Origin of the sequence: Agrobacterium sp. El2ro-1b, from assembly GCF_048298475.1 — a bacterium.
Classification (GTDB): Bacteria; Pseudomonadota; Alphaproteobacteria; order Rhizobiales; family Rhizobiaceae; genus Agrobacterium; species Agrobacterium fabrum.
Window position 1 is genome coordinate 230,686 of record NZ_CP103459.1, and the last position, 57,671, is coordinate 288,356.

The 57,671-nt window shown below is 57.8% G+C and carries 51 protein-coding genes (2 of these 51 only partly in view); 24 read left to right on the forward strand and 27 right to left on the reverse strand.

Going from position 1 to position 57,671, the window contains the following annotated elements; translation table 11 throughout:
• The 3 genes from NYR50_RS15360 to NYR50_RS15370 all read right to left on the reverse strand — a co-directional run.
• Positions 1-15, reverse strand: the start of a protein-coding gene (locus tag NYR50_RS15360; RefSeq protein ID WP_418137479.1) for a branched-chain amino acid ABC transporter permease. Its footprint begins 894 nt before the window's first position; 15 of the gene's 909 nt are visible here — the first part of the coding sequence; the start codon lies at positions 13-15; its stop codon lies beyond the left edge, outside the window.
• Complete coding sequence (locus tag NYR50_RS15365; RefSeq protein ID WP_418137480.1) at positions 12-884, reverse strand: branched-chain amino acid ABC transporter permease; 873 nt, start codon at positions 882-884, stop codon at positions 12-14. Before NYR50_RS15365 ends, NYR50_RS15360 begins: the two co-directional genes overlap by 4 nt.
• Before the next feature lie 70 nt (positions 885-954).
• Positions 955-2,169, reverse strand: a complete 1,215-nt coding sequence (locus tag NYR50_RS15370) for an amino acid ABC transporter substrate-binding protein (RefSeq protein WP_418137481.1) — start codon at positions 2,167-2,169, stop codon at positions 955-957.
• A gap of 134 nt (positions 2,170-2,303) precedes the next feature.
• On the opposite strand from NYR50_RS15370, the gene NYR50_RS15375 reads away from it, so the two are divergent.
• Positions 2,304-3,176 (forward strand): helix-turn-helix transcriptional regulator, encoded by an 873-nt coding sequence (locus tag NYR50_RS15375; protein ID WP_418137482.1) that lies wholly within the window; start codon positions 2,304-2,306, stop codon positions 3,174-3,176.
• A gap of 19 nt (positions 3,177-3,195) precedes the next feature.
• Here the strand turns inward: NYR50_RS15375 and NYR50_RS15380 are convergent, their stop codons facing one another.
• From NYR50_RS15380 to NYR50_RS15405, 6 genes are all read right to left on the reverse strand, one after another.
• Positions 3,196-3,495 (reverse strand): HigA family addiction module antitoxin, encoded by a 300-nt coding sequence (locus NYR50_RS15380; protein WP_035264270.1) that lies wholly within the window; start codon positions 3,493-3,495, stop codon positions 3,196-3,198.
• 56 nt (positions 3,496-3,551) lie between these two features.
• Positions 3,552-3,833, reverse strand: a complete 282-nt coding sequence (locus tag NYR50_RS15385) for a type II toxin-antitoxin system RelE/ParE family toxin (RefSeq protein ID WP_418137483.1) — start codon at positions 3,831-3,833, stop codon at positions 3,552-3,554.
• 78 nt (positions 3,834-3,911) lie between these two features.
• Positions 3,912-4,718, reverse strand: a complete 807-nt coding sequence (locus NYR50_RS15390) for an ABC transporter ATP-binding protein (protein ID WP_418137484.1) — start codon at positions 4,716-4,718, stop codon at positions 3,912-3,914.
• A complete protein-coding gene (locus NYR50_RS15395; protein WP_418137485.1) occupies positions 4,715-5,755 on the reverse strand; it encodes a FecCD family ABC transporter permease in 1,041 nt (346 codons plus the stop codon). The genes NYR50_RS15390 and NYR50_RS15395 overlap by 4 nt, the downstream gene beginning before the upstream one ends.
• Positions 5,752-6,795: a FecCD family ABC transporter permease gene (locus NYR50_RS15400; protein WP_418137486.1), complete on the reverse strand. Its 1,044-nt coding sequence runs from the start codon at positions 6,793-6,795 to the stop codon at positions 5,752-5,754. The genes NYR50_RS15395 and NYR50_RS15400 overlap by 4 nt, the downstream gene beginning before the upstream one ends.
• Positions 6,792-7,802, reverse strand: a complete 1,011-nt coding sequence (locus NYR50_RS15405) for an iron-siderophore ABC transporter substrate-binding protein (RefSeq protein ID WP_418137487.1) — start codon at positions 7,800-7,802, stop codon at positions 6,792-6,794. The genes NYR50_RS15400 and NYR50_RS15405 overlap by 4 nt, the downstream gene beginning before the upstream one ends.
• A gap of 221 nt (positions 7,803-8,023) precedes the next feature.
• On the opposite strand from NYR50_RS15405, the gene NYR50_RS15410 reads away from it, so the two are divergent.
• Entirely contained in the window at positions 8,024-10,144 is a 2,121-nt protein-coding gene (locus tag NYR50_RS15410; RefSeq protein WP_418137488.1) for a TonB-dependent siderophore receptor, read from the forward strand.
• Positions 10,145-10,261: 117 nt separating this feature from the next.
• Here the strand turns inward: NYR50_RS15410 and NYR50_RS15415 are convergent, their stop codons facing one another.
• Positions 10,262-11,155 (reverse strand): helix-turn-helix domain-containing protein, encoded by an 894-nt coding sequence (locus NYR50_RS15415; RefSeq protein ID WP_418137489.1) that lies wholly within the window; start codon positions 11,153-11,155, stop codon positions 10,262-10,264.
• Between the two features lie 216 nt (positions 11,156-11,371).
• On the opposite strand from NYR50_RS15415, the gene NYR50_RS15420 reads away from it, so the two are divergent.
• Entirely contained in the window at positions 11,372-11,548 is a 177-nt protein-coding gene (locus NYR50_RS15420) for a hypothetical protein (RefSeq protein WP_418137490.1), read from the forward strand.
• 156 nt (positions 11,549-11,704) lie between these two features.
• Here NYR50_RS15420 and katG read toward each other — a convergent pair whose 3' ends face one another.
• Positions 11,705-13,876 (reverse strand): catalase/peroxidase HPI, encoded by a 2,172-nt coding sequence (katG, locus tag NYR50_RS15425; protein ID WP_418137491.1) that lies wholly within the window; start codon positions 13,874-13,876, stop codon positions 11,705-11,707.
• A gap of 208 nt (positions 13,877-14,084) precedes the next feature.
• Here katG and NYR50_RS15430 point away from each other — a divergent pair, with 208 nt between their 5' ends.
• Positions 14,085-14,993 (forward strand): hydrogen peroxide-inducible genes activator, encoded by a 909-nt coding sequence (locus tag NYR50_RS15430; RefSeq protein ID WP_092773756.1) that lies wholly within the window; start codon positions 14,085-14,087, stop codon positions 14,991-14,993.
• A 27-nt stretch (positions 14,994-15,020) separates the two neighbouring features.
• Here NYR50_RS15430 and NYR50_RS15435 read toward each other — a convergent pair whose 3' ends face one another.
• On the reverse strand, positions 15,021-15,560 hold the full coding sequence (locus tag NYR50_RS15435; protein WP_418138253.1) for an NUDIX hydrolase: 540 nt from the start codon (positions 15,558-15,560) through the stop codon (positions 15,021-15,023).
• Between the two features lie 113 nt (positions 15,561-15,673).
• Between NYR50_RS15435 and NYR50_RS15440 the strand changes: the two genes are divergently transcribed.
• The 3 genes from NYR50_RS15440 to NYR50_RS15450 all read left to right on the forward strand — a co-directional run bounded on the left by NYR50_RS15440 (position 15,674) and on the right by NYR50_RS15450 (position 18,200).
• Positions 15,674-16,318, forward strand: a complete 645-nt coding sequence (locus NYR50_RS15440; RefSeq protein WP_418137492.1) for a DUF47 family protein — start codon at positions 15,674-15,676, stop codon at positions 16,316-16,318.
• Entirely contained in the window at positions 16,318-17,322 is a 1,005-nt protein-coding gene (locus tag NYR50_RS15445; protein ID WP_418137493.1) for an inorganic phosphate transporter, read from the forward strand. Before NYR50_RS15440 ends, NYR50_RS15445 begins: the two co-directional genes overlap by 1 nt.
• 86 nt (positions 17,323-17,408) lie before the next feature.
• Entirely contained in the window at positions 17,409-18,200 is a 792-nt protein-coding gene (locus NYR50_RS15450; RefSeq protein ID WP_418137494.1) for a Ku protein, read from the forward strand.
• Positions 18,201-18,203: 3 nt separating this feature from the next.
• On the opposite strand, the gene ligD is transcribed toward NYR50_RS15450, so the two are convergent.
• The 9 genes from ligD to NYR50_RS15495 form a co-directional block, all read right to left on the reverse strand.
• Positions 18,204-20,696: a DNA ligase D gene (gene ligD, locus NYR50_RS15455; RefSeq protein WP_418137495.1), complete on the reverse strand. Its 2,493-nt coding sequence runs from the start codon at positions 20,694-20,696 to the stop codon at positions 18,204-18,206.
• Between the two features lie 3 nt (positions 20,697-20,699).
• Complete coding sequence (locus tag NYR50_RS15460) at positions 20,700-21,533, reverse strand: Ku protein (protein WP_174021777.1); 834 nt, start codon at positions 21,531-21,533, stop codon at positions 20,700-20,702.
• The gene (locus tag NYR50_RS15465; protein ID WP_092773770.1) at positions 21,530-21,817 is read right to left on the reverse strand and encodes a hypothetical protein; all 288 of its coding nucleotides are present in this window, start codon (positions 21,815-21,817) and stop codon (positions 21,530-21,532) included. Before NYR50_RS15465 ends, NYR50_RS15460 begins: the two co-directional genes overlap by 4 nt.
• A gap of 42 nt (positions 21,818-21,859) precedes the next feature.
• Positions 21,860-22,753 (reverse strand): SDR family oxidoreductase, encoded by an 894-nt coding sequence (locus NYR50_RS15470; protein ID WP_418137496.1) that lies wholly within the window; start codon positions 22,751-22,753, stop codon positions 21,860-21,862.
• Between the two features lie 202 nt (positions 22,754-22,955).
• Positions 22,956-25,301, reverse strand: coding sequence for an EAL domain-containing protein (locus NYR50_RS15475; RefSeq protein WP_418137497.1), 2,346 nt, complete (start codon positions 25,299-25,301; stop codon positions 22,956-22,958).
• Positions 25,302-25,487: 186 nt separating this feature from the next.
• Positions 25,488-26,591, reverse strand: coding sequence for a hypothetical protein (locus NYR50_RS15480; protein ID WP_418137498.1), 1,104 nt, complete (start codon positions 26,589-26,591; stop codon positions 25,488-25,490).
• 293 nt (positions 26,592-26,884) lie between these two features.
• The gene (locus NYR50_RS15485) at positions 26,885-28,423 is read right to left on the reverse strand and encodes an ABC transporter substrate-binding protein (protein WP_418138254.1); all 1,539 of its coding nucleotides are present in this window, start codon (positions 28,421-28,423) and stop codon (positions 26,885-26,887) included.
• Between the two features lie 125 nt (positions 28,424-28,548).
• The gene (locus NYR50_RS15490) at positions 28,549-29,529 is read right to left on the reverse strand and encodes a mannonate dehydratase (RefSeq protein ID WP_418137499.1); all 981 of its coding nucleotides are present in this window, start codon (positions 29,527-29,529) and stop codon (positions 28,549-28,551) included.
• Between the two features lie 66 nt (positions 29,530-29,595).
• Positions 29,596-30,309: a FadR/GntR family transcriptional regulator gene (locus NYR50_RS15495; protein ID WP_092733321.1), complete on the reverse strand. Its 714-nt coding sequence runs from the start codon at positions 30,307-30,309 to the stop codon at positions 29,596-29,598.
• Positions 30,310-30,515: 206 nt separating this feature from the next.
• Here NYR50_RS15495 and NYR50_RS15500 point away from each other — a divergent pair, with 206 nt between their 5' ends.
• The 4 genes from NYR50_RS15500 to NYR50_RS15515 are packed head-to-tail and all read left to right on the forward strand — an operon-like array spanning position 30,516 to position 34,006.
• Positions 30,516-31,544: an ABC transporter permease gene (locus NYR50_RS15500; RefSeq protein ID WP_006312458.1), complete on the forward strand. Its 1,029-nt coding sequence runs from the start codon at positions 30,516-30,518 to the stop codon at positions 31,542-31,544.
• Positions 31,541-32,440: an ABC transporter permease gene (locus NYR50_RS15505; protein ID WP_006312459.1), complete on the forward strand. Its 900-nt coding sequence runs from the start codon at positions 31,541-31,543 to the stop codon at positions 32,438-32,440. The genes NYR50_RS15500 and NYR50_RS15505 overlap by 4 nt, the downstream gene beginning before the upstream one ends.
• Positions 32,427-33,272, forward strand: coding sequence for an ABC transporter ATP-binding protein (locus NYR50_RS15510; protein ID WP_318764620.1), 846 nt, complete (start codon positions 32,427-32,429; stop codon positions 33,270-33,272). The genes NYR50_RS15505 and NYR50_RS15510 overlap by 14 nt, the downstream gene beginning before the upstream one ends.
• The gene (locus NYR50_RS15515; RefSeq protein WP_418137500.1) at positions 33,269-34,006 is read left to right on the forward strand and encodes an ABC transporter ATP-binding protein; all 738 of its coding nucleotides are present in this window, start codon (positions 33,269-33,271) and stop codon (positions 34,004-34,006) included. Before NYR50_RS15510 ends, NYR50_RS15515 begins: the two co-directional genes overlap by 4 nt.
• A gap of 100 nt (positions 34,007-34,106) precedes the next feature.
• On the opposite strand, the gene NYR50_RS15520 is transcribed toward NYR50_RS15515, so the two are convergent.
• Genes NYR50_RS15520 through NYR50_RS15545 form a run of 6 tightly spaced genes read right to left on the reverse strand, consistent with a single transcriptional unit; the run spans position 34,107 to position 40,950 of the window.
• Positions 34,107-35,159 (reverse strand): ABC transporter ATP-binding protein, encoded by a 1,053-nt coding sequence (locus NYR50_RS15520; protein WP_418137501.1) that lies wholly within the window; start codon positions 35,157-35,159, stop codon positions 34,107-34,109.
• 17 nt (positions 35,160-35,176) lie between these two features.
• Positions 35,177-36,019: a carbohydrate ABC transporter permease gene (locus NYR50_RS15525; RefSeq protein ID WP_418137502.1), complete on the reverse strand. Its 843-nt coding sequence runs from the start codon at positions 36,017-36,019 to the stop codon at positions 35,177-35,179.
• Positions 36,009-36,941, reverse strand: coding sequence for a carbohydrate ABC transporter permease (locus NYR50_RS15530; protein ID WP_092773726.1), 933 nt, complete (start codon positions 36,939-36,941; stop codon positions 36,009-36,011). Before NYR50_RS15530 ends, NYR50_RS15525 begins: the two co-directional genes overlap by 11 nt.
• Before the next feature lie 10 nt (positions 36,942-36,951).
• On the reverse strand, positions 36,952-38,223 hold the full coding sequence (locus NYR50_RS15535) for an ABC transporter substrate-binding protein (protein WP_418137503.1): 1,272 nt from the start codon (positions 38,221-38,223) through the stop codon (positions 36,952-36,954).
• Between the two features lie 49 nt (positions 38,224-38,272).
• Positions 38,273-39,874, reverse strand: a complete 1,602-nt coding sequence (locus tag NYR50_RS15540) for an FAD-dependent oxidoreductase (RefSeq protein ID WP_418138255.1) — start codon at positions 39,872-39,874, stop codon at positions 38,273-38,275.
• Positions 39,875-39,879: 5 nt separating this feature from the next.
• Positions 39,880-40,950 (reverse strand): LacI family DNA-binding transcriptional regulator, encoded by a 1,071-nt coding sequence (locus NYR50_RS15545; RefSeq protein WP_418137504.1) that lies wholly within the window; start codon positions 40,948-40,950, stop codon positions 39,880-39,882.
• 276 nt (positions 40,951-41,226) lie between these two features.
• On the opposite strand from NYR50_RS15545, the gene NYR50_RS15550 reads away from it, so the two are divergent.
• The 13 genes from NYR50_RS15550 to NYR50_RS15610 form a co-directional block, all read left to right on the forward strand.
• Positions 41,227-43,293 carry an ATP-dependent helicase gene (locus NYR50_RS15550; RefSeq protein WP_418137505.1) on the forward strand — a complete coding sequence of 689 codons (2,067 nt, stop codon included), beginning with the start codon at positions 41,227-41,229 and terminating at the stop codon, positions 43,291-43,293.
• 295 nt (positions 43,294-43,588) lie between these two features.
• Positions 43,589-44,158 carry a dTDP-4-dehydrorhamnose 3,5-epimerase gene (gene rfbC / locus NYR50_RS15555; RefSeq protein WP_418137507.1) on the forward strand — a complete coding sequence of 190 codons (570 nt, stop codon included), beginning with the start codon at positions 43,589-43,591 and terminating at the stop codon, positions 44,156-44,158.
• Positions 44,159-44,160: 2 nt separating this feature from the next.
• The gene (rfbB, locus tag NYR50_RS15560; RefSeq protein ID WP_418137508.1) at positions 44,161-45,216 is read left to right on the forward strand and encodes a dTDP-glucose 4,6-dehydratase; all 1,056 of its coding nucleotides are present in this window, start codon (positions 44,161-44,163) and stop codon (positions 45,214-45,216) included.
• 4 nt (positions 45,217-45,220) lie between these two features.
• A complete protein-coding gene (gene rfbD / locus NYR50_RS15565) occupies positions 45,221-46,114 on the forward strand; it encodes a dTDP-4-dehydrorhamnose reductase (RefSeq protein WP_418137509.1) in 894 nt (297 codons plus the stop codon).
• The gene (gene rfbA, locus NYR50_RS15570; RefSeq protein ID WP_418137510.1) at positions 46,111-46,977 is read left to right on the forward strand and encodes a glucose-1-phosphate thymidylyltransferase RfbA; all 867 of its coding nucleotides are present in this window, start codon (positions 46,111-46,113) and stop codon (positions 46,975-46,977) included. Before rfbD ends, rfbA begins: the two co-directional genes overlap by 4 nt.
• A 321-nt stretch (positions 46,978-47,298) precedes the next feature.
• Positions 47,299-48,168: a glycosyltransferase gene (locus NYR50_RS15575; RefSeq protein ID WP_418137511.1), complete on the forward strand. Its 870-nt coding sequence runs from the start codon at positions 47,299-47,301 to the stop codon at positions 48,166-48,168.
• 57 nt (positions 48,169-48,225) lie between these two features.
• The gene (locus NYR50_RS15580; RefSeq protein WP_418137512.1) at positions 48,226-49,377 is read left to right on the forward strand and encodes a rhamnan synthesis F family protein; all 1,152 of its coding nucleotides are present in this window, start codon (positions 48,226-48,228) and stop codon (positions 49,375-49,377) included.
• A 288-nt stretch (positions 49,378-49,665) separates the two neighbouring features.
• Positions 49,666-52,635 carry a glycosyltransferase gene (locus NYR50_RS15585; protein ID WP_418137513.1) on the forward strand — a complete coding sequence of 990 codons (2,970 nt, stop codon included), beginning with the start codon at positions 49,666-49,668 and terminating at the stop codon, positions 52,633-52,635.
• A 144-nt stretch (positions 52,636-52,779) separates the two neighbouring features.
• The gene (locus tag NYR50_RS15590) at positions 52,780-53,763 is read left to right on the forward strand and encodes a class I SAM-dependent methyltransferase (RefSeq protein WP_418137514.1); all 984 of its coding nucleotides are present in this window, start codon (positions 52,780-52,782) and stop codon (positions 53,761-53,763) included.
• A gap of 267 nt (positions 53,764-54,030) precedes the next feature.
• Complete coding sequence (locus NYR50_RS15595; protein ID WP_418137515.1) at positions 54,031-55,452, forward strand: UbiA family prenyltransferase; 1,422 nt, start codon at positions 54,031-54,033, stop codon at positions 55,450-55,452.
• A complete protein-coding gene (locus NYR50_RS15600) occupies positions 55,449-56,786 on the forward strand; it encodes an FAD-binding oxidoreductase (protein ID WP_418137516.1) in 1,338 nt (445 codons plus the stop codon). Before NYR50_RS15595 ends, NYR50_RS15600 begins: the two co-directional genes overlap by 4 nt.
• Positions 56,787-56,797: 11 nt before the next feature.
• On the forward strand, positions 56,798-57,535 hold the full coding sequence (locus NYR50_RS15605; protein WP_418137517.1) for an SDR family NAD(P)-dependent oxidoreductase: 738 nt from the start codon (positions 56,798-56,800) through the stop codon (positions 57,533-57,535).
• Positions 57,535-57,671: the 5' end (the start) of an NAD-dependent epimerase/dehydratase family protein gene (locus tag NYR50_RS15610; protein ID WP_418137518.1), read on the forward strand. Its footprint extends 796 nt past the window's final position; only the first 137 of its 933 coding nucleotides appear in the window; it begins with the start codon at positions 57,535-57,537; its stop codon lies beyond the right edge, outside the window. The genes NYR50_RS15605 and NYR50_RS15610 overlap by 1 nt, the downstream gene beginning before the upstream one ends.

Sequence of the window (57,671 nt, forward strand, 5' to 3'; positions counted from 1 at the left end):
GAGAAGCGGGATCATTTGCCCCTCCTTGCGAAAATGCCTTCCGGACGCCAGAGCAGCACCACAAGGAAAAGCAGATAGGTGGCGGCAAGCGTGAGGCCGGGATCGACGTAAACGAGCACGAAGGTCTCCACGAGGCCAAGCATCAAGCCGGCAACCAGCGCGCCGAGCAGATTGCCAACACCGCCCATGATGACGACGACAAGTGCCTTCATGGTGAAGACCACGCCATAGGAGGCGGAGAAAGTCTGATACATAGAGATCATCACCCCGCCTGCCACGGCGAGTGCGCCGCCAAGCGCAAAACCGATCGAGGCCACGCGGTTCACATCGATGCCGACCAGCGGAGCCGACCTCGGCGCCAGCGCAACCGCCCGCAGGTTGAGGCCCCAGCGGCTGTGGGTGAGCGCCAGATAAAGCCCGCCACCGATTGCGACCGACAGGCCGAAGGACAAGAGCCGGTTCAACGCCACTGTCGTGCCGAAGACGTCGACGCCATCGGAGAGATAGGAATAGGAATGGTAGTTGCCGCCGAACGCCACCAGCATGATGCCCTGGATAACGAAGAGCAGCCCGAAGGTCGCCAGAATGGAATCGACTTCCAGACGGCCAGAGCCGCCCAAACGGCGCACCAGCGGCCGCATCATGACCCGATAGATGACGAAAGACAGGGCGTAACCGAGCGGAACGATGATGAAAAGCGACCAGAGCGGCGACAGGCCATAGGCGGAAAACAGCACGAAGGTGATGAAGGCAGCCGCAATCAGCACTTCGCCATAGGCAAGGTTCATGATGCGGGCGATGCCATATTGCAGCGAAAGTCCAAGCGCGATCAGCGCATAGGTCCCTCCCAGCATCAAACCGAAGATGAGGGTGGATAAAAACAAGGGAATGTCTCCAGTATGGAACATGGCCGAAGCCTGCCGGCCGGGGTTTACGGCCCCGGCCGGCAAAGGCTCACCATTGCGGCTTCGGAATGACCGGCTTCGCCGCCCCCGCGCGGTCTGCCGGCGCAATCGCCACGAAACGGTCACCCTGCCATTGCCCCGCCCACCAGAGTTGGCGGAGCTGGTTGTCTTCAAGCTTGACCGGGCCGATGACGGTCTCGAAGCTTCCCGTCGAAAGCTCATTCGCCACCGCCGCCTTATCAAGGCCGACGCGCTGGATGGACTGGGCAAGCATTTCGAGGCTCGCATAGGTGATGGCGCTTGCCCAGCTGTCCGGCTTGGCGCCGAGGAAGGCTTCGTGGCGCTTGAAATAATCCTCGATCTTGTCGCTGCTGCCATCGACCCCGCCGATGCTGATCACGCCTTCCTGCTTGCCATCGGAGACCTTCGGGAAAATCGGGAACGCACCGCCGACACCGACATAAAGGACCTTCGGGTTGAATCGCGCGGTCTGCGCCTGTTTCGTCACCGCGAAACTGTCGGGCGGATAGGAAAAGGCGATGAAGCTGTCGGCGCCGCTCGCCGCCGCCTCATTCACAAGTGCTGCGAAATCCGAGGTGCCGACCGGATAGGTCTTGTCATAGGCAAGCGTGAAACCTGCGTCCTTCAGCGCCGGCCGCGCAGCCTTGATGAGATCGATGCCGAAACCGTCAGCCACCGAAATCACCGCGACCTTGTCGTTGATCTGGCCGGCATCGCGTGCGGCTTTCAAAACATCGGCCAGTGCATTGGCATAGTCATGGCCGCCGCCCAGCATCCAGAAGCTCTTTTTCCAGCGTGCCGCGAAATCGGGCGCCTTGTCGGTGACACCAGTCACCGCAAGCTGCGGATAACCGAAACGGTCGTAGAGCGGAGCGACGGCCAGATTGAAGCCCGTTCCCCAGGGCGGCAGAATGAAATCGACCTTGTCCTGGCTCGCCAGACGCTCAGTGAACCGCACCGCATCCTCGGCCGAGGAACGGTCGTCATATTCCACCACTTCCACCGGCAGGCGCTTGCCATCCGGCAGGGTGAGGCCGCCGGCATCGTTGACCTCCTTCACCCATAATTTGTAGTTGGGAATGGTGGTAATTCCGGCGCCCGTGGCGTTGGCGCCGCTTTTTGAGACGGCATAACCGATCTTCACCGAGATGCGGTCCTGCGCATTGGCGTCACCGAAAAATACCGCCGACAGGGCAGCACTGGAGAGCAGGCAGAACAGCGTTCTGCGCTTCAGACTATTCATGATGTTCCTCCCAAAGCGCGTTGTCGGGGTTGCCGTTCTCCTCATGGCTTTCCCCTGCGCTGATCGAAGTTTAGCAATGACAGCCGCATAAAAAATGCACTAATGTGGCGCATTATTGTACTTTTGGAGGTCGAATGCCGCTGCACAGCCAGATTGCCGGCAATCGCGTGGAGATCACGGCGCGCACCCTCGCCTCGACGCTGCGCATATCCGAGTTCCGGCTGGAATCGGATAGCGCCCATCTCCTTCTCCTGTCCGCCGGGGAAGCGGAAATCATACAGGGTGAAAAGACGCTGCCTGTCCCGGCACCGGGGCTGATCTGGCTGCCCATCGGTCCTAACGGCCGCCTACGGCTGAATGCCGGAAGCCGTGGATCGCTGCTTAAGACGACGGAAATCGGGCTTGCCCATGCGATGCCCACCGGCACGAGCGCAAGCGCTGTTCGCAATATATTGCAACGTGTTCTGACGCAGACGCCGGCGGAGAAGGACCGGCAGGAACTGGCGGGTTATCTTGAGACCATCGCCAGCGAAAATGTCCGCGCGACAACCGGCTCAGACACGATCATCACCAGCCTCCTCTCCGTCACCCTCATTCGCATATGCCAGCACGCCATCGCCGATATTGCCGCAGCCGTCTCCACGCCTAGCAGCCTCACCGAGCGTTTTGTGCTGCTGGTCAGCCAGCACAAACGTGATCAATGGGGCGTGGAAGACTATGCAAGGCAACTCGGCGTCAATCGCGAACGGCTGGGATTTGCGGTGCGCAAGGCGACGGGGCTTTCGCCGCAGGCCTATATTCACCGGGAACTGCTGTCCGAAGCGCGCGACCTTCTTGTGAACTCATCGCTGCAAGTCGCTGAAATCGCATTCCGATTGGGCTTTCAGGACCCTGGCTACTTCAACCGCTTTTTCACTCGCAACGAGGGCACGTCTCCCGGCCGTTTCAGGAGAACGGCAACGCGAATGCAGAAGGTTCCGCCGCCATCTTATGCGGCCTGGCCGTGACCTGACAGGCGGCTGAGAATTAAGCCGCTTCCAGTTCTTTGATATTGGCAAGGTCTGCTTCCAGCCTCGCAGCCGCCGCCTTAATGTCAAAGGCGTTCTGCAAGTTCAGCCAATATTCCGGTGTGGTCTTGAAAAATTTTGCCAGGCGCAAGGCGGTGTCGGCGGTGATACCGAGTTTCTCTCCCGCAATGCGTTCTATGCGGGTGCGCGGAATATTGAGGTGCCTTGCAAGAGCGTAAGCAGACATCCCCAGCGGCTCAAGATAGAGTTCACGCAGGATTTCGCCCGGATGGATCGGAGGCGATTTACTGATTGTCATGCTCGCTGGCCCTCCTTGGCAGATTTGTCATGAGCCTCTCCACAAAAAATGCCAGACTAGTGATAGTCGGTTATTTCCACGTTTTCCGGCCCTGCTTCCGTCCAGACGAAGCAGATGGGCCACTGCTTGTTGATCCGGATCGAATATTGGCCTTCACGGTCGCCGGACCGCTTTTCCAAACGGTTACCGGGCGGTGACCGAAGGTCTTCTACCGTGGTCGCCGCGTCCAGGATCGTGAGCAGCTGCTGGGCGCGGCGTACCAGATCGGCGGGAAAGCCCTTCTTCATAGATCCGTCGTCAATCGACGCAGTCAGCTTGTTTTTGAAAGAGCGGATCATTGCTGGCCTCGCGATGTTGGTATCATAAACCGATACGCACGGAAGTCAACAGAACCGTATCTCAAAGAGATACAGCTATTACCACCCCGCCACCGTTCGACGCCTCCCGATTGGCAGCATCATCGGCTTGCCCGAGGTCGGATCTTCGATGACCCGGCTTTCGATGCCGAAGACGTGACGGACATTCTCTTCCGTCAGCACCTCTTCCGGCGTGCCGAACACATGCAGCTTCCCGTCCCTCATGGCAACGAGATGATCGGCATAACGGGCTGCGAGATTGAGGTCGTGCAGCACCATGACGATGGTGGTCTCGCGGGCGTGGTTGAGGTCGGTCAGAAGATCCAGCACCTCGACCTGGTGGCTGATATCGAGGAAGGTGGTCGGTTCATCCAGCAGCAATATGTCTGTCTGCTGAGCGAGCGCCATGGCGATCCAGACGCGTTGCCGTTGGCCGCCGGAAAGCTCGTCCACCGGCCGCTCGGCCAGTTCCACCGTATCGGTGGCGACAAGGGCTGCGGCGACGGCCTCGTCGTCCTGCCGCGACCAGCGGGCGAACAGGCCGTGATGCGGGTGCCGGCCACGGCTGACGAGATCGGCAACCACGATCCCCTCCGGCGCTATCGGCGATTGCGGCAAAAGGCCCATTCGCTGTGCGAGATCGCGGGAGGCAAGACGATGGATCGATTTTCCATCGAGCAGAACCTGACCGGCGCGTGGCGTAATGAGGCGCGACATGCTGCGCAGCAAGGTGGACTTGCCGCAGGCATTGGCGCCGACGATGACGGTGATCTTGCCGCGTGGAACGGTGAGATCCAACCCTTCGATGATGAGGTTTTCACCGTAACCGGCCGACAGGCCGTTCACGGAAAGGGAGTGGCCGGTCATAACGAGCCTCCGCTGCGGTTGACCCGCACGATAAGGTAAATCAGATAGGGCGCACCGAGCGCGCCGGTAACGACGCCGACCGGGTAACGGCCCGGCAACAGGAACTGGCCACAATAATCGCCCACCAGCACCAGCGCCGCCCCAACCAGCGCCGCAGGAAGGAGCAGCGAGCCGTTGCTGCCGACGATGCGCGCCGCAATCGGCCCGGAGAGGAAAGCGACAAACGCGATGGGACCCGAGACCGCCGTTGCAAAAGCGATCATGCCGACTGCGGCGATGATGACGATGATGCGGGTTCGACCCACCCGCACGCCGAGCGCTCCGGCGGCGTCGTCACCCAGTCTCAACGCTTCCAGATCACGCGCCCGGCTGAGAAGCACGCCGCCGAACAGGATGAGCGCGATGAGGAGCGGCAGCAACTGCGCGATTTTCGCGCCGTTGACGCTGCCGGTCAGCCAGCGCATCGCCTCCAGCAATGTCCATGCCGGCGCAACGGAGAGTATATAGGCGATGAAGCTTTCCAGCATGGCTGAAACGCCAATGCCGACGAGGATCAGCCGCGTGCCGGCCACGCCGTTGCGGAAGGACAGGAGATAGACGAGAAGCGCGACGCCAAGACCGGCGGTGACGGCGAAGACCGAGATTAGCGGCCCGCTCATCTGCAAAACGACGATGGCGAAAACGGCTGCCGCACTTGCACCGGAACTGATGCCGATAATATCGGGGCTGGCGAGCGGATTGCGCAGCATGATCTGGAAGGCGACGCCGCCAAGCCCGAAGCTCAGGCCAGCAATAACCGAAAGCAGCGCGCGCGGCAGGCGCAGCTGCCCGACGGTGAAAGTGACGCCGGCAATATCGTCCCCCAGCAGAACGCGGATGACATCGCCGGGCGGCGTGAAGGATTGCCCGAGCATCAGCGTTGTTGCGAAAGCGGCAATCAGGATCACCGACAGGGCGGCGATGACAAGGCGACGTCGGCGCTGACGTGTATGGCGATTGAAGACGAGATTTTCGATGACGGGAGCGGATATGGTCACAATTCACGCACCCTCTGGCGTCTGACAATCCAGATGAAGAAAGGCGCACCGACAAGGGCGGTGACGATGCCGACATCCAGTTCCGACGGCCGCGCCACGATGCGCCCTAAAATATCGGCGGCAAGCAGCAGGCACGCCCCGCCAAGTGCCGAGAACGGCAAAAGCCAGCGATTGTCCACCCCGACGAGCAGGCGGCAAAGATGCGGCACCACCAGCCCGACAAAACCGATCGGCCCGCAAATGGCGGTAGCCGCACCGCAAAGCAGAATGGCACCGAAGGAGGCTACGGCTCGGGCCACCGCAACATTCTCGCCAAGCCCGGCGGCGAGTTCGTCTCCAAGCGCCAGAGAATTCAGCTTGCGCGCCGAAAGCAGGCTGATAATGAAGCCGGCGGCCAGAAAGGGCAGCACGGTCTCGATGCGCTCGAAAGTCGCCCCGCCGACGCCGCCGATCTGCCAGGAACGGATGCCGCCAGCAATATCGCTGCGTGGCAGCACGACGGCGATGACGAGCGAGGAAAAGGCGACGGAGGTGGCAGCACCCGCAAGTGCGAGTTTCAGCGGTGTCGCCCCGCCTCGCCCGAGCGAACCGACAACATAAACGAAAACCGCAGATCCCCCCGCCCCGGCAATCGCAACCATGATGAAGGCCTGCGCCGTGGCGATGCCGAACCAGACAATGCCAATGACGACGGCGAGCGACGCCCCCATGTTCACACCGAGAATGCCGGGATCGGCAAGCGGATTGCGGGTAACGCCCTGCATGATGGCCCCGGCCAGCGCGAGTGCGGCCCCGGAAAGGAGCGCGAGCAGGGTGCGCGGTAGGCGCACCGCAACCGCCGCCTCGGCAACCGTCTCGACACGGCCGCTGAGCCCACCAACAATATCCGCGAAAGAGACGTCACGCGTGCCGATGGCGACGGAGAGAGCACAAAGCAGTGCGAGAAGCGCCAGCACCGCGCCGAGCCAGGCCGTTCGGACGCGGTTGGAGCGGCCGGCGAGCAGCACGGCCGTCGCATTGCCGGGCCCGGAAATTGTCATTGCGATTTCCCGGAAGATTTGTCGGCAGCCTTTGCCAGAAGATCGGCATAGTCCTTCAACACCCACGAAATCGACAGCGGCGTGGGATTGGAGGCGGTGCCAAGCGGATCGCGGCCCAGCATGACGATCGCATCGTTGGCAACGGCTGGCATGCGCGCGAGCAGCGGATCGGCCCGCATGGCATTCAGCAGCGGCTCGCTGCCATAGGTCACGACGATATCGACATCGTCAAAGGCATCCACACGCTCGGCGCTGACGCCGGCGGCGAATTGTCCCGGCTTCGTCGCCTCCAAGACGCTTTTCGGCGAGGCAAGCCCAAGATCGGCGAAAAACTTCACCCTGGTATCGTTGGCCGTATAGAAATTGACGACGCTGAGATTGGTGGCGTCGAGATGGGTGACGAACATCGCCGACCTGCCCTTCAGCTGCGGGTGGACGGCAACGACCTCAGCAATCTCGCCCTCGATGCGTTTGATGAGCGCCTCACCTTCCGCAACCATGCCAAGCCCGGCGCTGTTCAGCCGGATCATCTCGCGCCAGTCCGTTGCCCAGGGAGAAACGGGATAGGCGACGACAGGGGCGATCTGGCTCAGCGTATCGTAGTCGGACCGGCTCAGGCCTGAATAGGCCGCAAGGATAACATCCGGCTGCGTCGCCGCCACGGCCTCGAAATCTATACCGTCACCCTCGTCGAACAGAACAGGCTTTGCCGCGTCGAGTTCGGTGAGCCGCTTTGCCACCCATGGCAGCAGGCCATCGCCGTCATCATCGCCGAAATTGGCCGCCGCAAAACCGACAGGCACGATGCCGAGCGCCAGCGGCACCTCATGGTTGGCCCAGGCGACAGTCGCTACCCGCTGCGGTTTCTTCGCAATCGTGGTCGTGCCGAACGCATGTTTGATGACGATGGGATAGCGGGTTGTCTGCTCCGCCGAGGCCATATTCGGCGCGATCATCGACAGGAAAAGCACAAATACCGGCACGAGGCAGCGGAACGGGCAAAGCATTGGCGAGCTCTCAAAAGTTCAAAAGTGGACTTGAACTCTCAGCTTCAATTGCCCCCGTCAAGCCCAGGCAGGAAATGGCGTCGCAACAGCGGTGAAATTTCCGGGGTTTTGTACAAAACCGCAAAAAGTTACAATACCGGACAAACTTTCTCAAGTTATTGGGCGCTTCGAGAGTGGGCCGTGCAAGCGGCGATCGGGGCATCAAGGTCTGGAACATACCAATGAATATCGAAACCGAAGGCAGACACCGCAAAACCGCGCGACGTCATTATCAGGATGCGGCGCTGCTTGCCTGCACGGCGCTTGTCGCTACCCTGCCCGGCTCCCTGCTGGCGCAGGAAGCTGCCAATACGGGCGGCAGCACGGTTCTGGAGCGCATCACCATCGAAAGCGGCGACAATGACCAGAAGTCCATTGTCGCCACCCGCACGACGAGCGGCAGCAAGATGGCGACCGATATTCTCGACACACCGGCCTCCGTTTCCGTCATCACCGCCAGGGAAATGCAGCAGCGCGGCGTCCAGAGCGTGGAAGAGGCGCTGCAATATACCGCTGGCGTGACCACAGATTTTTACGGCTCCGACGACCGGTTCGACTATTTCAAGATTCGCGGTTTCGACGCCTATACCTATCGCGACGGGTTGACGCTTGGCCGTCCCTTCGGCGCGCTGCGCGAAGAAACCTATGCCTATGAGCGCGTGGAAGTGCTGAAGGGCGGCAATTCCACCACCTTTGGCGTCTCGGATCCCGGCGGCTCGGTGAATTATTCCACCAAGGTGCCGAAACGCACCCGTTTCGGTGAAGCCTATGTCACCGGCGGCTCCTATGGCCGCGCCGAAACCGGCTTTGACTTTGGCGACAATATCACCAGCGACGACACGCTGTCCTATCGTCTGACCGGCAAGCTCAGAAATGCCGATGCGGAATATGACTATTCCCGCGACGACGAGAAATTCTTCATGGGCGGCCTGACTTGGCGTCCCACGGACGTTACCAGCCTTACCGTGGTTTACGATCATCTCAACAAGGATGGCGTTCCCGGCGGAGGCGGCCATCCCGTCGGCTCGCATTTCGACCGGAGCCGCTTCTTCGGCGAACCGGACTACAATTATCGCGGCACGAACCGCAATTCGCTGAGCGTGATGTTCGACCACGATTTCGGCTCGGGTCTGACCCTGAGTTCCAATGCGCGCTACAGCAAAGCGAATACGGACTTCGGTTACGCCTATATCTCGTCGACACCGACCAACGGTTCGACCATTGCCAACCGGTCCTATTTCGGAAACGACACCGAGACCGAAAACTTCCTGATCGACACACGCCTGCAATATGACACGCGGTTTGAGAATGTCGAAAGCCGCAGCCTCGTCGGCGTCTTCTACAATGACTACACCTCCGGCAGCAAAAGCTACTTCGGTGCTGCGCCGAGCATCAACTGGATGAGCCCGGTCTATACCGGCGCACCCGCGTCCGTGCCGCTCTATGCCGACTCCCTGACGGACCAGAAGACCAAGGCGATCTATCTCCAGCAGGACTTCACCTTCTTCGACAGGTTGATCGTCAGCGCCGGCCTGCGCAACGACTGGATCGACACCGAGCAGACCAATCGGCTGAATGGCACGAAGGCAAGCGGCGACATCAGCGAACTGACCAAGCGCATCGGCGTGTCATACAAGATCACCAACGAAATCGCGCCTTATATCAGCTATGCCGAATCGGTAGTGCCCGCATCCGGCCTGACGGTAGAGTCCGAACGCGGCGAGCAGATCGAACTCGGCGTGAAATACCGGCCGGACGCTTTCCCGGCCCTGTTCACCGCCTCGATCTACGATCTGAAGAAAAACAACATCACCGTCACCAGCCCGATCACGAGCCTGCCCACGACCATCGGCGAGGTGCGCGTGCGCGGTCTCGATCTCGAAGCCAAGGCGGAAGTGACCGACAATCTCAGCCTGACGGCGGCCTATTCCTATCTCGACGCGGAAATCACGGAAAACGGTACCGGCGGCAATGTCGGCAACCGGCCGCAATTCGTGCCAGAGCATCAGGCCTCGCTGTGGGTCAATTATACGCTTGCAGGCAACGACCATTTCGGCGACATGACCTTCGGTCTCGGCGGCCGCTACACCGGCGCCTATTATTTCGACAATGCCAACAAGGTCGAAACCGGAAGCAGCGTGACCGTGGATGCCGCGTTCAGCTACAAGATTCAGGAAACCGCCTCGCTGGACGTCAATGTTTCCAACATCTTCAACGAAAAACACGTCTCTTATGGCGGGTTCGGCGCTGACTTTTATAATCCCGGTCGGGCGTTTTCCGTGACCTTGCGAAAAACGTGGTAAAAATCGATATAAGCAATATTTTTCAAAATATTGCTTATATTTCCTAACGCATCATGTCATCCTTAAGTTTATCCCGAGGATCTGACGAGCCCGCATCAAGACACCGATCTCGTCCTGTCAAAGCAGCTTGTGCAGACGTCGCCAGGCGGCGGGAGTGTTGCCCACGGACTGGCGGAAAGCCTTGGTCAGATGGGCCTGATCGGAAAAGCCGAGCTGGGCGGCGATATCGGCCACCGTCAGATCGCCTTCCAGCAGAAGTTTCTGGGCGGCATTGATGCGCCGCTCCAATTGCCATTGCAGCGGCGTCTTGCCGGTGGTCTGGCGAAATACGGTGGCGAACCAGCTTTCCGAAAGCCCGACGATATCGGCCATCTCGGCAACCGTCATACGGTCGTCACCACGTTTTTCGACCTGGGCAAGAAGCTTGTTCAACTGCGCTTGCGTCAGCCTGCCATTGGCCTGCTCCGGCGCAGGGCCGGGAATATCCAGCAGGCCGGCAACGATGCTGCCGACAAGACTTTCCGCATAGACCGCATGTTTCGAGGGTTCGCAGAGCTCATCGACAAGCAGGCCGGCAAGGGTTTCCACCGAACCGATGTCCTGTATCTCGACCGGCCGGCGTAGCGCCGTCATCGCCGCGGAACTGCCGACCGAGGGTGACAGGAAGCGCAACAACCGGTCCTTGTGAATATGCAGGTTGAGATGCGAGAACCGATGCGTGGCGCTGCTGCTCGTCCACATCGGCACGCCGGCGGGCACATAAACCGCCCGTGTCATCGGCCGCGAATGGTTGGTAAATTCACCATTGCAGTTGGACATGCTGATGCGAGAGGAAACATCGTTGAAAAAGATCATGATGCGCGGATCGGCGGCCAGATAATAACCCTTGGCTCCCATCTGGCTTTCCGCTTCCCAGAAAGCACTGACCAGTCCGTCAAACTGGCGCCATTTCACCGGCGCAGTGACGCTGATCCCTTCCGTGTGCCAGGTCATGGAATGCCAGAAACTCAATGCGGGTACCGTCCGGTTGTCGGGTCTGGGGTCAGCGTATGAAAAGACGCGCGCACCACGACAGTCAACGCGCTCCGCCCTATTAACATGACTTATCAATTCATGTTAATAGCAAAGATTGTTATAAAGTAAAACGTTCGCTGCGGCGACCGCGCTGGAACCTCTGCTCATGACGGCCGTTGAACTCCTGACAGAAGTGCAACAACGGAGATTACCATGGACAGCAAGAAGGAACCGGGCGACTTTGCAGACAAGAAGCGCGAAGAGCACGGCCGTGGCGTGATCGTGGCTGGGCCGGACGCGCATGAAAACGAGAAGGACGGCAAAGCCCCGTCGCCAGACGCCGGAAAAACCCCGGCCGGCAAATCGGTTCCGTCCTCGAACCGGCGATAGGAAAACCGTCCTGCGCAAACAAGATAATGCGGGCCTATAAGGCGTCCAGCAATCTTGCGCCGTCACGGCAAACGTTGCGCCTTGGCGGTCGATAGAACGAAAAACACCTCCCCGATTTTTCGGGGAGGTGTTTATTCTTAAACAGCCGGACTTTTCTTACAGAAGGTCAAAACGGTCGGCGTTCATCACCTTCGTCCAGGCGGCGACGAAGTCAGGCACGAATTTTTCCCTGTTGTCGTCCTGCGCATAAACTTCGGCATAGGCGCGCAGGATGGAGTTGGAGCCGATCACGAGATCGACGCGGGTTGCCGAATATCTGGCTGCACCGGTTTTGCGGTCACGGATCTCATAGAGATTGTTGCCGGTCGGAACCCAGGAATAGGCCATGTCCGTCAGCGTCGTGAAGAAGTCCGTCGTCAGCGCGCCGGGCTTGTCGGTGAAGACGCCGTGCGCCGCACCGCCGTAATTGGCGCCGATGACACGCAAGCCGCCGATGAGGACCGTGAGTTCCGGCGCGGTGAGGCCCAGAAGCTGCGCGCGATCCAGCAGCAGTTCTTCGGGGCTGACGACATAATCCTTCTTGACCCAGTTACGAAAACCATCCGCCAGCGGTTCAAGCGGCGCGAAGCTGTCGGCATCCGTCTGTTCGGCGGATGCGTCACCACGACCGGCCGCGAATGGCACGGCGATATCGAAGCCGGCCGCTTTCGCAGCCTGCTCCACGCCGTAATTGCCAGCCAGAACGATCACATCGGCGATGCTTGCACCGGTTTCGCGGGCGATCGGCTCCAGAACCGAAAGCACGCGGGAAAGACGGGCGGGCTCATTGCCTTCCCAATCCTTCTGCGGTGCGAGACGAACACGCGCGCCATTGGCGCCGCCGCGCTTGTCCGAACCACGGAAGGTGCGGGCACTGTCCCATGCGGTCGAAACCAGATCGGCAACGGAAAGGCCGGAAGCGGCGATCTTCGCCTTGATGGCAACAACATCGTAGCTCGTGGAACCTGCCGGGATCGGATCCTGCCAGATCAGGTCTTCAGCGGGAACATCCGGGCCGATGTAACGGGACTTCGGCCCCATGTCACGATGCGTCAGCTTGAACCAGGCGCGGGCGAAGACATCAGAGAAATGGTCCTGATCGTCCTTGAACTTCAGCGAAATCTCGCGGTAGATCGGATCGACCTTCAGGGCCATGTCGGCATCGGTCATCATAGGGATGGTACGGATCGACGCATCCTCGACATCAACAGGCTTGTCTTCTTCGGCGATGGTGATCGGCGCCCATTGCGATGCACCGGCCGGGCTGTGCGTCAGGGTCCACTCGTGCTTGAACAGCATGTCGAAGAAGCCGTTGTCCCACTTGGTCGGTTCGCTTGTCCATGCGCCTTCGATACCCGACACCACGGTGTCACGGCCAATGCCGCGGCCCTTGGTATTGATCCAGCCGAGGCCCTGATATTCCGGGCCAGCAGCTTCCGGATCGGGGCTGAGATTGGCAGCGCTGCCATTACCATGCGATTTGCCGATGGTGTGTCCACCGGCCGTCAGGGCAACGGTTTCTTCGTCGTCCATGCCCATGCGGGCGAAGGTTTCGCGCATCTGCGCCGCCGTCGCCAGCGGATCGGACTTGCCGTTGACACCTTCCGGGTTGACGTAGATGAGGCCCATCTGCACGGCGGCAAGCGGGTTTTCCAGCGTCTCGGGCTTGCTCACGTCGCCATAACGACCGTCGCTCGGCGCCAGCCATTCCTTTTCGTCACCCCAATAGGTGTCCTTTTCCGGTGCCCAGATGTCTTCGCGGCCGAAGGCGAAACCGAATGTCTTCAGACCCGCGACGTCATAAGCGATCGTGCCGGCGAGCGCGATGAGGTCGGCCCAGGAAATCTTGTTGCCGTATTTCTTCTTGATCGGCCACAGCAGACGGCGGCCCTTGTCGGTGTTGACATTATCCGGCCAGGAATTGAGCGGTGCAAAACGCTGGTTGCCGGTGTTGGCGCCGCCGCGACCGTCGGTGACACGATAGGAACCGGCCGCGTGCCAGGTAACGCGGGCCATCATGCCGACATAGCTGCCCCAGTCGGCCGGCCACCATTCCTGGCTGTCCGTCATAAGCGCACGCAGATCGGCCTTGAGGGCTTCGACATCAAGCGTCTTCAGCGCTTCCCGGTAATTGAAGGAGGTGCCGAGCGGATTGGTCTTTGTGTCGTGCTGATGCAGGATGTCGAGGTTCAGCGCGTTCGGCCACCATTCGGTCACCGATTTACCGGAGGCCGTATTGCCTCCATGCATGACGGGACACTTGCCAGCCGGTTTTGAAGTTGCGTCCATTTCGCCCTCCGATGGGTTTAGCAATTAAACAAATTATCAGTTCGACATGTGCAGCATTCCGAGCCAGAGGCGGCGGCAGGTCTCAAACGACCCGCTGCGATGCCGATGATCATCCACAGCTACAGCTTCTTTCTGTCATGAAGATGACTAACAGTCGGGTTCCATAATTTCCAATTGTATATTCTAAAGGCTGCGATATGCTGAGCTTATGATTGCCCTCTCCATGAAACATCTCCGTTATTTTGATGCGCTGGCCAAAATCGGCCATTTCGGGCGCGCCGCGCAAGCCTGCGCCATCTCCCAGCCTGCACTATCTTTACAGATCCGGGAACTGGAGGAATTGATCGGTGCGCCGCTCGTCGAACGTGGTAGCCGCCAGATCAGGCTGACGGCGCTGGGTGAAGAATTTGCCGAGCGCACCCGGGCAATCCTGCGTTCGGTGGACGAATTGCAGGATCTGGCGCGCGCAGGTCATGGCCCGCTCAGTGGCCGCCTGCGCATCGGTGTCATTCCAACCGTCGCGCCCTATCTTCTGCCGCAGGTGATCAAAACGCTGACCCGGCATTATTCCGGACTGGAAGCGCGCCCGCGCGAGGCGGTAACGCAGAAGCTCATTGAAGACCTTCTCGAAGCCCGGCTCGACATGGCAATCGTCGCGTTGCCGGTCTCGGAGCCCGCGCTGGAAGAAGTGCCGCTGTTTTCGGAGGAATTCATTCTGGTGCGACCGATGGAGGATGCCGGCATGCCTGTGCCAAGCGCCGACAAGCTGGGCGAAATGCGCCTGCTGCTTCTGGAGGAAGGCCATTGTTTCCGCAACCAGGCGCTTTCCTTCTGCAGCACCACGAATGCACCGCCGCGCGTGCTGATGGAAGGCAGCTCGCTGTCGACGCTGGTACAGATGGTTGGCGCGGGCATCGGTGTCACGCTCATTCCGCAGATGGCGGTCGATATGGAAACGCGGCAATCCACCGTCTCGGTGTTCCGTCTGGCGGAGCCGCGCCCATCCCGCACCATTGGCATCGTCTGGCGAAAGAGCAATCCGCTTTCGGCGCAGTTCGCCCATATTTCCGAGATCGTCCGCGAGTGTGGTCTTCAGAAGCTGACGGCCGCCACCTGAAGAAATCCGCCACCCTTGGGGTTGCGGCTAGAGCTTGACACTGCCTTCCCGCTTCTTTTTGCCTTTCGGGCGGAAATCAACCAGTAGCGATTTCAGCTCGATGTCGCGAACGCGCCTTGCCGCCTCGTCGGGCAGCACCCATTCCGAAACGCGTTGTCCACTTTCCTTGAAACTGGCATCAGCCTCAGTCGCCTCGATCTGGAACACATCGACCATGCAGGGCACGACATCGCCATTGTCGAGCATCTTCAGATAGGTATAGCGACCGATGGCCTCCTTTCGCACCCGGCCGCGCACGCCCGCCTCCTCCCATGCCTCGATGGCCGCCGCCTGATGCGGCTTCTTGCGCTTCATCGGCCAGCCGCGCGGAATGATCCAGCGTCCGCTGGACCGGGAGGTAACGAGGAGGATTTCGATAGTCCCGCCATCGACATAACGGAAGCAGAGCGCGGCATATTGCTGCCGGAAAGCGCCGGTGAAGAGCTTTTCCGGAACAGCAGCCAGCTGCTGAAGCAATGTGAGTGGACGGGCCGGGCGGGTCTGCCGACGTTTCTTGGCGGGTTTCATATCCGTTGATAGTGCCGATTTTCCGGGTTGCATCAATGCCCCGCGTGCATTTATGACAGTTTTATGACAATCACCCCCAACAACTAATATAGCGCCATTGAGGGCCAATTCGCATGATGAGTATTTTTCGCAAGCTGATGCCGCGCGAGGACCGTTTCTTCGACATGTTCAGCAAACATTCCGAAACCGTCATCAAAGCGGCTGAAGCCCTTGATCATCTTTTGAGCGGCGTCGACGTCGAGAAGAACTGCGACCTCATCGTCGCGCTGGAACACCAGGCGGACGACATTACCCGCGAGGTTCTGCTTGCAGTCAGGCGCAGCTTCATCACGCCCTTCGATCGTGGCGACATCAAGGATCTCATCCAGTCCATGGATGACGCCATCGACATGATGCACAAGACCGTCAAGACAATTCGCCTGTTCGAACAAAGCGAATTCGACCCGCTGATGAAGGAGATGGGCCACGAGATCGTCCGCGCGGCCGGCCTCATCGCGGAAGCCATTCCGCTGCTCAACAAGGTCGGCGCGAACGCGCAGCGCCTCTCCGCCATCGCCGAAGAGGTGACCCGTGTCGAAGGCCGCTCTGATGATCTCCACGATCAGGGGCTGAAAGACCTCTTCCGCCGCCATGGCGCGAACGGCAATGCCATGGCCTATATGATCGGCAGCGAAATCTACGGCGAACTCGAAAAGGTCGTCGACCGCTTCGAGGATGTGGCCAATGAGATCAGCGGCATCGTGATCGAGAACGTCTGATGGATGTCGCACTTGCCCTGCCGCTGCTTGTCGGCCTCATCGCCATCGCGCTGTTCTTCGATTTCCTGAACGGTCTGCACGACGCCGCCAATTCCATCGCGACCATCGTTTCCACCCGTGTGCTGCGGCCGCAATATGCGGTCGCATGGGCGGCTTTCTTCAATTTCATCGCCTTTCTGTTCTTCGGCCTGCATGTGGCCGAAACGCTCGGCACCGGCATCATCGATCCGGCCATCGTTTCACCGCAGGTCATCTTTGCGGCACTGATCGGGGCAATCGTCTGGAACATCGTCACCTGGATTTTCGGCATTCCTTCCAGCTCGTCGCATGCGCTGATCGGCGGTCTCGTCGGTGCGGGTTTTGCGAAGGTGGGCTTTAATTCCATCGTCTGGTCCGGCCTGCTGAAGACCGTCGGCGCCATCTTCATGTCGCCGGCCATCGGCTTTTTCCTGGCACTGCTTCTCGTCCTTGCCGTGTCGTGGCTGTTCGTGCGGCAGACGCCTTTTGCGGTCGACCGCACGTTCCGGATCATGCAGTTCATTTCCGCCTCGCTTTATTCGCTCGGCCATGGCGGCAATGACGCGCAGAAGACCATGGGCATCATCGCCGTGCTGCTCTTCAGCCAGGGGCATCTCGGCGAGAGCTTCTACGTGCCCTTCTGGGTGGTGATTTCCTGCCAGTCGGCCATGGCGCTCGGCACACTGTTCGGCGGCTGGCGCATCGTGCACACGATGGGCTCGAAGATCACACGGCTGAACCCCATGCAGGGTTTCTGCGCTGAAACCGGTGGCGCACTGACGCTGTTTGGCGCCACATGGCTCGGCATTCCGGTCTCCACTACCCACACGATCACCGGCGCCATTATTGGCGTGGGTGCCGCCCGCCGCGTCTCTGCGGTGCGCTGGGGGCTAGCAGGCAATATCGTCATCGCCTGGGTCGTGACCATGCCGGCCGCAGCGCTCATCTCCGCCGGTGTTTATGGACTGACGTCACTGTTCGGCTGATCGTTGCCGATTGCTACTCTCCCGGAACAAAAGCTGCCCTGCGGCTGTTGTCCCGGGAGACGAATGGCGAAGCGGATCGCAAGACAATGGCACGGCAGGTTTTCTGGAAAGGTTATCTGAAGCTGTCGCTGGTGACGGCCTCGGTTTCGTTGACGCCCGCGACCACCGAGAGCAATAAATACTCCTTCCACATCCTCAATCGTAAAACCGGCAACCGCGTCGAAAGCCGTTATGTCGACAGCGTCACCCACAGACCGGTCGCCGCGAAAAATCAGGTGAAGGGTTTTCCGCGCGGCGAGGACGATTACGTGCTGCTGGAGGATGACGAGATCGATGCGGTGGCGCTGGAAAGCACCCGCACCATCGATATCAAGACCTTCGTGCCCAAGGGGTCGATCGACTGGATCTGGTATGATCGCCCGCATTTTCTGCGACCGGAAGACAAGATCGGCACCGAAGCCTTCAGCGTCATCCGCGAAGCCATGAAGGCGAACGAGGTCTTTGGCATCGCGCGTCTGGTGATCTATCGCCGCGAAAGGGCGGTCCTGCTCGAACCTTCCGGTAAGGGCATCATTCTCTGGACGCTGCATTACGGCGAGGAAGTGCGCGAAAGCATCGACGCGCTGGAGCCGAAGATGAAAATCGAAACGCCTTTGCTGCAGGCGATGGAAAAACGCATCGGCAAACAGGTGACCGGCTGGAAGCCGACCCTGGTGCAGGACCCGATCCAGAAAAAGATCAAATCGCTGCTGAAGTCCAAAGGAGACGAAGTCTCTTCTTCCAAGAAGAAGACTGGCGCGAAGGCCAAGACCGGCGGCAATGTCATCAACATCATGGATGCGCTGAAGAAGAGCATCGCCGCTGAAAAACGAAGCTGAGGATCAGCGCGACTTTTTCGGCAGCGGTTCTGCGGCGGCAAAGAAGCCGTCCCACGGATCTTTCTTCAGGGCGGAGAGCCGCGCACCGATATTATCGACGGTAAAATGCGCCGGGCCGATCTCGGCTGTCAGTTCCGACCATTCCAGCGGCGCGGAAATGGCGGCACCCGGCCGGGCCCGCGTGGAATAGGCTGCGACCGCCGTATTGCCCCGGCCATTGCGCAGATAATCGATGAAAATGCGACCCTGACGCTTGGCCTTGGTGGCGACGGAGAGATATTTCTCCGGCTCGGCCTTCGACATATCCGCGGCCATGGCTTTGGCGAAGGCCTTGACGGGCGCCCAGCCTGCCTGTGGTTTCAGCGGCGAGACCACATGCAGCCCCTTGCCGCCCGACGTCTTGACGAAGGCTGCCAGTCCCACATCTTCGAAGCGCCGTTTGAGTTCTTGCGCCGCCTCGATCACCGCATCCCAGGCCACGTCCTCACCGGGGTCGATATCCATGGTCATCATGTCAGGCTTTTCCCAATTGGCGGTGGTCGCGCCCCAGGGGTGGATTTCAAGCGCGGCGGATTGCACGAGCGCCATCAGGCCATCGAAATCCGTGATGCGGATCAGCGGTTCGCCGCCCTTGTCCTTGGGATCCTTGATCTGCTCAATCGCCTTGTTGATGCCGCGCCAGGCGTGTTTCTGGAAAAACCGTTGTCCCTCTATGCCCTCGGGGCAACGCAACAGCGCCAGCGGCCGGTTGACGACAAAGGGCGCCATATGCCGCCAAACCTGCGCATAATAGTCGGCCAGTCCCTCCTTGGTCACGCCGTCATCCGGCCAGTAAAGCCGGTCGGGGTGAGTGAACTTGATCTTCGACTGCGGCGCATTGCTATCCGACACGGCCTTCTCCTCGCGTTCGATCTCTCGTGCCGGCTTGTCTTCCCGTAGACCCCGGAAGGATGCATGACGCAGATTGCCATCTCCTGACCAAGCGCGAAACTCCACCTCCGCCACCAGTTCCGGCGTAACGAAATGGAGATCGCGGCGGGCAAGCGCGGTCAGCTTGTCGCCAAAGGGGCTGTCCTTGCGTTCCAGCGGCTTCAGACGAGAAAATATCATCTCCGCGACGTCGCCGGAATAACCGGTACCGACACGACCGACATGGCGCAGCTTACCGTTTTCATAGACCCCGAGAGCCAGCGAGCCGATGGCATGCTCCGACGCCGAGGAGACTGTATAACCGCCGATGACGAATTCCTGTCGCATCGAACATTTGGACTTTACCCATTCGCCCTTGCGGCCGGACGCATATTTGCTGCTCCTGACCTTGGAAATCACGCCTTCGAGGCTGAGCCGACAGGCATGGTCCAATACCAGCGCGCCACTTTCCTCAAAATGTTGGCTGTAGCGGAGATGGGGGTCGCCGGCCGGCAGCAACTTTTCCAGTAATGCCTTTCGTTCACTCAAGGCAGCACCGCGCAGATCGCTGCCATCGAGATGAAGGAGATCGAAGGCATAAAAGACGAACCGGTCGTCGCGTCCTTCGCTCAGATCCTGCTGCAAGGCGGAAAAGTCAGAGGCGCCGCTGTCGCGCTCCACGACAATTTCGCCGTCGATCAAAAGCGTTTCCGCCGGCAGCGCCGTGAGTGCAGCCGCCACGGCGGCGCCGAATTTTTCCGTCCAGTCCAGCCCGCTGCGGGTCAGCAGCTGAAGTTTGCCCTGATCGACTCGCGCCTGCAGGCGGTAACCGTCGAATTTGATTTCGTGCAGCCAGCGTGATCCCTCCGGCGGTTTCGGCTTCAGTCTGGCGAGTGCGGGCGGCACGAAAGATGGCAAGGCCTGTTTGCGTGCTCCTTTAGGCAGCGCATGTGCCTGTTTCTGGCCGGATGTCGAGGCGACGGCCTTTTTCGAGACCGGCTTTGAATTCCAGGTGTCTTCCGGTTTTTTTGCGACCTCCTCGACACTGCGGCCGGTCTTTACCGATTCCGGCCTTTCCTCGAGAATATCAGCACCGCCTTTATGCCTCGCCTCCTCATCGTCACCCTTGATCAGCAGCCAGTTCTCCCGGCTCTCTCCGGGCTTGCCGTGCATGCGCACAAGATGCCAGCGGCCTTTCAGCTTCTCTCCCTCGAGCTCGAACTCCAGATGGCCCTTTCGATATCCTTTCCCGGCATCACCAATCGGCTGCCAGATGCCGCGATCCCAGACGATCACAGTGCCGCCGCCATATTGTCCCTTGGGGATGACGCCTTCGAAATCGCCGTAGTTCAGTGGATGGTCTTCCACATGTACGGCAAGGCGCTTGTCTTCAGGATCGAGGCTTGGGCCGCGCGTCACCGCCCAGCTTTTCAGCACCCCGTCCATTTCGAGGCGAAAATCGTAATGCAGGCGGCGGGCATCGTGTTTCTGGATCACGAAGCTCGATCCCGGTTTTTCAGCCGTTGTGCCTTTGGGCTCGGGCGTCTTGTCGAAACTGCGCTTGGCGTTGTAGGTCTGCAATCCCATGGATCAGCTCGCTTTCCGCGAGGCCTTGCGGCCTGATGCCGTGGCCTTTTTCCCGCTGCCTGCTCCGGCACCGGCGCTGCGGCGCAGGGCCTCCTTGAGATCGATGATGTTGTCTTCCTTGCGCGGTGGCGGCTTGGCGATTTCCCGGCCTTCGATCTTGGCTTTCACCAATTCCGCCAGCGCATCATTATACCGATCACTATAATCGGCCGGATCGAATGTACCCGCCCGCTTTTCGATAATGTGGCCGGCAAGTTCGAGCATTTCATCGTCGAACTCGATATCGGGGATCGACTTGAAGACGGATGTTTCCGAACGAACCTCGTAGCTGAAATTCAGTGTGGTGGCGACAAGCGCCTTGCCGCTCGGGCGGATCAGCAGAATGCGGTTACGGCGGAAAAGCACGGCTTCGCCGAGGGCCACGACATTTTCATCGTCCATGGCCTTGGCGAGAAGCGTCAGCGCCTCTTCGCCATCCTCCCCGGTCGGCGCGAGATAATAGGACTTGTCGAAATAGAGCTTGTCGATCTCGTCACAGGGCAGAAAGTGTTTGACGTGAATGACCTTGTCGCTTTCAGGCATCAGCTTTGCGATCTCGTCTCCCTCGATGACGATATGGTCGCCATTGTCGAGTTCATAACCCTTGACCTGATCATCACGAAGCACCGGCTCGCCGGTATCGCTGTCGACATATTGCCGCTCGACGCGGTGACCGGTCTTGCGGTTGACGATATTAAACGAAATCTTCTCCGCCGAGGTCAGCGCGGAATAAAGGCCGATCTCGCAGTTGAAATCGGCAAATGAGAGATGCCCTTTCCAACTCGCGCGGCGATTCATGGCCGTCGCCCCTCACCAGCGTGACGGAAGGAAGCTTCACCGCGTCCGCCACCGGAGAGAATGCGCTCGATCGCCGGCACGTCGTCTTGCGCCAGAACCGGTACTGGATCGGAGGCCATGGCTTCCAGTACCTCCGGCGACAGCCCACCGTTGCGAATGACCCATTCCATGGCCTCGCGTGTCTGCCGTTCCGCTTTCAACTGCGCATAAAGCGCCAATATCAGCCGGTCGCGGACATCGAAGTTTTTCAAGCCTTTGTCTGAACGTTCTGACTGCTGTTTCATGTCGAAACCCTCAAAGACCACCCTGCAATAGCGAAGATTGCCTCAGGCAATACCTCTCCCACCGGTCACGCCATATACTTCACCATTGATGAAACTCGCATCCTGCGAGGCGAGCAGCACATAAACAGGTGCCAGTTCCACAGGCTGTCCCGGACGGCCGAAATCGCTGTCCTTGCCGAAGTTCTTCACCTTCTCATCGGGCTGGCCGCCACTCGGCTGAAGAACCGTCCAGAACGGACCTGGCGCTACCGCATTGGCGCGCACGCCCTTTTCGATCAGTTGCTTTGCGAGCGCCTTGGTATAGGCGACGATACCGGCCTTGGTCGTGGCATAATCGAGAAGGATGGCCGATGGTTCATAGGCCTGGATGGACGCGGTGGTGATAACAGACGAACCCGGCTTCAGATAGGGAACAGCCGCCTGCGCAATCCAGTGCAATGCATAAAGATTGGTCTTCATGGTGCGGTCGAAATCATCGGTCGAGAGCTCTTCGATGTCTTCGCGATATTGCTGCCTTGCGGCGTTAATGACCAGAATATCCAACCCGTTGAGGTCGCTGACGGCTTTCTCGACCAGTTCACGGCACCATGCTTCATCGGTAATATCGCCCGGGAGCGCTACCGCCACGCGACCTTCCGCCTCGATCAGTGCAACAACTTCCTCGGCATCCGACTCTTCCTCCGGCAGATAGGATATCGCGACATCGGCACCTTCCCGGGCAAAAGCGATTGCGACTGCGCGCCCGATGCCGGAATCGCCGCCGGTAATCAGTGCCTTGCGCCCCGCAAGCTTACCGGTGCCCATGTAGCTCTTTTCACCATGATCAGGGAAAGGCGTCATATTCGTCACCAGACCCGGCATTTCCTGGGTCGGGGTTGAAAACGGCGGACGCGGATATTGGCTGCGCGGGTCTTGCGGCTCTAGGCGGTCTGTCATCGCGGACTCTCCCATCGATAGAGGTTCATTCAAGGCGCGTTCACGACAGGAGGTCTAAACCTCAGGTCAAACTGATCAACGCTGCCCCAGAGGCAGCGGCAGCATGGACACGCCACATGCAACCCTAACGATCTGCCTCTGCTCTCGTTCCAAAGAATATGGGAAAGTCTGCGCGCGGGCGCGATGCGCGGCCGCATCTTCGTCAAACGGAATGTTTCGTCCGTTTGGCGGTGCTTGCGGCGGGAGCCGGGGCTGGCGCCACATCCGGTCGTCCGAAGAGATAACCCTGCGCCTGGGCACAACCCTCATCAACGACCATGCGGTATTGCGCGTCCGTCTCGATCCCCTCCGCCGTCACCGGCAGATCCAGGCTGCGGCCGAGGCCGATCACCGCACGCACGATGGCGCGGGCATTGTCATCCTCGCTCATGGCGGCGATGAAGCTGCGGTCAATCTTGATCTTGTCGAAGGGGAAGCTCTGCAGGTTGCTGAGCGACGAGTAACCGGTGCCGAAATCATCCATGACGATAGCAACGCCGAGCGCCTTCAACTGGTTGAGGATGACCAACGTCGCCTTGCGGTCTTTGAGAAGTGCTGCCTCGGTAATCTCCAGCTCCAGCCGGTTGGGCGAAAGCCCGGTCTGCATCAACACCGTGCAGACGACATGGCCGAGATTGGCCAGCGAAAACTGCAGGGGCGAGACATTCACCGCAATCTTCAGATGTGGCGCCCAGGTGCTTGCCTGCCGGCAGGCCTCACGCAGCACCCATTCGCCAAGCGAGATGATGATCCCGCTTTCCTCGGCAATCGGAATGAAGACATCCGGCGGCACCACGCCCCTTGTCGGGTGCTGCCAGCGCACCAACGCTTCGTAACCGACGACCTGACCGCATTCGACTGACAGGACCGGCTGATAATTCAACACCAGCTCGTCCCGGTTTATGGCGAGCCGCAAATCGGTCTCGAGCTGGCGGCGCTCGCGGGCTTCCTGGTCCATCAGCGGATCGTAGAAGGCGAGGATGCCACGTCCCCCCACCTTGGCGCGGTAAAGGGCGAGATCGGCGGCATGCATGATGCTTTCATGGTCCTGCCCGTCGCGGGGGAACACGGCGATGCCGATGCTGACGCCGACGGCGGTCGGGTCGTTGACGACATTCATCTTCAGGGCGAACATGCCTAGGATCGTTTCGGCCAGCAGGCGCGCTTCGTCCGCCTTGGTATGCCGGGCGGTCAATATCACAAATTCATCGCCGCCGAGACGGGCGACCACATCGCCTGCCCTTGCACATTCATCGAGAATGGCGGCGACTTTTTTCAAGACGCGGTCACCTTCGGCATGGCCGAATATGTCGTTGACCGCCTTGAACCGGTCGAGATCGAGCGCCAGCAGCGCAAATTCGTCCTCCTCGTCGCCATTGTCGATCTGCTGGTGAAGACGGGTCTGGAACATGGTGCGGTTGGAGAGGCCTGTCAGGACATCGTGGCGCGCGAGATATTCGATTTCGCGCTGCGCTTCCCGCTTTTCCGTCAGGTCGCGAATGGCCATCACTTCGCAGGGGCGGCCGCGATATTCGATGGTGCGCACGCCGAGTTCGAATATCTGTGCCTGCCCGCCCCGCTCGCGGATCGCTTCCACCGGCGCAGGACGCGGCAGATAGGCCGGCTGTCCATCGACGGCCTTGAAGAGATCGTCGGGATTCCGTCCCACAAGCGATGCCTCCTCTCGACCGAGAAGGCCGGCAAAACGGGTGTTAAGTTCCACGATCCGCCCGTCACGGACGACGGCGAGACCATCCAGCGTCGCATCCACCAGCCCTTTGAGATCGACAAGGTAACGATCCACCAGCGCAGCGACGGCAGTGGCAAAAAGGATGAGGAAGGTGACACCGGAAATGGCGCCGATCATGATTAGCCTGCCGACATTATCGGGATCAGGCCCTGACATGGATGGATCCGGCGTGAGAACCGTGGCCGACATGGCCGTAAAATGCAGCGCGCAGATGCCGAAGATTGCCGCTCCGGCCGGGGCCGCAATGCGCTTCCATGAGGCGAGACGACGGAAAAGGAAAAAGGCGAGAACAAAGGCCGCCCAGGAGACCGCAGAACCGCCAAAAACCGGGGCCCACCGATAGCTGATCGAAGCCGCGACATCCATTCCCGCCATCCCGACGAAATGCATGACGGCAACCGACAGGGTGACCAGCGTTCCGACGATGAGCGAGGAGTAGATGGCCTGCGAGCGGGCCATGAGCGCCAGCCAGAAACCGAAAACGGCCAAAGCGGCTGAAAGAGCCGTGAAGAAGAAGTCGTAACCGATCGGAACCGCGCCCCTATAGGCGAGCATGGCGACGAAATGGGTGGCCCAGACGCTCAGCCCCGCGGCAAAGGCCGCAACCAGCACCCAATAGGGCTTGCGGCCCGCCGGACTTTCATCCGCGCGCAACAGAAGATGGAAAAAAGCAAACATGCCAAGCAGGCAGATAACAGCTGCAAGAAGAACGACCGCATGGTCGTGCTGTATGGCAACGCATTCCAAAACCGTGAACATGCTGCACTCTCCCAGCCTTCGAAGAACCGCTCACGGTGGCACTATGGAAGTGCTTTATTTATAAATCTCTAATGCAACTAGTGATAATTGTGTCAATATTTTTTCGCGCAGTAAAAGTGTTCGGGCCGGCGTGCCAAGCTGTAACACTTTCGGCAAACCGGCCCGAAGAAAATGGTGCTAGAGGCTTTATTTCCAGCTTCGATAATCAGCCGCGGCGCATCCGAAAGGTGCTGGGCGGTCGGAGAAACGCTCCTGCAAGCGCGCACAACCCCACTCATTGAGTGCCGCCGGCAGCATGTTGTTGATGTCCATGCCGGGTGAGTTGAACTGCGACGGCGCGCTGGTGACATACCACAGCCAGTAACCGAAGACCGCGACGATGATGACGGCGACGATGCCAACGAACGTTCCCAGTCTGCGCAGGAGGCTCGGTCCTTTCTTTATTGCCGCGCCCTGGGCTGCGACGCCCGACTGTGTCTCATTCGCGAGCAGCGGGGCAAGCGAAGCGAGAGCCTCCGCCCTCTCCTGCTCAGTCAGGTCGATCCGCTCCAGCTGGTCGTCGATGAGAACCGGCAACGCGCTGTTGCCATGCAGGACCGCCAGCGCCACATCGTGTTTGTCGGTGTGACCGACGACAACGGGAATGCGACCCCGCTCCAGATGGGTGAAGGATTGCCGCTTGGTTTTCCCGTCCCTCACCGTATCGGCATAGGTGACGAAGAGACGGCTGCGTTTTTCGGCAACCGCCGTCAGTGCCACCGGAATGACGGTCAAAGGTGCGGCATGCCGCAGCTGCAGGCGAACCCGCAGCACACGGATAAGCGTGAACAACATCGCGAGACTGCCGAAACCAAGCAGGGCAACAAACACGCCAAGCGTGATGATGCGGTTCCAGAGCATGTCGAGACCCAGCGAAATCGTTGCGAGTTCCGGGTTCTTCGCGGAAATCACCAGACCGGTTTCGTAATCACCGGAATGGAAATCGACGAACATCACCTCGACGTCCTTCTTGTAGCTGACGCCGCCATGATCGTAGGAAAGCTCCGCCTCGCAGGTCGTGAAGATCGCCTTGCGCGTCTTGCAGCTGCCGCTGATATCGCCGTTTTCGATTTCCAGCGGATCCTTGCTGATCTGGTAATCGCGCAGAATACCCGGACCTTCCGCCACCAGCATGACGGCAAGGATCGCCACAAGCACCGGAATGGAAAAATAATAGGCACCGGGCACCGAAATGACGCCACGCTTGAGGCTCAACGGCCGCGACGGAAGTTTTATCTGGGCAAGATTCATGGGAGACAACACATTTGCGAGAGACTGGCGGGCGAAGCCTGTGGCTCGTACCCGACGGAAGGAATGGTCACCACCGGTGTCTAATCCGGTGAAGCCTTGGAGAAAACCCCAAAAATTCACGGGATAGTCGCAAGAATTGCGTATTTCCAGAAAATGCACGCGACATCGTGGCTGGCTCTTCAAGCCGTACAAGCCAACGAGCGAAGATCGCCGCAAGCCGCCAAGCAGACTGAAATAAAAACGGGCGGTAAAACCGCCCGCTCTCTATTCATAGGGAAGCATTTGCCTGCCCGTTATTCCTTCGTCACGTTTTCCAGGCGGGTCGTCTGGCTTGGATGCCCGACATAGTCCTTCACCCGCGCATTGAGCACGATAGGCTCGAATCTCTCGAACATCGGCAGCACTGCCGGTTTCTGGGCAACGAACATCTCCTGCATCTGCGTGTAGATTTCCCCCCGCTTCTTGGCATCGGGCTCCAGCGAAGCCTTGGCCGTGAGGGCCGTGAGTTCCGGGATGTCCCAGGCCGAGCGCCAGACGAAATTGCCGGCATTGTTGGCGGCAAGCGAATTGTCTGGGTTGCTGGAGAACTGCTCCATCGATCCGAGTACATTGGGCATATAAGCGCCGGTCTGCGGAATGAGCAGATCGAAATCGCGTGCACGATGCGCTGCGATCACGTCAGAACCATTGCCCTGCTGAATATTGACCTTGATGCCGATCTGGCTGAGCGAGGCCTGAATAGCAGTGGCAAGGTCGATGCGTGGCGTCTGCGCAATCGTCTTCAGATTGAGCGTGAAGCCGTTCTCATAACCGGCCTCCTTGAGGAGTTCCTTGGCCTTGGGAACATCGAGTTTCCAGTCCGGGCTCGGGATGGCGTATTCGAAGTTCTCCGGCACCGGCACCGTGCGCGCCTTGCCATAAGGACCCATGATGGTCTTTTCCATGCCCTTATAGTCGATGCCATAGGCAATCGCTTCGCGGACCTTGGGGTTGGACAAAGGCTCCTTGCCGGCATTCATGGACAGGACGTAAAAACCGCCCGTCGGCACGCGCTGGATCTGAAAGCCTTCCTTATTGTTGAAGGTGGCGAGATCGGCCGCGGTCAGCGCGCTGGCGATGTCGATGTCACCACGGTCCAGCATCAGGCGCTCGACTTGGCTTTCCGGCACATGCCGCACGATGACGCGGCGCATTTTCGGGCTGCCGGCCACATAATCCTTGTTTGCCTCCAGAATGATGATCTCATTCGGCGACCAGCGATTGAGCGTGAACGGCCCGGAACCGGCGGAATTGGTTCTGAGCCAGCCATTGCCCCAATCGCCATCGACTTCATGCGACTTGAGCTTCTTGCTATCAACGACGCTGGCGATGACCATAGCGAGGCGATAGAGCAGCAGTTCAGAGGTCGTTTCCCCGGAAAGACCAATCCGCACGGTCTTTTCATCCGGGGCGGTCACCAGCTTGTCGACATTATCGGCGTTATAACCAACGCGCTTCAGGTTCGCGGCGGCTGCCTGGTTCATCTTCAACAGCCGGCTGAACGAATACACGACATCAGCCGAGGTTACCGGGTTGCCGGAGGCAAAATTCGCTTCGCGCAGATGGAAGGTGATGCCCTTTTCGTCCGTTTCCCAGCGCTCGGCGAGCTGGGGAGAAACCTTGCCCGACCCGTCGACGGAAATCAGCCGATCGTAGAGATTGGCCATGATTTCGTTGGCTTTTGCTTCGGTGGCCTGATGAGGGTCGAGTGACAGCACCTGTGCCAGCGACGTTGCGACAATGAGCTGGTCGTTCGGTGTTTTGGCGAAAACTGGGGACGCCTGCATCAGCATCGCGCCCAAAGCCGTGGTGAATGCGAGACGGATCATAGATTTTTTCATACCTGCTCCTCCTACAGATCGGTCATTCAAGATGGAAAAGGGCCGGCGGCACTGCGCAGCGCCACCGGCCCAAAAAGTCAGAGATGTTTGTTATCAAGCGCTTCGATCAGCGCTGCGATGTAGCCGTAACAAAAACCGAAAGCGACACCGACAGGATCACGGCCAGCGATCGTCGGCACATGGTCAGGCATAATCATGTAGCGATAGCCGAGTTCGTGATAGAGTTTCAGCGAGCGCACCATGTCCATGTCGCCTTCATCGGGAAAGGTTTCCATGAAGGACAGCTTGCCGCCGCTGATATTGCGGAAATGGACGTTGAAAATCTTGTCGCGGCTGCCGAACCAGCGGATGATCTCATCGATCTCCTCGCGCGGATTGTCGAGCATCTCGCCGATGGACCCCTGGCAGAAATTCAGACCGTGATAGGGATTTTCACGCATCTGCACGAATTTCTTCAGTCCCTCGACGGTGCCGAGCACACGGGTGACACCCTTGTAGCCGGGCGGTGTGTAGGGATCATGCGGGTGGCAGGCGAGACGCACCTTGTTGCTCGCGGCAACCGGCACGACGCGCTCCAGGAAATAATCGATGCGCTCCCAGTTCTCGTCTTCGGAGAGAACGCCGGCCAGCCCCGGATCGGCATTGTGGTCAGCCTTGTCCCACCGCCAGGCTTCGTTCAGCGAACCGCCGCGGCCAAGTTCCATTTCGGTGCGCGGAATGCCGATGAGGTTGAGATTGTATTTCGCCGCCGGAATGCCGGCTTTGGCGATATTTTCAATCATCGTGCAGACGGCATCGATCTGCCGGTCACGCTCCGGACCGGCAAGCAGGATATCCGGATACGATGCCTGTTCGATGGGACGGGACGGCAGCGGCAATTGCACCATGTCCAGAACGAGGCCGAAGCTTTCGACCTTGTCGCGCAGACGCTCGAAGTCATCCAGAACCCAGCTAGCGGGTTTTCCGGGCGGGTCAGCGCTTATGTTTTTGACACCAAGCTGCGCCCAAACCTTGAAATCCTCATCATCGCGCGCAGCAACCTGGGTACCGACATACATCGATTCTCTCCTCTCCCATACAAGTCATCATATGACATCGCATGAAATAAGATGAGTGTCGAGATGCTATTGCGCTTCCGAAAGCAACCGGTATCGACGCTGGCTCGCAAGCATGTGCTCACGCATGGCTTTTCGTGCCGCCTCGGGGTCCTGCTCTACGATGGCCCGCAGGATAGCCTCATGCTCTGCCTGCACCTTGCGCAGATAATTCGCATTGCCGGTTTCCGGCAGCGTCGGAAATTGACCACGCGGAATGGAGCGCGAGCCGAACTGGCGAAGAGCCTCAAGGTAAAAGCGGTTATTGGTGGCAATCGCGATGGCGGAATGAAACTCGTAATCGGCATCGACAGTGGTTTCGCCGGCGTCGATGGCGCGCGCCATTTTCCTATGCGCCGCAGAGATTGCAGCCTCCTGCTGGGCGGTCCGGCGATAAGCGGCAATCGCCGCCGCCTCGCCTTCCGTCGCAAGCCGGAATTCCAGCATTTCCAAGGTTTCGGCGATCGTGCCGACTTCCGATTGCGTCAGCTTCACGCCGGTCCATTCGCTGGCATTGCTGACGAAAACACCCTTGCCCTGGATGGGAACGACATAACCCGCAGACCGAAGGTCGGCGATTGCCTCGCGCACTACCGTCCGGCTCACGCCATAGGTCCGCTCAAGCTGCGGTTCGGTGGGCAACTGGTCACCATTTTTCAGTTTTCCACTGCGAATTTCTGCGCTGAGATTATCGATGATCTGTTGTGCCCGCCTCTCCCGCGGCCTCGCCTTATCGCCAATCATGCCACTCTTCCCTCTTGCAGAATACGAATCCCTTCGTTACTCATATGATGACATGACAGCACGTCATATGTTTTCATGTTAGCTCAGGGAGGAGTTGGGATGAAGTACCATCAAGAGTTTTTACAGAGGAGAATTGCGCGTCTGCGGCGAGCGGCGTTTGCATTCTCCGGCACTGAAGGGCTTCCTGCAGGAAAGCGCGGCCAGCAATGACGGAAATTTCCCTGCGCGGGCTTGGACATCGTTTCCTGCAACTGATCGTCAGCCTCTTCATCCTGCTCTGCATCACCTTCATCATCGGCCGCGTCATGCCGACCGATCCGGTCGGCGCGATCGTCGGCGAACTTGCCGATCCCAAAGCCTATGAGGCGATGAGGGCGCGGCTTGGTCTCGATCTGCCGCTCTACCAGCAGTTCTTCATTTATCTGCGCGGCCTGCTTCATGGCGATTTTGGCATTGCGATCCTGACAGGAAACCCGGTAACCCGCGATCTGGCACAGGCCTTCCCCGCCACCTTCGAGCTCGCCACGCTCGCCATCATCATTTCCACCATCATCGGTGTTCCGCTAGGCCTCGCTGCCGCCCTCTTCCGGGATACGTTCATCGACAAGTTCGCGCGCGTCTTTGCGCTGGTCGGACATTCGATACCGGTCTTCTGGTTCGGCATCGTCGGCCTTGTGATTTTCTACGCCAGCTTCAACCTCGTCGGCGGACCCGGTCGGGTCGATGTTTTCTACGAAGGCATCGTTGAACCGAAAACGGGACTGATGCTCGTCGACAGCCTGCTTGCGGGCGAAACGGAAATCTTCTGGAACGCGCTGTCGCACATCATTCTGCCGGCCATCATTCTCGCCTATATGGCAATGGCCTATATTACCCGCATGACCCGCGCCTTCACGCTTGAGCAGCTTAGCCAGGACTATGTGATCGCCGCACGGGCAAAGGGCGTAAGCCCGACACGGACGATCACCCGGCATGTGCTTCCCAACATCGCCGTGCAGCTGATTACCGTTCTCGCAATCTCCTATGGCAACCTGCTGGAAGGCGCCGTCGTTACCGAGATCGTCTTTTCCTGGCCTGGTATCGGCCAGTACATGACAAACGCGCTGCTCATCGGCGACATGAATGCCATCCTTGCGGCCACAATCGTCATTGGCTTCATCTTCATGTTGCTCAATTTCCTTGCGGATCTCGCCTATACAACGCTCGATCCGCGGACGCGGGAGGTCGCACGATGACCGACATCACCCACACCAATCCCGTTCCTCGCCGCAGCGCCCTCTCACGCCTGTCAACCACCACGGGGCGCACGCTGCGCAAGCTCGCGGACGAACCGCTTGGCATGTTCGGTTTTGCAATTCTGGCCATCCTGGTTCTGGTCGCCGTTTTCGCGCCGCTGATTGCCCCGTTTGACCCGGCAAGCCAGGTTCTCGAAAACGCGCTTCAGCCTCCAAGCTGGGCGCATCTGGCCGGCACCGACGAATTCGGCCGCGATATTTTCAGCCGGCTCGTTTACGGCACCCGCATCACCATCCAGACCGTGCTTTCGGTCTCGATCATCGTTGGTCCGATCGGCCTTGCCATCGGTGTGATGGCCGGCTTCTTCGGCGGGCGCACCGATGCGATCCTGATGCGTGCCACCGATATCGTGCTGTCCTTCCCGTCTCTCGTTCTGGCCCTTGCCTTTGCGGCCGCCATGGGTGCCGGTCTCGGCACGGCGATCATCGCCATCTCGCTGACGGCCTGGCCGCCGATAGCGCGCCTTGCCCGTGCGGAAGCCCTGGTCGTTCGCAATACCGACTACGTTGCCGCCGCCCGCCTTTATGGCGCCTCGCCGCTGCGCATCCTGTTTTTATACATAGCGCCGATGTGCATTCCCTCCGTCATCGTGCGACTGACGCTGAACATGGCCGGCATCATCCTGACCGCGGCCTCACTCGGTTTCCTTGGCCTCGGGGCGCAACCGCCGCTGCCGGAGTGGGGAGCCATGATCTCGAGCGGCCGCAAATTCATGCTCGACTACTGGTGGGTCGCCGTCATGCCCGGCATCGCCATCCTGCTCACGAGCCTTGCCTTCAACATCGCCGGCGATACGCTGCGCGACCTTCTGGACCCGCGCCATGCCCGCTCCTGATAGCTCCCCCATCCTCTCGGTCCGCAACCTCAATGTCCGGTTCGGCCGCAACAGCATTCCGGCCGTGTCCGATGTCAGTTTCGATGTCGGCCGCGAAAGGGTCGGTATCGTCGGCGAGTCCGGCTCAGGCAAGTCAACGACCGGCCGGGCCGCCATGCGGCTTCTGCCCAAAAGCGCCACGGTAACCGCCGAGCGCATGGATTTCCTCTCCGAACCGCTGCTCGAAAAATCCGAGCGCCAGATGGGAGCGATCCGCGGCAGCGAGATGGCGCTGATCATGCAGGACCCGCGTTATTCGCTGAACCCGGTGCTGCCGATCGGAAAACAGGTGGCGGAGGCGGCAGAACTGCATCTGGCGCTTAAGGGTGCGGCGGCCAGAGACGCCGCGCGCAATATGCTGCTGCGCGTCCGCATCAGTGACCCCGACCGGGTGATGGGGCTCTACCCGCATCAGATTTCCGGCGGCATGGGCCAGCGCGTCATGATCGCCATGATGCTGCTGGCAAAACCAAAGCTCGTCATCGCCGACGAGCCGACCTCGGCTCTCGATGTGAGCGTACGCAAGGATGTCCTGCTGCTGCTGGACGAGATGGTGCGCGAGAACGACGCCGGCCTGATCCTCATCAGCCATGACATCCGCATGGTCGCGGCCTTCTGCGAGCGCGTGCTGGTTATGTATGGCGGGCGCGTCGTGGAAACGCTGACGAAGCTGGAAGATGCGCAACATCCCTATACGCGGGGCCTGATCGCGGCCATGCCCGATCCCCGCAACCCGGTCCGCCGTCTCAAGGTGCTGGACCGTCAGGCAATCGACGCGGAGGTGCTGCGATGATCACGGTGGACAAGCTTGATGTCGTCTACGGCATGAAAGAACACCAAAACCACGTCGTGCGCGGCGTCAGCCTCACGGTCAATAAAGGCGAAACGCTCGGCATCGTCGGCGAGAGCGGATGCGGCAAGTCGACCTTGCTGCGGTCGCTGGCGGGGCTGGAGGCCGGCTGGACCGGATCGATCAGCTTCAACGGCAAGCCGGTCGGAAAGCTGCGCGGCCGCGAGGAACTGAAACTGGCCCAGATGGTGTTTCAGGACCCTTACGGTTCGCTGCACCCGCGCCACCGCATCGGCCGGGCTCTCGCCGAACCAATCCGCGCCATGGGTCTCGGCGACGGCTGGTCGAAAGTGCCCGCTGCCCTGCAGCAGGTCGGCCTGCCCGCACATTTCGCCGAACGGTTTCCGCACGAACTGTCGGGTGGCCAGCGCCAGCGCGTGGCAATCGCCCGCGCCCTGATACTCGAGCCGCCGATCCTGCTGCTCGACGAGCCGACATCGGCGCTCGACGTCTCGATCCAGGCGGAAATCCTGAACCTGCTTGCCGACCAGCGCGAGGAACGGGACCTGACCTTCGTTCTCGTCAGCCATGATCTGGCTGTCATCGCCCATATGTGCGACCGAGTGCTGGTGATGCAGAACGGTATTTTTGTCGATGAGCTGACCAAGGCTGATCTTGAAGCGGGCGTGACCCATGCCCCCTATTCAGGCGAGCTGTTCGAGAGCAGTTTTCTCTGAAATCCGCCGTCGCGGCGTGGTCGGCAACGGCCTGAACCGCGACGGGGCTCCGTTCCGACGGATATTGGGTCCGTGGCTCGGCCAGCCGCGGGCACGATAATCAGTTCATCCGATCTCCGTCTTCATCCGAGAACAGATGAATGCCATCTAAAGCCGGGGAAATCCTTATCTCCTCGCCGACGGCCTGGGCTATACGTTCGCGAAAGACGCCGAGCACCCGCGAACCACCGAGTGTCATGGTGACCTGCGTTTCAGATCCCAGCGGTTCGACGAGCAGGATCTCGGCGGACACGCCGGAGAGATCAAGCGCGAAGTGCTCCGGGCGGATGCCATAAATGGCTCCACTTCCCGCAAGAGCGGCGGCAGCGGCTGGCAGCGGCAGGACCACCCCGCCGGTTTCAAAACCAGCTGGCGAAATCACGCCGGGCAGGAAATTCATGGAGGGTGAACCGATGAAGCCGGCAACGAACTGGTTTGCCGGACGGTCGTAAAGTTCAAGCGGCGTGCCAACCTGCTCGACCCTGCCGCCATTCAGGACCACGACCCTGTCCGCCATCGTCATCGCCTCCACCTGGTCATGCGTCACATAAATTGTGGTGGTTTTGAGCTTCTGGTGAAGCGCCTTGATCTCGCCGCGCATGACGACGCGCAGTTTCGCATCGAGATTGGACAGAGGTTCGTCGAACAGGAACACCTGTGGATTGCGAACGATAGCCCGGCCCATGGCAACACGCTGACGCTGGCCGCCGGAAAGCTGGCGTGGATAACGGTCGAGTAAGGCGGTAAGGCCAAGGATTTCGGCAGCCCAGTTCACCTTCTCGGCAATTTCCTGCTTGTTCGAACCCCGGTGCTCCAGCGAAAAACCCATATTGCTGGCGACCGTCATATGCGGATAAAGCGCGTATGACTGGAACACCATCGCGATATCGCGATCCTTCGGATCGAGATCGTTGACGATCCGCTCACCGATCCTGAGTTCGCCGCCGGTGATGGTTTCAAGACCGGCGACCATCCGCAGCAAGGTCGATTTGCCGCAGCCGGAGGGGCCGACAAGAACGACGAATTCGCCATCTTTGATGTCGAGATCGACGCCGTGAATGGTTTTTACCGCGCCATAGCTTTTGCGGATGTCGGACAGGGTTACGTTAGCCATCGATTAAATCCGGTTCTTCAGCCCTTGAGGCCGGTATGGGCGAGGCCTTCGACGAACTGCTTCTGGGCAATCACGAAGACGATGAGCACGGGCAGTGCCGTCAGCGTCGCTGCGGCAAGCTGGATATTCCACATCGGTCCGCCATAGGCGTCGGTATATTGCGTCAGCGCCTGCGGCAACGTGAACATCTCGGCGCTGGAGAGGAAGACGATAGGCTCAAGGAACAGGTTCCAGGAGTGCAGGAAGGTGAAGATAGCAACCGAAGCCAGCGCCGGTTTGGCGAGCGGCAGCGCGATCTTGCGGAAGATCTTGAAACGCCCGAGACCATCGACACGCGCCGCCTCTTCCAACTCGCCGGGAAGCGTCACGAAAAACTGCCGCATGACGAAGGTGGCAAAGACACTGGGCGCACCGAATATTGGCACGAGGATGAGCGGCCAGTGCGTGTTGACCATACCCGCCTTCAGAAACATCTGAAACAGCGGCACGATCGTCACCTCCGACGGAATGAGCAGGCCAAGCAACACGATCATGAAGATGGCGTTGGCGCCCGGAAACCGGATCCGCGCAAAAGCATATCCCGCCATGGAGGAAATGACCATGGTTCCCACTGTCACCACAGCGGCAATGTAGGCGGAATTCCAATATTGCCGCACGAAGGGCTGCAGCTCGAAGACCTTCGAATAGGTCGTCCAGTCATAGCTCTGCGGGATGAGCTGCGGCGGGAAGGCGAAGATGTCGCTGATGGGCTTGATGGACGAGGTCACCATCCACCAGGTCGGAAAGACGAAGGGGATCAGCAGCATGCACAACAGCCCGTAAAGAGCCACCTGCATACGGGGGGAAAGGTCAGCTTTCATAAAAGACGATCCTCTTGCGCATCTGCCATTGGGCGAAGGTCAATACCGCGACGATCAGGAACAGCAGAATGGAAAGCGTCGAGCCATAACCGAAGAAATGGAACTGGAAGGCCTGCTGATAGAGATAATAGACCAGCACCGTGGTCGAGAGACCCGGACCGCCCTGGGTCAGGACAGCGATCTGCGCAAAGACCTGCAGCGAGCCGACGATGGTGATGATCGAGGTTAACAGGATCGTCGGGCTGATGAGCGGCAGGGTGATGCGACGGAACTGTTTGAAGGCTGGCGCACCGTCGATGCGGGCGGCCTCATAGAGTTCCTTCGGCACGCCCTGAAGTGCCGCCAGGAACAGGATCATGTTGAGCCCGACATTCTTGAAGACCTGTACGACGATGACCGAAATCATCGCTGTCGTCTCCTCGCGCAGCCAGTTGGGGCCTTCGATGCCGACCATCAGCAACATGCCGTTGATGCCGCCGTTCTTCTGCAGCAGGAAACCCCAGACGATCGTCCAGGCAACCAGAGACACGACGACGGGCGAGAAGAACAGGGTCCTGAAGATGGCAATGCCGGACAGTTTCTGGTTCAGCAATACGGCCAGAAGCAGCGCCAGCGAGAGGTTGAACACGACAAGCCCGGCCGAGAAGATCGCGGTCGCGCCCAGCACGTCGCGAAGATTTCCGTCCTCGATCAACATCCGGTAATTCTGGGCGCCCGTATAGGTGAAGGTATTGGCCAGCACATTCCATTCATGCAGCGAATACCAGAACACCAGCCCGAGCGGGATCAGCACGAAGATAACGATGCCGATCAGTTGCGGGGCGATGAACAGAAAGCCTGCAAGGCTGTCGCGCCGCGCGATGGTCCAGAACGCCGACACCGGGCGATCTGGACGCCGGGTAACTTCCTGCGCGACAGCCATCGTTTTCTCCTCAGCGCTTCAAGAGCGGCCCGATCTGGCCGCAGATTTTTTTAAGCGCACCGGCGACATCGGCCTGCGGCCGCCAGACCGCGTCGAGGTTTGACCGCACCATCTGCTGGATCTGGGCAAAACCGGTGTGGCCGGGCATGACCTTGCCGGTCGCGATGCCCGATATGACGACCTTTTCAATCTGCTCCTCGCTGAGCAGAGGATTGGTCTTTTTCAGCACCTGCGCATTCAGCAAAGACTTACGCGCCGAAGGAAAGAACTGGCTGAGCTTGGCGGAATTTTCCGGATTGGTCATGTAAGCCACGAATTCCGCCGCGGTCTGCGCATTCTTGCCGGACTGCATGACGCCGATGCCCGCCTGGCCGATCAGCGCATAATCTCCAGCTGGGCCTTTCGGAAGAGGCACGAGGTCCCAACCGAACGGCTTGTCCTTCGGCAGAAGCGAGGCGCGGCTGATCTGCGTAATCGTCATTGCCGCATTGCCTGCGAAGAAATCGACCGTCTCGCCGGGACCAGGGATGGCCATTTTGTCGAAGATGGCGTCGTGGATGAACGAAATGGCGTCCGCCATCGGTTTTTCCGCCATGGTGCAGGTGGCGCCGTCAGCGCTCCAGGGGGAAGCGCCCCAACCATTCCACACCGAGGTGAGATATTGCCAGCTCTGGTAATTGAAATCGCGGATGACGAGCCCGCCCTTGCCGGTCTTGGCGACGGCAGAGGCCGTGGCGATGGCGTTGTCCCAGGTCCATTCGCCGGCAGCGATCATGTCGGCCGGGGTTTTGGCCCCGGCAGCCTTGATAAGATCATTGTTGACGAAGACAGCGAAGGGCGAGGTCGAGAACGGATAGGCGTAAAGCGTACCGTCCTGCGACCAGCGTTCCGTGGCCCCGGCGCTGACTTCCTCGAGATTATAGCCTGGCGAGGCCTTCAGCGTGTCGGTAAGCGGGTAGAGCGCGCCGGACTTGACGAAATCATAGGCCGACGTTTCGAAAATCCACGCCATGTCAGGAGCGTTGCCACCCGCGATCTGGGTGGTGAGCGCCGTCGTGTAGGTATCAAAAGGCAGGGACTCATAGGTCACGCTGACATTTGGATGATCCTTTTTGAAACCGGCTGCGATGTCGTTGAAGAGCTTCAGATGCGCCTCATTCGCGCTCCAGATCGTCATGCGCAAATTCAGTGCATCCTGCGCCGTTGCAGCGCCGCCAAGCGTAAACGAGCCGATGACGGCAAGCGCACAGGCGGTGGATTTCAGTTTAAAACCTTTGTTCATTCCCGGTCCTCCTCCAAAGATGGGTTCGATCAGACGGCAAACCGCCGTCCTAGTATGCTGCGATATCCGGCCAGCGAATCTCGATGCCCTCGCGGGTCAGTTGCGCCTGGAAGGCGTGCAGGTGCTTGTCGTCTTCCTGCACCTGGTGCGGCGTGAGGCCATTCTCCAGGCAATGCGCTGCGAGCATTCCCGCCACTTCGCCAATGTTCCATTCGACCGGATGCAGGCGGTAGCAACCGTTAGTGATATGCGTCGTGCCGATGTTCTTGCCGGCCGGGATGAGGTTTTTCACCCGCTCAGGGATCAGCGCGCCGAGCGGAATTTCAAACGGGCAGGACGGCACGTCGATGTAATTGTCGCCGCCGGTCGATGGATGCAGATCGATGCGATACATGCCGATGCCGATGCTGTCGCGATAGCGGACAGCGCCTCTTTCACCGCGGACCGTGTAGGACAGGTCCTGCTCGACAATGCGCGTTACCGGCTTGATACGGCGGCTTTCGCGAATATAGGGCGCCATAGCGAGCCCATGGTTGGTACCGGTGATATCGCCGCGCAGCCGCAGCCCGCGGAACCCCTGCCCGCCATCGAAACGCGGCGCTTCCGTCTGGAGCCAGTAGAAGACCGAATAGGAAAGATCTGCCGCCGCCTTCAGATGGCGCGCTTTTTCTTCCTCGGTCACGTCGATGATCGTGCCGTCCATGTAATCGATCATCGGCCAGTTCACGAGGCAGATATCGGACTGGTAGAAGCCGGGCGTAAAGTTTTTCCGCGCCGCGATGCGCCGGAAAATCCACAGGTTCTCATCGCCGCCGCCCTTGCGCTGGTCGGCATCGACAAGTAGCGGATCGTCATCGGGATTGGGCGTGAATGAGCGGGTGGTGTGCTCCAGCGTGCGTGGGTTTGGCGCGGTGAAACCAAGGAGCGGCCCGCCCCAGAAATGCGGCTGGTAAGAGCGCCAGTAATCGTAATTCTCGGGCTTGTCGATTGTCTGGTCGCCATCCACATGGTCGATGGCAAAACAGATCGAGACAGCCTGCACATTGTCCGGCTGGGATTCCGCCGGCGAGCTGGGTTCGCCTGTATCTGACTGCGCCTCAAATCCCTTGGCATATTCCGTGCCCGTCATCGGAAGCAGGTCGCCGAGTTCGGTGGCATCGAGAACGTAATCGGCGGAAATGGAGATTTCAGCACCACTGTCACGATGGCGAACAGTCACCGAGCGAACCCTGTCGCCGTCCACGTCAGCCGCAACGGGACGCCAGGGTTTGAGCACCGTCAGGCGACCTGCGCCGATATAGGGCATCAGCATGCTTTCCATGACCGCCAGGCTGACGCGCGGCTCGGCGCAGATGCGGCTAACCCATCCGCCGCCTGGATTAAGATCGCCCCATGCCCGAGCACCTTCCGTCAGCGGATAGTGGTCACGATAAAATTGCCGCACACCGTTGCGCAGCGCCCGGTATGACCTTGTGATGCCGAACTGTTCGACCCAAGTATGCTCGTCCGAAGGGACGGCCTGACTGGTCAATTGGCCGCCGATCCAGTCATATTCCTCGGTCATGATCACGCGTTTTCCGGCCTTTGCAGCCGCCAGTGCCGCCGCCACGCCGCCAAGGCCGCCACCGACCACGAGAATATCTGCTTTCATGTCTTTCACGACGTCACATCCGTTTTGTTGACTGAGGACTTGTTTGCCGGGCCGGTCGGGGCCGGCCCCAGCGTCTCTCCCTTGACCGGTTCACATTTGAGAAGGATCTGCCCTCCGGCGCTGCCGGTTTCGATGCGATTGACCAGCATGGCGGTCGCCTGCCGCCCCATCTCCTCGCGGGGAATTTCATAGGAGGTGAAGCCCACCGGGCTGCGGGCGGCTCTGATATGACTGCCGAGCACGATCATCGAAAAAGCGTCAGGCACGACAAGCCCCCTCGCCCGCGCCAGCGTCTCGACACGCACGGCATCGGCCAATTCTATGAAGAAGGCCACTGTGGCCCTGCTCTCAAGGATCGCATCGAGTATTTTCTCGGCAGGGCGGTTGACCGCCTTGATATGCAGGGCGAGCGTGGCCGCGCCCCCCAGCGCCGCGCTGAAACCTTGCCATCGATCAACAATCGATTCTGCCGGACCATTCGGGCCGATATAGGCAAGCTTGGTGTGCCCCAGCGCGATGGCGTCTTCGACGAGCTGGCGCGTGCCCGCGGCGTAGTCACCGCCGACATAAGGAACCGGCCCGCCGGCATCTTCACGCCGGCCGATCGCGACGAAGGGATAGTCTTCCGAAACCAGCCGGGCGAGTTCCTTGCGATCGAACTCGCGACCGAGAACCAGACAGCCGTCCGCAATCCGAAGCCTGTTGCCTTCCGAAAATATCTTACGGTTATCGCCGACACCGGCGCTCGTCAGCAGCAGAAGATCGTAAGCCTGCTGCTGCGCCTCTTCTTCGATACCGAGCAGGAAGGGCGTGAAGAAGTCAGCCTGCGCGCTTGGGAATGCCGGCTCATAGGTGAACACACCGAGGATACGGTTCAACCCCTTGGCCATGCGCCGCGCAATCGGATCGGCGACATAACCTGTCTGGCGAATGACGGCCTGCACCCTTTCCCGGGTCTCCTCCGGGATGCGGGCGATCGCTGCCGGCGCGCCGTTCAAAACAAGCGACACCGTTGCCTGGCTGACACCGGCGAGCTTGGCGATATCGTTTTGGGTGAGACGTCTGTGAGTAGTCATCCGATGCCCTCCCCGACATCCGATATTTGCTAATACGTATTAGCTGCTAATGCGCATTAGCATTATTTTCGGACGCCGAGTCAAGAGATAAACTGTATCTGGCAGCCCCCTGAAACCACGGAACGGCGCGTTCAGCATTTGTTCTGGATTGCTGTTTGAGTCTTTGCTAATCATGGCAACAACGAGCAGACAGTGGCCGAAGCTTCGCGACGACTGCCATTTCTGAACAGGGTTCTCATCCGTGGGGACAGGCAGGTTATCTAAAGGATTGCTGGCATGGCGGTTGCCTATCTGGAAAAGCTCAACGAACAGCAACGCAAGGCGGTCGAGCATGGCGTTGGGCTCGCTGACGGGCATACGGCGGGGCCTTTGCTGATCATCGCCGGCGCGGGTTCGGGCAAGACAAACACGCTCGCCCACCGTGTCGCCCATCTGATCGTGAACGGCGCCGATCCCCGCCGCATCCTGCTGATGACGTTTTCCAGACGTGCCGCCACGGAAATGGCGCGGCGGGTCGAGCGTATCTGCAAACACGTTATCGGGGCAAATTCTGCAATCATGACCGACGCGCTCGCCTGGTCCGGCACGTTTCACGGCATTGGCGCGCGCCTGTTGCGCATCTATGCCGAGCAGATCGGGCTCAACATTGATTTCACCATCCACGACCGCGAAGATAGTGCCGACCTGATGAACCTTTCCCGACACGAGCTGGGTTTTTCCAAAACGGAAAGCCGTTTTCCGACAAAGGGTACGTGTCTCGCGATCTATTCGCGTGTGGTGAATTCCCAGACGCCGCTCAAGGAGATATTGCGCCAGCATTATCCCTGGGTCGCCAGCTGGGAGAGCGAACTCAAGGAACTCTTTGCTGCCTATGTGGAGGCAAAGCAGGTCCAAAACGTGCTCGATTACGACGATCTCCTGCTTTATTGGGCGCAGATGGTGAGCGATCCCGTTCTGGCGGAAGATATCGGCAACCGCTTCGACCATGTGATGGTCGATGAATATCAGGATACCAACCGCCTGCAGGCCTCGGTGCTGATGGCGATCAAACCCGGCGGCCGCGGGTTGACCGTGGTGGGTGACGATGCGCAGTCGATCTATTCCTTCCGGGCGGCGACGGTGCGAAACATCCTCGATTTTCCGGCTTCCTTCAGCCCGGCGGCCGACATCATCACGCTGGACCGCAACTATCGCTCGACGCAGCCGATCCTGGCGGCCGCCAACGGCGTCATTGATCTGGCGCGCGAGCGGTTCACCAAGAACCTCTGGACCGAGCGGCAGTCGCTGGAGCGCCCGAAACTCGTGACAGTGAAGGACGAAACCGAACAGGCGAATTTCATCATCGACCAGATTCTCGCCAACCGCGAAACCGGCATGACGCTGAAACAGCAGGCCGTGCTTTTTCGCACCTCCAGCCATAGCGGGCCGCTTGAAGTGGAACTGACCCGTCGCAACATCCCCTTCGTCAAATTCGGCGGCCTTAAATTTCTCGACAGCGCCCATGTGAAGGACATGCTGGCCGTGCTGCGCTTTGCGCAGAACCCGCGCGACCGCGTCGCCGGTTTCCGGCTGCTGCAGATGCTGCCCGGCATTGGACCGAAGAAGGCCGGCAATATTCTCGATACGATCGCGTCGGACCCTGAGCCGCTGCTTGCCCTTGCCGAAATTCCACCGCCGCCGAAGACCGGTGACGACTGGACGACCTTCACGCAAATGCTGCTGGGGCTGCGGCAGGGCCAGAATGGCTGGCCGGGCGAAATCGGCCTGGCACGGCTTTGGTACGAACCGCATCTGGAACGCATCCATGAGGATGCGGACACCCGCAAGGCCGATCTGCTGCAGCTCGAACAGATCGCCGGCGGCTACCCCTCGCGCGAGCGCTTTCTGACCGAGCTGACCCTCGATCCGCCCGACGCCACCAGCGATCAGGCCGGGGTGCCGCTGCTCGATGAAGATTATCTCAGCCTGTCCACCATCCATTCGGCAAAAGGCCAGGAATGGCGTGCCGTCTTCATCCTGAATGTGGTCGACGGCTGCATTCCCTCCGACCTCGGGGTCGGCACCACCCAGGAGCTGGAGGAAGAACGCCGGCTGCTTTACGTCGCCATGACGCGCGCCAAGGACAGCCTCGCGCTGATCACGCCACAACGTTTCTTCACCGGCGGGCAGAACCAGCAGGGCGACCGACATGTCTATGCCGCAAGAACCCGCTTCATACCGGCGACCTTGCTGCAGTTTTTTGAGACGATGACCTGGCCACTCGTTTCAGCCGCCGCTTCGGAACGCAGCGCGCAGCAGATCCGCATCGATGTGGGCGCGCGGATGCGGGCGATGTGGAAATAAGGCTGCCGGGGATCACAAATTTCAAACCGCGCGACCGAACGAAACCGACGGCCTGATCAATAGTCGATCTCTCCCTCGTTTGGGCCCGCCGGACAATATCGGCAGGCTCGGCTTCAGGGCGTCTCCCTGCCGTCGATCATCAAAGTATGAAAACTGGCATTGGCACACGCCTTTAGCCTGCTGTTCGACCGAGATTCGATCGCTCTTGTGTGGGCGGTCAATAAAGCGTTATTGACTGTCCCTGCCGATAAAGTCATATCACCTCAGAGTAGGCAGACCAGACAGGATCCGCATAGTGCAAGTAGAAGCATTCTCGATACCAGGCTTGAAAAAGATAACTCCAGCTCGTTTCGGAGACAGCCGGGGTTACTTCAGCGAGGTTTTCAAGAAGGACTGGTTTCGCGAAAATGTATCGGACGTGGAGTTCGTACAGGACAATGAATCCCTGTCTGCTCAAGCGGGTACTGTACGTGGGCTTCATTTCCAGACAGAGCCGTTTGCACAGGGCAAGCTCGTTCGCTGCATTCGTGGGCGGCTGCTGGATGTCGCTGTCGACATCAGAAAAGGATCGCCCACCTTCGGGCAATGGGCCGCTGTAGAGCTCTCGCCCGAAAATGGCGAACAGTTGTGGGTTCCGGCAGGGTTTGCGCATGGCTTCATGACGCTCGCGGACGACACGGTCATCGCATACAAGGTGACGGCCCCTTACAGCGCAGCCAATGACCGCGGCGTTAAATGGGATGATCCTGCCATAGGCATCAACTGGCCGAAGCAGGAAGGCTGCATCCTTTCCGACAAGGATACAAAGCAGCCCCTTCTGTCCGAATTGCCTGAATATTTCACCTATCAAAAAACTGGGAGCTGATGATGCGCGTTCTAGTTACCGGCGGCGCCGGATTTATCGGCTCAGCCCTCGTACGTTATCTCGTGAGCGAGGTTGGCGCGGATGTTCTCACCGTAGACAAGCTGACATATGCAGGGAACCTGGCTTCCCTCAAGCCTATTGAAAATGCGCCTAACCACCGCTTTCTCCAGGCAGACATATGCGACCGGGTGGCGATGAATGAGGCATTCGCGACATTCCAGCCGGATTACGTGATGCATCTGGCCGCCGAGAGCCATGTCGACCGTTCCATAACCGGCGCTGCTGATTTTATTCAAACCAACATCAACGGCACTTTCACGATGCTGGAGGCCGCGCGGCATTACTGGAGCGGCCTTGCGGAAGACGCCAAGGCGAATTTCCGCATGCTGCATGTTTCAACCGATGAGGTTTACGGCTCTCTCGGCGATCACGGTCTGTTTGAAGAGACAACCCCTTACGATCCCTCATCGCCTTACTCCGCTTCGAAAGCCGCAAGCGATCATCTGGCTACGGCCTGGCAACGCACCTACGGCCTTCCGGTCGTCATTTCCAATTGCTCCAACAATTACGGCCCCTTCCACTTTCCGGAAAAGCTCATTCCGCTGATCATTCTCAACGCGCTGGAAGGCAAACCGCTGCCGGTCTATGGAAACGGCGCGAACATCCGTGACTGGCTTTATGTCGAAGATCATGCCCGCGCCCTGTGGCTCATCGTCCAGAAGGGTCTTGCCGGCGAGAAGTACAATGTCGGCGGCAGAAACGAGCAAAAGAATATCGATGTGGTGAACTGCATCTGCTCCATTCTCGATGAGCTGCGCCCGCGATCCAAACCCTATGCCGAGCTCATCAAATACGTCACGGATCGTCCCGGACACGATGCGCGCTACGCCATTGACGCGACGAAGCTCGAAACCGAACTCGGCTGGAAAGCCCAGGAAAACTTCGCCACCGGTATCCGCAAGACCGTGGAATGGTATCTCGACAATGCGTGGTGGTGGCAGCCGCTTCGCGAGGGAGTTTACGCCGGAGAACGCCTCGGCGTTCTGACGAAGGGCTGAGTCAATGCGGCTGGCAGTTACAGGCAAAAATGGTCAGGTCGTCAGCGCCCTTCTAGCACTGGCGAGCGCCGAGCTGGAAATCGTGGCTCTCGGTCGGCCGGAACTCGACCTTGCGCAGCCTGAAACTGTTCTGAAGGCGCTACGCGAGGCAAAACCCGATGCCGTGGTATCGGCTGCCGCCTATACCGCCGTCGACAAGGCAGAAAGCGAGCCTGACATCGCTTTTGCCGTTAACCGGGATGGAGCAAGGGCTGTCGCGCAAGCGGCAAGTGACCTCGGCATTCCCGTCATTCATCTTTCTACGGATTATGTTTTCGACGGCGCTAAGGACACCGCTTATGTCGAAAGCGATCCGACAGGCCCCACTTCCGTCTACGGCCGCTCGAAGCTCGAAGGCGAACGAGCCGTTGCGGGGGCCACCGACAATTACGTGGTTCTGCGGACCGCATGGGTCTATTCGGAGTATGGCAACAACTTCGTGAAGACCATGCTGAGGCTGAGCGAGAACCGCGACGAGATCAATGTGGTTGCGGACCAGTTAGGATGCCCTACCTCGGCCAACGATATCGCTGCCGCGGTGGTAACAATCGCAAGAAAGCTCGTGGAAGATTCCTCGGCCCCTCCTCGTGGGGTGTTTCATCTGTCTGGAACCGGTGAAACCAACTGGGCGAATTTCGCTAAACAGATATTCGCCTTTTCTGCGGAAACCGGCGGGAAGTCGATTGCCGTCAACGACATCACGACTGCGCAATACACTACCCCGGCCCGACGCCCGGCAAACTCGCGGCTTGATTGCAGCAAGCTTGAAGAGGTTTACGGTATAAAGCTGCCGAGCTGGCAACAATCAACGCGCGCGGTGGTCACCGCTCTTGCGCAGAGGAAAAAGGAAAAGCCATGAAGGGCATCATTCTGGCCGGTGGCAGCGGCACACGCCTGCATCCGATGACATTGGCGGTCTCGAAGCAGATCCTGCCGGTCTACGACAAGCCGATGATCTATTATCCGCTGACCACGTTAATGCTGGCTGGCATCCGCGAGATTCTCATTATCTCGACACCCCATGACATGCCTCTTTTCCAGTCCCTTTTGGGTGATGGTTCAAAATGGGGTCTTTCCATTGAATATGCGGTCCAGCCCAGCCCGGATGGTCTGGCGCAGGCCTATATGATCGGCGCCGATTTCGTGGCGGGTTCGCCATCCTGCCTCATCCTGGGTGACAACATATATTATGGTCACGGATTGCCGGAGCTTCTGCAGGCAGGCACGAGCGTCAACGACGGAGCGACGGTTTTCGCCTATCATGTGAACGATCCCGAACGTTATGGTGTGGTCGATTTCGATAGCGAAATGCGCGCGCTGTCTATCGAGGAAAAGCCGGCAAAACCCAAATCCAACTGGGCGGTCACGGGTCTTTATTTTTACGATGCCGATGTTGTCGACATCGCCGCCAATCTCAAACCGTCGCCACGCGGCGAATACGAGATTACGGACGTCAATCGGACCTATCTCGAGCGGGGCAAGCTAAAAGTATCCATCATGGGACGCGGCTACGCGTGGCTTGATACTGGTACGCCGGACAGCCTCCTTGAGGCAGGTGAATTTGTGCGGACGCTGGAGAAGCGACAGGGTTTCAAGATTGCCTGCCCGGAAGAAATCGCCTTGTCTAAGGGTTTTATAACCGATGTCGAATTCTCGAAAGTTGCTGATAGTGCGGGAAAAGGTGATTATGGAACATATCTCAGAGGGCTTGTGAAAAGCTAACTAGCTTTTTCATGCAGTTTCTTCTAAATGTGGGATGTGCCGCTGTAAGGCATTCTTCAACTATAAAACGCTTATGATGGCGATATTTTTAATAGCGAATCCCCTTAGCGATTTATTCAAAATCGCTTGATTGAGCCAAACTGTGATGTTAGAGGCTGCCTATGTGAAAAGGCTGAAAGGGTCGCGCTCTATCGCCTAGACATGCGCAATGATCTTTTTGTAAGTTTTATTGCTAGCTTAAATTGCCACCGTCTTGTCGGTTCTTCATAGGGTTGAATGGGAATTTCCTATTCTTCAGCCGCAACTAGAGTGCTGTTAGACTTGTCGACCTATTCTCTTTCAGATGTCACAGTCATTTCTGTCTGCTATCACAGCGATATGGTCATTGGTGACATGATCGCGTCCGTTCCAACGGTCACTCCTATTGTATTGGTCGATAACGGCTGCACTAATAAGTTTGACCAATTACCTCAGGATCGGACTGTCAGCATCATCAAAATTGCTGAGAATCAAGGCTTCGGACGGGGATGCAATGCGGGTGCCCAACTCGCTAAGACATCTTTATTGATGTTCCTAAATCCAGACGCTCGTCTGAGTGACGGCGCTCTTCAAGCGCTGGTTGATGCCGCCAACCAATATCCGAGTGCCTCAGCCTTCAATCCACGTATCGTGAACAGCGATGGCAGCGCTTACTTTAAACGGCGGTCGTACTTGCTGCCGCGCAGGGCATGGATGAAAAGGGGATGGCCGCCAAAAGATTGCGAAGTTCCAGTTTTGTCCGGAGCGGCGTTAATGGTTTCCAAACGTTACTTCCATGCCGCGCAGGGGTTCGATAAGGAAATATTCCTCTACCACGAAGACGATGATCTGTCGTTGCGATTGCGAGAATTCGGCACGCTGGTTTACGTTCAAAAATCTGAAGTTATTCATGCAGGTGGGCACTCATCAGGGCGTTCCGCAAATGTTGCCTATCTTAAGGCGCTGCATATGGCTCAGTCACGTGTCTATACAGGGCGTAAATATGGCAGGCCTTTTCCTGCGCTGACAACTTTCTTTAGAGCGGTTTTGCTTTTGGGATCGCCTGTAAATATTGTTTCCAGCCGTCGAAGAGCGAAGGCTCTGGGCATGGTGGTCGGTTCAGCGATGATGTTACGGTCATCGTGGCGAAAAAAAACGATGTCCAAAACATAACGTCAGCTTGCCTGATAAGATATTGGCGGTTTCTCAAATTATTGGCCAAAGATAGATATGATCAAGTTGCATTGGTGGAAAATCGGTCGCGAAATAAATAGGGTGGGCCATCAACTGCTCCAGCTTCCCGTCGAGATGGTGAAATTAGTGGTGTTGCGGCGATGGTATGATACCGTCACTTCACGATCTATAAATAGAAGCCTAGGGGACTTACCCCTAACTGACGAAGTCGGGATTTATCTCATTTTCCCTCGAAACGGCGTTCAACTCTCTCATTTAACCATGCTGAGGGAGATGCGGCAAGCAGGGATAGCGCCGATCGTCGTCACCAACGTTCCTTTAGCTGAGGCGGACAAAGCGCTATTAAAGCCTCTTACAGCGAGGATTATAGAACGGCCCAACGTTGGCTATGATTTTGGGGGATATCGAGATGGCGTATTGGATATTGCCGGACACTTGCCAGATTTAACACACTTGTGGCTCCTGAATGACTCGGTGTGGCTCGTACCGCAACCGGTGAGCTGGTTCGACCAGGCGCGGGCTCTTGGGACGGATTTTATGGCGGCAACGTCGAACTACGCCATGCCGCGCGTAGATCCTCACAGATTCCGTGAAATATCTTGGCAACATAGCCCAAACCATAAAAATTTTCATTATGCTTCCTACGCCTTGGGTTTTGGAAAAGGCATATTGCAATGTCCTGCTTTTCTTCAGTATTGGAGGAAACTAAACATCAGCAACGACAAGACGCGGACTGTTCGACGCGGAGAAATAGGCCTGTCCCAATGGGTACTGCGCCACGGATTCTCCCATGACGCAACTTATAAAATCGATGAACTGGATATTGAGCTAGCAGGCTACAACGACGATGAGGTTGATCGAATAGCTCGCGAGCTTGTTATTCCAGATGACGCTTTGCTTGAGTCTGTTCACACTAGGGTTATGGCTCAAGATCCCAGAACTATTCAGGGGCGAACAGATCGTATCGCGCTGATCCTTACCGCCGTATCTCGTCGTGCAAGCGCCTATGCCCTCCCCGGCTATGCATTGCGTCGCGGATTTCAGTTTTTGAAAAAGTCTCCGCTTTGGCTTTCTCCTGCTGGCGCTACAACAAGCCTGCGGCTGATCGACCGTATCGAAGGTCCCGTTGGCGATGAGATCCAAGCAGAAGCGCAAACTCTAAACGCGTTTCCCCAAGACATCGAATAGAGATAAGCGCAGCGTTCGTTTAGCTTGATCTGATCAGGTTCAGATCGAGCTGGTTGGCTTACCTCTGCCACATTGATGGTGGGTAATGCAGGGATGAATGGCTCATGTATCTCGACTTCTACGAGAGATTAATCCATGAATGTGCCGTCGGCAACCGATAAGTCTGCGCTCGGCGCTGGATAGCAAACTTAGAAGCATATGAACGGGCGTTTCTCACTTATGGCGAATGAAAGAAACTCAGACAATACGACTGGCACATTGCGGTTCCATCAGAGCATTTTTCGACGCATGGCATTCCATCGCAGCGGAAAACCACGAGGATGGTTTCGCTCTATCGCATTTTCAAAGAAATCGGGCGACGTGAGACCACTTTTTCGCGGAGCTTTCTATAAAAAGAATGGGAATCTTAGGCCAGATTTTGCAGCCTTCGTAAACCTAACCCCCCACTACTTCAAAAGCGTTTTTCCTATCGCGCAAATTCAGCTCTCAGTAGACGCAAACGATACACCTCGGAAAATTTTCTCGCGTCAACAGTCTGAACTGACATCAGATGATGCAAGAGAGCTAATAGCGCGACTGCAATTTTTGCCTTTAGTCTCTATCGTCATGCCAGTGTACAATACTCCTACCATCTGGCTGCGACGAGCAATTGAATCTTTGCAAGAGCAATTCTATGAGAATTGGGAACTTTGCGTTGTGGACGATTGCTCGACACAAGATCAACAACGCCTTTTGTTGACGGAGTTGGCAAAAACCGATCCGAGGATCAGGTTTGCTGCACTACCTGCTAACGGAGGAATCTCAGTCGCGTCAAACCATGCGCTCGAAATGGCGCGGGGCGAGTACGTGGCCCTTGTTGATCACGATGACGAGATTACTCCTGACGCGTTGCTTCGTATGGTTGAGTCAATCAATACCAATCCGCAAGCCGATTTTTTCTACAGCGACGAATGCAAGATTGACGACACGCCAGATCGCAGGCTCTCTAGTTTCATCCTGAAACCAGACTGGTCGCCCGAGATCATGTTCAATTTCATGATCACCGGGCACCTTACAGTCTATCGCACTGCGCTTGTGCGTGAGATCGGCGGATTTCGAAGTGAATACGATTTCTCACAAGACTACGATCTCGCATTGCGCATGGCTGAGGTTTCGCGCGAGATTGTACATGTCGAACGTATTCTTTATCTCTGGCGAGCGATCCAAGGCTCCGCTGCGTCGGGTGGGAAGGACTTTGCTCGACTAAGTAACATCGCCGCGCTTCAAAATGCACTTGATCGACGGGGTATACGGGGCAATGTCGAGATGTTGCCTCACGCAAACTGCGTTCGAATTCCGATCCCCGAAGAAGGGTCGCGCGTATCCATTGTCGTACCTTCTGACTCGGCCAAAAACCTTCGTCTTGCACTCGACGCTATTCGCGAGGGTACTGATTACGACAATTACGAAGTACTCATCGTCTGCAATAGCACCGTTGCTGCGCAACTGAGGGATGAATATGCTAACTGGCCGGCGGCAAGATTTGTTCACTATGATAAAATCTACAATTTCTCGGACAAATGTAACGAGGGCGCACGAGCAGCGAACGGCGACATAGTCGTATTTTATAATGATGACGTCTTCCCCATCGGCCGTGACTGGGTTCAACGGCTGATAGAGTATCTATGGGTCCCGGGTGTCGGCGGAGTATCACCGCAACTCCTTTATAAAGATGGCACAATACAATATGCCGGGATGATTTCAGGTACACCGGGCATGGCCGGAACCGCTTATCACGCGCTCCCTCTGGACCACACCGATGAATTTCTTTCGATGAACCGGCTTGTCCGTAACATTTCGATTTTATCTGGCGCTTGCTGCGCATTGAAACGAGATGTTTTTCTTGAACTCGGTGGATTTGACGCGAGAAACACCCCGGACGGACACTCCGATCTCGACCTGAGCTACAAACTCCTCGCCACCGGTCTGCGCTGCGTATACACGCCGTACTCTCTCCTGACACATATAGGCAATCATTCGTGGAACGCGAAGGAAACGAAATACAAGGCTGACATTTTTTGCCTTAAGCATTGGGGCCGCTATGTGTCACGCGACCCTTATTTCACAAACTCCATGCGTGAAACGCTTTATCCCGACTTTACCTTCAAGTATCATATACACGCGGATCACATCGCCTCCGGCTTGAATTACACTGGCCCTGATGTTCTCTTTGTTTCACATGAACTCACTAATACTGGCGCACCGCACATGCTACTTGAAGCAGCCAAAGCTGTTAAAGCTGTTGGCGGCTTCCCAGTCGTTGTTGCAGCCGCAGACGGACCGCTTCGCGAAGCATTGGAAGACAACGGTATTGTTGTTATCATAGATGCATCTGTTACCTCCTACCATTTCCTTTTCGAGCGCTTCGCACGGAATTTCGATCTTGCGATTGTGAATACTGTTGCTCTCCGGCCGGTTGTAGAGCAACTCGCGTCAATTTCGATTCTGAGGACGATCTGGTGGCTTCACGAAGGTGAGGCACTATTGTCACAACTATCAAACGTACCAGCAGGCCTCTGGAATAAAGTCGGCGTCGTGTGCGTCAGTAATTATGCTAAAAAATTTCTGCCCAAGAGCGTAGCCGCGAGTATTCTCGTCAATGGCGCGCCGGACCACTCGGCCAATTTCCTAGAAAATAACTGCTCATCTCCAAAAGAACTGAGATTTGTCTTGGTAGGGACGATGGAGCCTCGCAAAGGGCAGGACGTTTTTGTTGAAGCGATTATTGACCTCCCGGAATTGATTCGAAAAGATTGTCGATTTATTATCGCAGGAAAGCTATGGCCCGGCCATGGCGCGTTTTGGAAAGGAATTGAAGCCAAAATCTCCAGGTATCCGGAGATAAACTATGTTGGAAATCTTTCCCATGACCAGACAATTTCACTGATCGCATCTTGCGACGTGTTGGTCGCTCCTTCACGTGATGATTCGTTCTCTCTCGTTGCCATAGAGGCTGCACAGCTCGGTAAACCAATGATCTTCAGCGACCATGTCGGCGCACGCGATATTTTAGATAATGTTTGCTCCTTCGTGTTCCCCTCCGGCAATGCCGACCAGTTACGCGACAGGATGATACAGGCCTACGAAGATCGAGCGAGACTTGAAGAGATGGGACGCGCGGCTAGGCAGACATATGAACGTGAGCTGACTCAAGAGAAATTCGCGAGAAATTTCATGGCACTAGTAGAGGCCAACATCTCAGGATGGACGCAACAATAATGTCAGTTGTGCAGTAAACAACCCCGTAGACGTCTTCTAATTGAACGGCAACGAGTGCCATGTAAGCTCAATAAGATATATACAGCACCGGAATGTGACTTAACTAGACCATTCCGGATGCAACAAATTAAGGTGACTATGAGTATGTTGAACATCCCAACTGACACGCCGAGTTATGTCCCAGCCACCGCGTGGATGCGACATGGACCCTTTGCTATGTGGCTGGTGCGCGCTATGCAACCGAGACGCATAGTTGAGTTGGGAACACATCACGGCTATTCCTATTTTTGTTTCTGTCAGGCAGTAGAGGCCGACAACCTAGCAGCAGACTGCTTTGCAGTCGACACTTGGGCAGGCGACGAACATGCTGGCTATTATGACGACAGCGTATACACCGCAGTTCGCGCAGAAAACGAGAAATATAGTAGATTTAGCACGCTCTTGAAAAAAACTTTCGCTGAGGCACTAGAAGACATTCCAGATGCATCTGTTGATTTGCTACACGTAGACGGGAGACACTTTTATAACGACGTAAGAGAAGATTTTGAATCATGGATCCCGAAACTATCGAACCGTGCGATCGTACTTTTCCATGATACCGAAGTGCGTGAACGGGATTTTGGGGTTTGGCGATACTGGTCAGAGCTTGCACCTAAACATCCCTCGTTGAACTTCACTTATCAACATGGTCTTGGCGTCCTTTTTTGGGGGGAACAGATCGCAGATGGCTTAAAGTCATTTGCAGCATTGATTGGTGATGAAGATTCACGCACGCTAATTGCGGACTATTTTGAAGCGCAAGGGGAAGCGTTCGTACAAAGACGCGGACACGAACGGTTATCTCAAGAACTCACGGCTAGCGCGGACAGGTTGCGCTCCGAGCTTAAAGCTACCCAGCAAAATCTAACCGAGTTGACGTCGGCGCTAACTTCTGCACAAGAAGAACTTGCCGGGGCTAGATCGGAACTCGCTCAAGCCCGACGTTATCCACTACGACAACTAAAAGCAAAAATGGAGTTCAAAGTATTGCGACTATTCGCAAAGGCTGAGCGATTTATTTCGGTGGCATCTGCCGAAAGGTTTCGGCGTTCAGCGATGAAACGCGATCCCGACCGCTCAGGCCATTGATCTCGGAAGAAACTAAAGTTGCCTGCGAAAATCTGGAGTAGTTTCTGTTTTTTCGGCATTGAAGAGCCTGCTTTTCAACAGACAATTCAATGGCAAATTTAATGATTAAAGTTAAGTGTGAGCGTTGCCTGCTCCCAAGACATCTGAGGAAAGTTACGCCGCCTCTATAGAGTTTTATTTGTTTTGGCCTTATAGGGGGCATAAGCGCGGCGCACGATACGAAATCGTATGCACAACTCAATCTCATCCATGCAAGCCGGATTTGATATGCCGAATCTGCTACCTATCGCTGTAGATCTTGATGGTACATTGGTTCTTTCCGATACGCTTCACGAGACAGCCGCGATCGCTCTGTTCCGTCGCCCGCTCGGGCTTCTACGCTCGCTGCCAGCGCTTGCCAAAGGGCGTCATATTTTCAAGGGCACGCTTTCAAAGGAGGTCGATGTCACAGAGGAGATTTTTCCACTGCGGGAAAACCTTGTAAAATGGCTGCGAGAGAAAGCTGCCGAAGGCCATGAACTACATTTGTGTTCTGCCGCAGACCAGACAATCGTTGAGAAGATAGCACAGCGCCTCGGTATTTTCAGTTCGGCCACTGGCTCGGCAAAAACAAATCTGAAGGGCAAAGCAAAGGCCCAGTACCTAACGGAGCGTTTTCCTGAAGGGTTCATTTATGTCGGCGATCACGCGGTTGACATGCCGGTCTGGGAGGCCTCGCAGGGGATAGTACTCGCAGGAGTAAGTACCGAAGTTGCCCGACAGGCGAGGTCGCTTGGCAAACCAGTTATCAAGGAGTTCGAGACGCCGCCGCTCACACTTAAGGAGTTCCTGAAGGCAATACGCGCCCATCATTGGACCAAGAACATACTGATGTTCGTGCCCCTAGTACTGGCGCACGAGTGGTCGAACCTGCCCTTGATACTGGAAACTATACTGGGATTTTTTTGCCTGCTGGCTGTTACCTCCGCGACCTATCTACTGAATGATATTGCAGACCTCAATGCCGACCGACAGCATTGGTCGAAGCGTAACCGTGCATTGGCTAGCGGACGCCTTTCCATTTCCTCGGGTTTCATGATGGCATTCGGACTGCTGCTTGGGGGATTTCTCGTTGCGTGTCTGGTGTCATGGGAGTTTGCCGCCGTTCTCTTCGCCTACCTTCTGATCACCGGCTCCTACTCGCTGAGACTCAAACGGGTGCCGTTGTTGGATACCATGATCATAGGTGTGTTATTTACCACTCGCCTCATCATGGGCAGCACGCTTCTCGACAATCCTCGACCGGCTTGGCTCCTTACATTCGCCGTTTTTTTCTTTTTCTCCTTGGCAACCGCCAAGCGACACACTGAAATTGTGCGCGCCGCATCAAGTGGGGCCTCAAGTTTGAAGAGCCGCGGTTATGAACTCGAGGACGCCACATTGACGCTGGCTCTGGGTGTCAGTTCTGCAATGGCGTCACTCGTCGTCTTCATGATCTTCATTCTTCAGGAATTGACGCCAGGGATAGCCTATACATATCCGGTTTTTCTCACGGGCATATCGTTGGTTCTGGCAATCTGGCTCGGCCGTATATGGCTTTTATCACATCGAGGTCAGATGAACGATGATCCTGTCAGCTTCGCCATTCGCGATCGCGTGAGCATCGGGCTCGGCGTATTGATCGCCTTGCTGTTTCTGGTGGCTTTATGACGAAGTTCAGCCGGCAAGATGACTTCCGTTCCTGGGGCAGTGTCATTAAAGCCCGCCATCATGTTGCGTACCCCATCTGGCGCGATCAGCTGAAAGCCACGGTGCTGAATGGCCGGCAAGAAGGCCTGTTTCTACTTGGTGCGGGTTTGAGGCGGTCGTACGGCGACAGCGGCCTCAATCCAGGCGGCGGTATGATCGATATGACCGGCGTCGACAAGATAATTCACTTCGATCCACAGACCCGCGTTCTGCGTGCGGAAGCCGGCATATCCTTCGATAGCCTGCTTCAGATCATCGTGCGCCAGGGTTTCTTCTTACCCGTGACCCCCGGAACACGTTTTGTAACGCTGGGCGGCGCAGTCGCCAATGACGTGCACGGCAAGAACCATCACATCAATGGCACGATAGGGCGCTGGGTTCGGCGACTTGGACTCCTGCGTTCAAACGGAGAAGAACTCGAACTTTCATCAACGATGAAACCTGACCTGTTTGCTGCAACAATTGGAGGACTTGGCCTTACGGGTCTAATAACTTGGGTGGAGTTGGAACTTCTTGCGGTTGAGAGCGCGATGATCGACGCGGAGAAGATTCCGTTTGAAAACATCGATTCCTTCTTCACGCTAGCCAAGGAAAGTGAGCATAGGTACGATTACACCGTCTCCTGGGTAGATTGCTTGGCTAGAGGCGCATCGCTGGGGCGTGGCGTCTTCTCGCGTGGCAACCATGCGAAGCATGGTTCACGCTTGCCGGACAATGGCAATACTAAATTTACCTTTCCGATGAATCTACCCAGGTTCGCGATGAACAGCTATTCTATAAAAATCTTTAATGAACTCTATTACTGGAACGGCAAGCGTAAAGCCGGCCCTGCGCGGATAGGCCTGCACCCGTTCTTTTACCCTCTGGATTCGATTGGTCGCTGGAACCGCCTTTATGGCAGGGGCGGTATGTATCAGTATCAGTCTGTTGTACCACCGAACGCCCAGGTCGATGCCAGCAGGGCGATGCTGAAGGCGATTTCCGATAGCGGACAAGGCTCATTTCTCGCCGTTTTGAAGACATTTGGCTCAGCCAAATCGCCCGGTCTTTTGTCTTTTCCCAAGGAGGGCACCACGCTGGCGCTCGATTTCCCAAACTATGGCGAAGATACATTAAAGCTAATGGAAAAGCTCGATGCTATCGTGTTGGAAGCCGGTGGTCGACTTTACCCCGCAAAAGACGGGCGGATGTCGGCAGAGATGTTCCAAAAGGGTTATCCCGCATGGGAAGAATTCGCTAAACACGTCGACAACGGATTCAGCTCGCATTTCTGGCGGCGCGTATCGCAAATATAAAGGACTAAAAATTGCGCGTCATCATTTTGGGTGCGACCTCGGCGATCGCGACTTGCACGGCTCGCCTCTACGCCAAAGAAGGGACGTCGATCCTTCTCGTCGGACGTGACGAAAACCGTCTGTCGCAGATCGCTATTGATTTGAAGGCACGGGGTGCGGAAAATACGGCCGTTGCCATTAGCGATCTTGCGGCCTGTAACGATGTAACAAGCCTGTTCGGCGGCTTTGTAAAACAGCTAGGCGGTGTCGATCATGTGCTCATCGCCCACGGTATCCTCGGGGATCAAAGCGCAGCCGAACGAGATATCCTGGCTGCAGAAGAAATCTTGCGGGTCAACTTTAATTCCGCGGCGGTATGGTCGCTGGTGGCGGCCAATGTGCTTGAGGCCCAAGGGCGTGGCAGCCTTGTCGTCATCGGCTCAGTTGCCGGCGATCGTGGCCGACGGGCAAACTTCATCTATGGCTCGGCGAAGGCTGGACTGGAAGTATTGGTGGCGGGCATCGCCCATCGCTTTGGCAACAAGGGCCCCCGTGCGGTTCTGATAAAACCCGGTCCGACGATGACGCCGATGACCGAAGGGATGGACCGCAAGGGTGTGCTTTGGGCAAAGCCTGAACAGATTGCCGCTATAATCCATGCCAGTGCTTATCGTGGTGGGCCTATCACCTATGCCCCGGGTTTCTGGCGCTACATTATGCTGATCATCCGCAATCTGCCGACAGCGCTATTCAATAGAATGGAACTCTAATGCCGAAGATCGTTGTCACTGGCGCCGCAGGCCTTGTCGGCCAAAACGTAATTGCCCGGCTCAAGACCAACCCCGACCTGAAAATCGTCGGGATCGATAAACACCCGGGCAATACGGCGCTGCTGCGTAAACTTCA

Bases quoted from the DNA above. Each gene is read 5' to 3' on its own strand.
- NYR50_RS15370 (WP_418137481.1), bottom strand. From the start codon at position 2,169: ATGAATAGTCTGAAGCGCAGAACGCTGTTCTGCCTGCTCTCCAGTGCT.
- NYR50_RS15375 (WP_418137482.1), top strand. From the start codon at position 2,304: ATGCCGCTGCACAGCCAGATTGCCGGCAATCGCGTGGAGATCACGGCG.
- NYR50_RS15380 (WP_035264270.1), bottom strand. From the start codon at position 3,495: ATGACAATCAGTAAATCGCCTCCGATCCATCCGGGCGAAATCCTGCGT.
- NYR50_RS15385 (WP_418137483.1), bottom strand. From the start codon at position 3,833: ATGATCCGCTCTTTCAAAAACAAGCTGACTGCGTCGATTGACGACGGA.
- NYR50_RS15390 (WP_418137484.1), bottom strand. From the start codon at position 4,718: ATGACCGGCCACTCCCTTTCCGTGAACGGCCTGTCGGCCGGTTACGGT.
- NYR50_RS15400 (WP_418137486.1), bottom strand. From the start codon at position 6,795: ATGACAATTTCCGGGCCCGGCAATGCGACGGCCGTGCTGCTCGCCGGC.
- NYR50_RS15405 (WP_418137487.1), bottom strand. From the start codon at position 7,802: ATGCTTTGCCCGTTCCGCTGCCTCGTGCCGGTATTTGTGCTTTTCCTG.
- NYR50_RS15410 (WP_418137488.1), top strand. From the start codon at position 8,024: ATGAATATCGAAACCGAAGGCAGACACCGCAAAACCGCGCGACGTCAT.
- NYR50_RS15420 (WP_418137490.1), top strand. From the start codon at position 11,372: ATGGACAGCAAGAAGGAACCGGGCGACTTTGCAGACAAGAAGCGCGAA.
- katG (WP_418137491.1), bottom strand. From the start codon at position 13,876: ATGGACGCAACTTCAAAACCGGCTGGCAAGTGTCCCGTCATGCATGGA.
- NYR50_RS15430 (WP_092773756.1), top strand. From the start codon at position 14,085: ATGATTGCCCTCTCCATGAAACATCTCCGTTATTTTGATGCGCTGGCC.
- NYR50_RS15435 (WP_418138253.1), bottom strand. From the start codon at position 15,560: ATGAAACCCGCCAAGAAACGTCGGCAGACCCGCCCGGCCCGTCCACTC.
- NYR50_RS15440 (WP_418137492.1), top strand. From the start codon at position 15,674: ATGATGAGTATTTTTCGCAAGCTGATGCCGCGCGAGGACCGTTTCTTC.
- NYR50_RS15445 (WP_418137493.1), top strand. From the start codon at position 16,318: ATGGATGTCGCACTTGCCCTGCCGCTGCTTGTCGGCCTCATCGCCATC.
- NYR50_RS15450 (WP_418137494.1), top strand. From the start codon at position 17,409: ATGGCACGGCAGGTTTTCTGGAAAGGTTATCTGAAGCTGTCGCTGGTG.
- ligD (WP_418137495.1), bottom strand. From the start codon at position 20,696: ATGGGATTGCAGACCTACAACGCCAAGCGCAGTTTCGACAAGACGCCC.
- NYR50_RS15460 (WP_174021777.1), bottom strand. From the start codon at position 21,533: ATGAATCGCCGCGCGAGTTGGAAAGGGCATCTCTCATTTGCCGATTTC.
- NYR50_RS15465 (WP_092773770.1), bottom strand. From the start codon at position 21,817: ATGAAACAGCAGTCAGAACGTTCAGACAAAGGCTTGAAAAACTTCGAT.
- NYR50_RS15470 (WP_418137496.1), bottom strand. From the start codon at position 22,753: ATGACAGACCGCCTAGAGCCGCAAGACCCGCGCAGCCAATATCCGCGT.
- NYR50_RS15475 (WP_418137497.1), bottom strand. From the start codon at position 25,301: ATGTTCACGGTTTTGGAATGCGTTGCCATACAGCACGACCATGCGGTC.
- NYR50_RS15480 (WP_418137498.1), bottom strand. From the start codon at position 26,591: ATGAATCTTGCCCAGATAAAACTTCCGTCGCGGCCGTTGAGCCTCAAG.
- NYR50_RS15485 (WP_418138254.1), bottom strand. From the start codon at position 28,423: ATGCTGATGCAGGCGTCCCCAGTTTTCGCCAAAACACCGAACGACCAG.
- NYR50_RS15490 (WP_418137499.1), bottom strand. From the start codon at position 29,529: ATGTATGTCGGTACCCAGGTTGCTGCGCGCGATGATGAGGATTTCAAG.
- NYR50_RS15495 (WP_092733321.1), bottom strand. From the start codon at position 30,309: ATGATTGGCGATAAGGCGAGGCCGCGGGAGAGGCGGGCACAACAGATC.
- NYR50_RS15500 (WP_006312458.1), top strand. From the start codon at position 30,516: ATGACGGAAATTTCCCTGCGCGGGCTTGGACATCGTTTCCTGCAACTG.
- NYR50_RS15505 (WP_006312459.1), top strand. From the start codon at position 31,541: ATGACCGACATCACCCACACCAATCCCGTTCCTCGCCGCAGCGCCCTC.
- NYR50_RS15510 (WP_318764620.1), top strand. From the start codon at position 32,427: ATGCCCGCTCCTGATAGCTCCCCCATCCTCTCGGTCCGCAACCTCAAT.
- NYR50_RS15515 (WP_418137500.1), top strand. From the start codon at position 33,269: ATGATCACGGTGGACAAGCTTGATGTCGTCTACGGCATGAAAGAACAC.
- NYR50_RS15520 (WP_418137501.1), bottom strand. From the start codon at position 35,159: ATGGCTAACGTAACCCTGTCCGACATCCGCAAAAGCTATGGCGCGGTA.
- NYR50_RS15525 (WP_418137502.1), bottom strand. From the start codon at position 36,019: ATGAAAGCTGACCTTTCCCCCCGTATGCAGGTGGCTCTTTACGGGCTG.
- NYR50_RS15530 (WP_092773726.1), bottom strand. From the start codon at position 36,941: ATGGCTGTCGCGCAGGAAGTTACCCGGCGTCCAGATCGCCCGGTGTCG.
- NYR50_RS15535 (WP_418137503.1), bottom strand. From the start codon at position 38,223: ATGAACAAAGGTTTTAAACTGAAATCCACCGCCTGTGCGCTTGCCGTC.
- NYR50_RS15540 (WP_418138255.1), bottom strand. From the start codon at position 39,874: ATGAAAGCAGATATTCTCGTGGTCGGTGGCGGCCTTGGCGGCGTGGCG.
- NYR50_RS15545 (WP_418137504.1), bottom strand. From the start codon at position 40,950: ATGACTACTCACAGACGTCTCACCCAAAACGATATCGCCAAGCTCGCC.
- NYR50_RS15550 (WP_418137505.1), top strand. From the start codon at position 41,227: ATGGCGGTTGCCTATCTGGAAAAGCTCAACGAACAGCAACGCAAGGCG.
- rfbB (WP_418137508.1), top strand. From the start codon at position 44,161: ATGCGCGTTCTAGTTACCGGCGGCGCCGGATTTATCGGCTCAGCCCTC.
- rfbD (WP_418137509.1), top strand. From the start codon at position 45,221: ATGCGGCTGGCAGTTACAGGCAAAAATGGTCAGGTCGTCAGCGCCCTT.
- rfbA (WP_418137510.1), top strand. From the start codon at position 46,111: ATGAAGGGCATCATTCTGGCCGGTGGCAGCGGCACACGCCTGCATCCG.
- NYR50_RS15580 (WP_418137512.1), top strand. From the start codon at position 48,226: ATGATCAAGTTGCATTGGTGGAAAATCGGTCGCGAAATAAATAGGGTG.
- NYR50_RS15585 (WP_418137513.1), top strand. From the start codon at position 49,666: ATGGCATTCCATCGCAGCGGAAAACCACGAGGATGGTTTCGCTCTATC.
- NYR50_RS15590 (WP_418137514.1), top strand. From the start codon at position 52,780: ATGTTGAACATCCCAACTGACACGCCGAGTTATGTCCCAGCCACCGCG.
- NYR50_RS15595 (WP_418137515.1), top strand. From the start codon at position 54,031: ATGCCGAATCTGCTACCTATCGCTGTAGATCTTGATGGTACATTGGTT.
- NYR50_RS15600 (WP_418137516.1), top strand. From the start codon at position 55,449: ATGACGAAGTTCAGCCGGCAAGATGACTTCCGTTCCTGGGGCAGTGTC.